The organism is Myxococcales bacterium (assembly GCA_016717005.1).
In the GTDB taxonomy this organism is placed as follows: domain Bacteria; phylum Myxococcota_A; class Polyangia; order Haliangiales; family Haliangiaceae; genus UBA2376.
In genome coordinates, this window is sequence record JADJUF010000049.1 from 228986 (window position 1) to 286656 (window position 57671).

The 57671-nt window shown below is 74.6% G+C and carries 44 protein-coding genes (2 of these 44 running past the window's edge); 33 read left to right on the plus strand and 11 right to left on the minus strand.

Features of this window, described 5'->3' with window-relative positions; translation table 11 throughout:
• On the minus strand, positions 1-73 hold the 5' end (the start) of the coding sequence (locus tag IPL61_40155; protein ID MBK9037394.1) for a DEAD/DEAH box helicase. Its footprint begins 3044 nt before the window's first position; 73 of the gene's 3117 nt are visible here — the first part of the coding sequence; its start codon is at positions 71-73; the stop codon falls past the left edge of the window.
• 136 nt (positions 74-209) lie between these two features.
• Positions 210-1487: a prolipoprotein diacylglyceryl transferase gene (locus tag IPL61_40160; protein ID MBK9037395.1), complete on the minus strand. Its 1278-nt coding sequence runs from the start codon at positions 1485-1487 to the stop codon at positions 210-212.
• Positions 1488-1552: 65 nt separating this feature from the next.
• Here IPL61_40160 and IPL61_40165 point away from each other — a divergent pair, with 65 nt between their 5' ends.
• From IPL61_40165 to IPL61_40190, 6 genes are all read left to right on the plus strand, one after another.
• Positions 1553-3193: an acetolactate synthase gene (locus tag IPL61_40165; protein ID MBK9037396.1), complete on the plus strand. Its 1641-nt coding sequence runs from the start codon at positions 1553-1555 to the stop codon at positions 3191-3193.
• 2 nt (positions 3194-3195) lie between these two features.
• Positions 3196-3516 carry a hypothetical protein gene (locus tag IPL61_40170; protein MBK9037397.1) on the plus strand — a complete coding sequence of 107 codons (321 nt, stop codon included), beginning with the start codon at positions 3196-3198 and terminating at the stop codon, positions 3514-3516.
• 21 nt (positions 3517-3537) lie between these two features.
• The gene (locus IPL61_40175; GenBank protein MBK9037398.1) at positions 3538-4947 is read left to right on the plus strand and encodes a hypothetical protein; all 1410 of its coding nucleotides are present in this window, start codon (positions 3538-3540) and stop codon (positions 4945-4947) included.
• A 49-nt stretch (positions 4948-4996) separates the two neighbouring features.
• The gene (locus IPL61_40180) at positions 4997-6298 is read left to right on the plus strand and encodes a cyclic nucleotide-binding domain-containing protein (GenBank protein MBK9037399.1); all 1302 of its coding nucleotides are present in this window, start codon (positions 4997-4999) and stop codon (positions 6296-6298) included.
• A 290-nt stretch (positions 6299-6588) separates the two neighbouring features.
• Positions 6589-7119: a DUF4442 domain-containing protein gene (locus IPL61_40185; GenBank protein ID MBK9037400.1), complete on the plus strand. Its 531-nt coding sequence runs from the start codon at positions 6589-6591 to the stop codon at positions 7117-7119.
• 3 nt (positions 7120-7122) lie between these two features.
• The gene (locus tag IPL61_40190) at positions 7123-7929 is read left to right on the plus strand and encodes a hypothetical protein (GenBank protein MBK9037401.1); all 807 of its coding nucleotides are present in this window, start codon (positions 7123-7125) and stop codon (positions 7927-7929) included.
• Between the two features lie 69 nt (positions 7930-7998).
• Here the strand turns inward: IPL61_40190 and IPL61_40195 are convergent, their stop codons facing one another.
• Positions 7999-8253 (minus strand): hypothetical protein, encoded by a 255-nt coding sequence (locus IPL61_40195; GenBank protein MBK9037402.1) that lies wholly within the window; start codon positions 8251-8253, stop codon positions 7999-8001.
• Positions 8254-8569: 316 nt separating this feature from the next.
• Complete coding sequence (locus tag IPL61_40200; protein ID MBK9037403.1) at positions 8570-9091, minus strand: hypothetical protein; 522 nt, start codon at positions 9089-9091, stop codon at positions 8570-8572.
• A gap of 105 nt (positions 9092-9196) precedes the next feature.
• Between IPL61_40200 and IPL61_40205 the strand changes: the two genes are divergently transcribed.
• The 4 genes from IPL61_40205 (at position 9197) to IPL61_40220 (ending at position 15238) form a co-directional block, all read left to right on the plus strand.
• Entirely contained in the window at positions 9197-10243 is a 1047-nt protein-coding gene (locus IPL61_40205) for a histone deacetylase (GenBank protein ID MBK9037404.1), read from the plus strand.
• Positions 10240-11751, plus strand: coding sequence for a serine/threonine protein kinase (locus tag IPL61_40210; GenBank protein ID MBK9037405.1), 1512 nt, complete (start codon positions 10240-10242; stop codon positions 11749-11751). The genes IPL61_40205 and IPL61_40210 overlap by 4 nt, the downstream gene beginning before the upstream one ends.
• Before the next feature lie 57 nt (positions 11752-11808).
• Complete coding sequence (locus tag IPL61_40215; GenBank protein MBK9037406.1) at positions 11809-12945, plus strand: hypothetical protein; 1137 nt, start codon at positions 11809-11811, stop codon at positions 12943-12945.
• A 139-nt stretch (positions 12946-13084) separates the two neighbouring features.
• On the plus strand, positions 13085-15238 hold the full coding sequence (locus tag IPL61_40220) for a zinc-ribbon domain-containing protein (GenBank protein MBK9037407.1): 2154 nt from the start codon (positions 13085-13087) through the stop codon (positions 15236-15238).
• A 7-nt stretch (positions 15239-15245) separates the two neighbouring features.
• Here IPL61_40220 and IPL61_40225 read toward each other — a convergent pair whose 3' ends face one another.
• Entirely contained in the window at positions 15246-16379 is a 1134-nt protein-coding gene (locus tag IPL61_40225; GenBank protein MBK9037408.1) for an aminotransferase class V-fold PLP-dependent enzyme, read from the minus strand.
• 45 nt (positions 16380-16424) lie between these two features.
• Here IPL61_40225 and IPL61_40230 point away from each other — a divergent pair, with 45 nt between their 5' ends.
• From IPL61_40230 to IPL61_40280, 11 genes are all read left to right on the plus strand, one after another.
• On the plus strand, positions 16425-17540 hold the full coding sequence (locus IPL61_40230) for a coproporphyrinogen III oxidase family protein (GenBank protein ID MBK9037409.1): 1116 nt from the start codon (positions 16425-16427) through the stop codon (positions 17538-17540).
• Between the two features lie 39 nt (positions 17541-17579).
• Positions 17580-18626, plus strand: coding sequence for a heat-inducible transcription repressor HrcA (gene hrcA / locus IPL61_40235; GenBank protein MBK9037410.1), 1047 nt, complete (start codon positions 17580-17582; stop codon positions 18624-18626).
• A 78-nt stretch (positions 18627-18704) separates the two neighbouring features.
• Complete coding sequence (locus IPL61_40240) at positions 18705-19007, plus strand: hypothetical protein (protein MBK9037411.1); 303 nt, start codon at positions 18705-18707, stop codon at positions 19005-19007.
• Positions 19008-19109: 102 nt separating this feature from the next.
• Complete coding sequence (locus IPL61_40245; protein MBK9037412.1) at positions 19110-20288, plus strand: TolC family protein; 1179 nt, start codon at positions 19110-19112, stop codon at positions 20286-20288.
• On the plus strand, positions 20285-21466 hold the full coding sequence (locus IPL61_40250) for an efflux RND transporter periplasmic adaptor subunit (GenBank protein MBK9037413.1): 1182 nt from the start codon (positions 20285-20287) through the stop codon (positions 21464-21466). The genes IPL61_40245 and IPL61_40250 overlap by 4 nt, the downstream gene beginning before the upstream one ends.
• Positions 21453-24575 (plus strand): efflux RND transporter permease subunit, encoded by a 3123-nt coding sequence (locus tag IPL61_40255; GenBank protein MBK9037414.1) that lies wholly within the window; start codon positions 21453-21455, stop codon positions 24573-24575. The genes IPL61_40250 and IPL61_40255 overlap by 14 nt, the downstream gene beginning before the upstream one ends.
• 169 nt (positions 24576-24744) lie before the next feature.
• Positions 24745-25350 carry a nucleotide exchange factor GrpE gene (gene grpE / locus IPL61_40260; protein ID MBK9037415.1) on the plus strand — a complete coding sequence of 202 codons (606 nt, stop codon included), beginning with the start codon at positions 24745-24747 and terminating at the stop codon, positions 25348-25350.
• Positions 25351-25357: 7 nt separating this feature from the next.
• Positions 25358-27211, plus strand: a complete 1854-nt coding sequence (gene dnaK, locus IPL61_40265; GenBank protein ID MBK9037416.1) for a molecular chaperone DnaK — start codon at positions 25358-25360, stop codon at positions 27209-27211.
• Positions 27192-28097, plus strand: a complete 906-nt coding sequence (locus IPL61_40270; protein MBK9037417.1) for a DnaJ domain-containing protein — start codon at positions 27192-27194, stop codon at positions 28095-28097. Before dnaK ends, IPL61_40270 begins: the two co-directional genes overlap by 20 nt.
• Positions 28098-28329: 232 nt before the next feature.
• Positions 28330-29571 carry a penicillin-binding protein activator gene (locus IPL61_40275; protein ID MBK9037418.1) on the plus strand — a complete coding sequence of 414 codons (1242 nt, stop codon included), beginning with the start codon at positions 28330-28332 and terminating at the stop codon, positions 29569-29571.
• A 91-nt stretch (positions 29572-29662) separates the two neighbouring features.
• Positions 29663-31192 (plus strand): PAS domain S-box protein, encoded by a 1530-nt coding sequence (locus IPL61_40280; protein ID MBK9037419.1) that lies wholly within the window; start codon positions 29663-29665, stop codon positions 31190-31192.
• An 87-nt stretch (positions 31193-31279) separates the two neighbouring features.
• On the opposite strand, the gene IPL61_40285 is transcribed toward IPL61_40280, so the two are convergent.
• Entirely contained in the window at positions 31280-37003 is a 5724-nt protein-coding gene (locus IPL61_40285) for an Ig-like domain-containing protein (GenBank protein ID MBK9037420.1), read from the minus strand.
• A 621-nt stretch (positions 37004-37624) separates the two neighbouring features.
• Positions 37625-38263, minus strand: coding sequence for a hypothetical protein (locus IPL61_40290; GenBank protein ID MBK9037421.1), 639 nt, complete (start codon positions 38261-38263; stop codon positions 37625-37627).
• Between the two features lie 293 nt (positions 38264-38556).
• Here IPL61_40290 and IPL61_40295 point away from each other — a divergent pair, with 293 nt between their 5' ends.
• From IPL61_40295 to IPL61_40310, 4 genes are all read left to right on the plus strand, one after another.
• Positions 38557-39342, plus strand: coding sequence for a hypothetical protein (locus IPL61_40295; protein ID MBK9037422.1), 786 nt, complete (start codon positions 38557-38559; stop codon positions 39340-39342).
• A 45-nt stretch (positions 39343-39387) separates the two neighbouring features.
• A complete protein-coding gene (locus IPL61_40300; protein MBK9037423.1) occupies positions 39388-40371 on the plus strand; it encodes a serine/threonine protein kinase in 984 nt (327 codons plus the stop codon).
• On the plus strand, positions 40311-41339 hold the full coding sequence (locus tag IPL61_40305; GenBank protein MBK9037424.1) for a PEGA domain-containing protein: 1029 nt from the start codon (positions 40311-40313) through the stop codon (positions 41337-41339). Before IPL61_40300 ends, IPL61_40305 begins: the two co-directional genes overlap by 61 nt.
• Positions 41340-41431: 92 nt before the next feature.
• Entirely contained in the window at positions 41432-42238 is an 807-nt protein-coding gene (locus tag IPL61_40310; GenBank protein MBK9037425.1) for a hypothetical protein, read from the plus strand.
• A gap of 237 nt (positions 42239-42475) precedes the next feature.
• Here the strand turns inward: IPL61_40310 and IPL61_40315 are convergent, their stop codons facing one another.
• Both IPL61_40315 and IPL61_40320 read right to left on the minus strand, forming a co-directional pair.
• Positions 42476-42910, minus strand: coding sequence for a hypothetical protein (locus IPL61_40315; protein MBK9037426.1), 435 nt, complete (start codon positions 42908-42910; stop codon positions 42476-42478).
• Between the two features lie 92 nt (positions 42911-43002).
• Positions 43003-43161 carry a hypothetical protein gene (locus IPL61_40320; protein MBK9037427.1) on the minus strand — a complete coding sequence of 53 codons (159 nt, stop codon included), beginning with the start codon at positions 43159-43161 and terminating at the stop codon, positions 43003-43005.
• Between the two features lie 83 nt (positions 43162-43244).
• Between IPL61_40320 and IPL61_40325 the strand changes: the two genes are divergently transcribed.
• The 7 genes from IPL61_40325 (at position 43245) to IPL61_40355 (ending at position 53820) form a co-directional block, all read left to right on the plus strand.
• Positions 43245-43574: a BlaI/MecI/CopY family transcriptional regulator gene (locus tag IPL61_40325; GenBank protein ID MBK9037428.1), complete on the plus strand. Its 330-nt coding sequence runs from the start codon at positions 43245-43247 to the stop codon at positions 43572-43574.
• Positions 43575-43784: 210 nt separating this feature from the next.
• Positions 43785-44585, plus strand: a complete 801-nt coding sequence (locus IPL61_40330) for a M48 family metalloprotease (GenBank protein MBK9037429.1) — start codon at positions 43785-43787, stop codon at positions 44583-44585.
• A gap of 27 nt (positions 44586-44612) precedes the next feature.
• Positions 44613-45845 carry a TolC family protein gene (locus IPL61_40335; GenBank protein MBK9037430.1) on the plus strand — a complete coding sequence of 411 codons (1233 nt, stop codon included), beginning with the start codon at positions 44613-44615 and terminating at the stop codon, positions 45843-45845.
• Positions 45846-45877: 32 nt separating this feature from the next.
• A complete protein-coding gene (locus IPL61_40340) occupies positions 45878-47413 on the plus strand; it encodes an efflux RND transporter periplasmic adaptor subunit (GenBank protein MBK9037431.1) in 1536 nt (511 codons plus the stop codon).
• 13 nt (positions 47414-47426) lie between these two features.
• Complete coding sequence (locus IPL61_40345; GenBank protein ID MBK9037432.1) at positions 47427-50507, plus strand: efflux RND transporter permease subunit; 3081 nt, start codon at positions 47427-47429, stop codon at positions 50505-50507.
• 137 nt (positions 50508-50644) lie between these two features.
• Positions 50645-52123, plus strand: a complete 1479-nt coding sequence (locus IPL61_40350; protein ID MBK9037433.1) for a carbohydrate-binding family 9-like protein — start codon at positions 50645-50647, stop codon at positions 52121-52123.
• Positions 52124-52164: 41 nt separating this feature from the next.
• On the plus strand, positions 52165-53820 hold the full coding sequence (locus IPL61_40355) for a hypothetical protein (GenBank protein MBK9037434.1): 1656 nt from the start codon (positions 52165-52167) through the stop codon (positions 53818-53820).
• Positions 53821-53915: 95 nt separating this feature from the next.
• Here the strand turns inward: IPL61_40355 and IPL61_40360 are convergent, their stop codons facing one another.
• Complete coding sequence (locus tag IPL61_40360; protein MBK9037435.1) at positions 53916-56195, minus strand: protein kinase; 2280 nt, start codon at positions 56193-56195, stop codon at positions 53916-53918.
• A gap of 27 nt (positions 56196-56222) precedes the next feature.
• Here IPL61_40360 and IPL61_40365 point away from each other — a divergent pair, with 27 nt between their 5' ends.
• Positions 56223-57161 carry a sugar kinase gene (locus tag IPL61_40365; protein MBK9037436.1) on the plus strand — a complete coding sequence of 313 codons (939 nt, stop codon included), beginning with the start codon at positions 56223-56225 and terminating at the stop codon, positions 57159-57161.
• Here IPL61_40365 and IPL61_40370 read toward each other — a convergent pair.
• Positions 57124-57671, minus strand: the 3' end of a protein-coding gene (locus IPL61_40370) for a hypothetical protein (protein ID MBK9037437.1). Its footprint extends 598 nt past the window's final position; only the last 548 of its 1146 coding nucleotides appear in the window; its start codon lies off the right edge, out of view; the stop codon is at positions 57124-57126. The genes IPL61_40365 and IPL61_40370 overlap by 38 nt on opposite strands.

Here is a 57671-nt window from a genome sequence, read left to right on the forward strand (position 1 = left end):
CGTCGGCCAGCGCCGCCGCGCCGAAGCAGCGCTCGACCGTGCGCTGCGCGCTCGCCGGGATGTCGCGGCTCATGGCCGCGCGACCCTACCGCGACGACGTCGAGGCGACCACGCACGGCGGCTCGATGCGATCAGGGTCAGGCGGCCCCATTTCGAGCCGCGCGCCGCTGCCGACCAGCGCCACGGTGGGCGCGAGCTTCGCGTGCCAGCTAGCGCTTCTTGCCGCCCTTGGCCTTGCCGCCGCCACCCTTGCCGCTGCCCTTGGGCGCGGCATCCACCTTCGGCTCGTCGGCCTTCGCGCCGGCCGCGCTCGCATCGCCCTCGCCAGCGTCGTCGGCCTCGCCAGCGTCGTCGGCCTTCTCGTCGGCCTTCGCCTCGCTCTTGGCCTCGTCGGCCTTCGCCTCGGTCTTTGCGTCGCTCTTCGCGTCAGCCTTCGCGTCGCTCTTCACCTCGGCCTTCGCCTCGCTCTGCGCGGCCTTCTTGCCGCCCTTGGCCGGCCTGGGGTCGCCGTCGTCGGTCTTGGCCGCGGCGGCCTCGGCCTTGGCCAGCGCCGCCAGCGACGCGAGGCGCCCGCCGACCCGGCCGCCCAGCTCGGCCTCGAGCGGGTGCGGCTTGCCGTGCTTCATCAGCTTGAGGCCGGCGTAGACCGCGGCGCCGAACACCAGGAACGACGACCACTGCGCGAACGTCAGGCCGACGTAGCGCTGGTCGCTCTGGTTGAGCCGCCAGAACTCGAGGACGAACCGCACCGGCGCGTACAGGCCGGCGATCATCACCGCCACGAGGCCGGCCGACCACCGGCGCTTCTTCTGGAACGCCATCCACAGCACCAGCGCGTTGACCGGGATCAGGTAGGTCAGCTCGTACATCGCCATGTTGTGGCAGCGGATCGTGTCGCCGACGTGGTGGCCGTGGAGCTGGATCTCCTCGAGCAGGCCGCGCGCGGCGAGCTCGGCGCGCGGGTAGTCGACGCCGAAGCGCGAGTCGGTGGCGCGGCCGATGTGATCGTGCACGAGCGTGCAGCCGATCCGGCCGATCGAGAACCCGAGCAGGAGCCCGACCCCGGTCGCGTCCATCCACAGCCCCGGCGTCAGGCGCTTCCACCAGATGAAGAACGAGATGCCCATGGCCCCGCCCAGGAAGCCGCCGTAGGACGAGATCCCGTCCCAGACCTTGAGCATCAGCAGCGGGTCCTTGGCCAGCTTGACCCGCTCGTAGGCCAGCACGTCGAACACGTGGGCGCCGAGGAACCCGCTGACGACGACCCAGCCGGTCAGGCTGCGCAGGTCGTCCTCGTCGACGCCGTGGCGCAGCGCGTAGCGGCGCATGACCTCGGCGCCGATCAGGACGCCGGTCGCGACGATGATGCCGAACGGCTGGATGGGCAGGCCGAACAGGTCGCGCGCGCCCAGCTCGACGAACGGCAACCCGGAGTGAGAGCTGGTCGCGAACAGCGCGACCAGCGACGCGAGCACGGATGCGTACACGCGCGCAGCCTACCTCATGTCGGGCGCGCTTGCCGCCCGGGCCGGCCGGGCGTTACCGTCCGGCCATGCCCGAGGTTCTCGTCGGAGGCCACATCATCGCCCGCCAGCTCAAGGCCGAGGGCACCACCTGCATCTTCACGCTGTGCGGCGGCCACATCGCGCCGATCTACGACGGCTGCCTGCGCGAGGGGATCGACATCATCGACACCCGCCACGAGCAGGCCGCGGTCCACGCCGCCGACGGCTGGTCGCGCCTGACCCGCGGCTGCGGCGTCGCGGTGATCACCGCCGGCCCCGGCGTCACCGACGGCGTGACCGGCGTCGCCAACGCGTTCCAGGCGTCGATCCCGCTCCTGGTCCTGGGCGGCGCGTCGGAGCTGCGCTTCAAGGGCAAGGGCGCGCTCCAGGAGATGGAGCAGACCTCGCTGCTCGCGCCGATCACCAAGGCCAGCTTCACCGCCAGCGACCCCAAGCGCCTCGCCGAGTACGTCCGCACCGGCGTCCGGATCGCCACCTCGGGCGTGCCCGGCCCGGTGTTCATCGAGCTGCCGTTCGACGTGCTGACCGCGCAGGTCAGCGATCCGCAGTTCCCGGCGCCGCCGCGGCCGTGGCCGGCCCAGCCCGGCGATCCGATCGGCATCGCCGCCACCGCCGCGCTCATCGCCGGCGCCGACAAGCCGATGATCTTCGCCGGCAGCCAGGTCTACTGGGACGCCGCCTGGGCCGAGCTGGTGGCCCTGGCCGAGCGCGCGCAGATCCCGGTGTTCACCAACGCGATGGGCCGCGGCTGCATCGACAGCCGCCACCCGCTCGCGTTCGCGCAGGCGCGCAAGAACGCGTTCCGCGGCACCGACCTGGCGATCATCCTCGGCACGCCGCTCGACTTCCGGGTCGGCTACGGCGCCGGCATCAACGCCAAGGCCAAGATCGTCCAGATCGAGCGCGACCCGACCAAGATCGCGCAGAACCGCGACACCGAGGTCTCGATCCTCGGCGACGCGCGCTCGGTGCTGGCCCAGCTCACCGCCGCGACCGCCGTCGCCACCGGCCGCACCGCGCCGTGGATCGAGGAGCTGCGCGGCGCCGAGACCAAGGCCATGGCCAAGCTGCGCGACCACGCGGCCTCGGACGCGCGGCCGATCAACCACTACCGGCTGGCCCAGGCCATCGCCGACGTGATCGACGACGACACGATCGTCATCGGCGACGGCGGCGACTGCGTCGCGCTCGGCGCCAAGCTCCTGGCCCGCAACAAGCCCGGCACCTGGATGGATCCGGGCCCGCTCGGCTGCCTCGGCATCGGCGCGCCGTTCGCGCTCGCCGCCAAGAAGCTCAACCCCAACGCCAAGGTGCTGGTGCTGTCGGGCGACGGCAGCTTCGGCCTCAACGGCTTCGACTTCGAGACCGCGGTCCGCTGGAACCTGCCGATGTGCGTGGTGGTCGCCAACGACGCCGCGTGGGGGCAGATCCGCGGCCCGCAGGTGATGATCTTCGGCGCGGCCCGCTCGCCGGCGACCAAGCTGGCGTCGACCCGCTACGACAAGGTCGTCGAGGCGTTCGGCGGCAAGGGCTACTTCGTCGAGGATCCGGCCGAGCTGGTCGCGACCTTGCGCGCGGCCCTGGCCGAGCCGACGGTCACCTGCGTGAACGTCAGCGTCGATCCCGACTTCGTCGTCAAGAGCGGCGCCGCCAAGCTGACGGTCTGATCATGGTCTGGGAGCCCTTCGCCCTCGCGATCGTGTTCGGCCTGCTGATCTCGGCCGGCATCTACTTCGTCGTGATGTGGCCCCAGGTCGCGCCCGACGACGACGCCCCCGACGACGACGCGGCGCCGGCCGAGCCGTCCGCCACCGCGTCCGCCGCCGAGTCCGCCACCGCGCCGGTCACCGAACCGTCCGCCACCGAGTCTGCCGCCGCGCCGGTCACCGAGTCCGCCGCCGCGCCGGCGACCGAGCCGGCGGCCACCGCGCCGTCGGCCACCGCGCCGCCCAGCGAGCCGGCGGCCACCGAGCCGCCGGCCGCGGCGTGACCGGGCTGCTACACTGACCGCATGCGCCGCCTGGCGTGGGCCACGATCGCGGCGCTCGGCCTGACGGCGACCTCCACCGCCGAGCCGCGCCTGGGTGCGATCGTCCGGGTCGTCCAGCCCGACGCCACGCCGACCCTCGGCCCGCGCGACGCGCTGGTGACGGTCGACCTGTACTTCGTGCCTGGCGCCGATCCCAGCCACTCCGCGTACCGCGCGGTCCGGGCGCTGGCGGACCGCCACCCCGGGCGCGTGCGCGCGCGCTTCTACCCGCGCCGGGTCGGGCCGCACCAGGTCACGCCGGCCATGGCCCTGGCGGCGCACCGACGCGGGCAGTTCTTCGCGTTCCTCGACGCGCTGGCCGCGCGCCCGACGACGCCGAGCGCGGCCACGACCCTCGCGCTCGCGGTCGACCTCGGGCTCGATCGCGACGTCGCCATCACCGCCGCGCGCGATCCCGAGCTCGACCAGATCCTGACCACCAACGACCACCGCGCGTTCCGGAGCATGGCCCGGCAGGCGGTCGAGGTGGCGGTGAACGGCCAGCCGCTGTCGCTCGGGCAGCTGCGCATGAACGCCGGCTCGATGAGCGTGGCCCAGCTCGAGCAGGCCTACCAGGCCGCGCTGGTCGAGGCGCGCCTGGCCGCGGCGCAGGGCCTGACCGGGTCGGCGCTGGTCCGGTGGGGGCGCCTGCGCGGCGGCTGCGACGACGCCGGCGCCGCGGACGACGACGCGCCGGCGCCGCCACCTGGGTTCGAGCCGCCGACGTACGCCTGGAGCCTGGGGCGCGTCCTCGACCGCGGCACCGACTGCGCCGCGCCGATGCCCCGGCCGGCGCGCCTCGACGATCCGCCCATGACCGGCGACGACGACGCGCCGCGCCCGCGGCTGCTCGACGCGCCGCTGCCGATCGCCGGCGCGCCCGCGGTCGGCCCGGCCGACGCCGCGGTGCCGATCGTGGTCGCGTGCAACCCGCGGGGCGAGAACTGCCGCGGCCAGCTGTCGGCGCTGCGCGGGCTGGTCGACGTCTACGAGGGCGCGGTCCGGCTGGTCTGGGTGCCGTGGATCGATCTCGGCTTCGAGGCCAGCGCCGCCGACCTCGAGCTGGCCGCGGCCGCGCTGTGCGCCGCCGAGCTCGGCGACGGCTGGCCGTTCACGAGCGACCCGGCCGGCATCCACCGCGCCCCGCCGGCGGTGCCCGAGCTCGCGCGCGAGGCCAAGGTCGACCCGCAGGCGGTCGCGGCCTGCGTCGCGCCCACCACCGAGCGGGTGCGGATCATGGTCGCGGCCGCCGAGCGGGCCGGCGTCGGCTGGGGCCCGACGGTGGTCATCGGCGGCCGGGCCTACGTCGGCGGGTTCATCGACGGCCAGGCCGCCGCGATGGTGGTCGAGCACGCGCTGAGCCCCGGGTTACTCGAACAACTGAACCGGTGAGGCCGCCGACGTTTGACCAGGTGAGGGAGCCCGTGCGACGATCGCCGCGATGGAGTTGACCTTCGCGGCCGCCACCGACGTGGGGCGCCAGCGGACCCACAACGAGGACAACTTCCTCATCGACAAGAAGCTGCGGCTCTTCTTGGTCGCCGATGGCATGGGCGGCCACGCCGCGGGCGAGGTGGCGTCGTCGATCGCGGTCCACGAGATCCGCGACGCGGTCTACGCCAACCGCGATCTGATCGAGCGCTACCGCGCCGAGGGGCCGGCCTCGGCCGCCGTCGAGATCCTGCAGATGCTCGAGCACGCGGTCCAGGCGGCGTGCTCGACCGTGTTCACCCGGGCCCAGGCCGAGAGCGACAAGCGCGGCATGGGCACGACCGCGTCGGTGATGTTGATCGCCGGCGCGCCCGATCACCTGCGCGGCTTCATCGCCCACGTCGGCGACAGCCGCGTCTACCTGACGCGCCAGGGCCAGGCGCACCAGCTCACCGAGGACCACTCGCTCATGAACGAGCTGGTCCGCCGCGGCAAGCTCAAGCGCGATCAGGTCGAGAGCTCGCCCTACAAGCAGTTCAAGAACGCGGTGACCCGCGCGGTCGGCGTCTACGCCTCGGTCGAGGTCGACACCTTCGACTTCGACATCCTGCCCGGCGACCGCTTCCTCTTGTGCTCCGACGGCCTCTACGCCTACCTCGAGGACGACAAGCTGCCGACGCTGCTGGGCGACGGCGACATCAAGGACGTGCCGCGCCAGCTGATCGAGCTGGCCAACGGCGGCGGCGGCCACGACAACATCACCGGCGTGGTCCTGCGCATCGGCGAGGGCGGCACCTCGGCCGCGACCGCGCCGCGCACCGGCGAGGCGTCGCTCAAGCTCGACGCGCTCAAGGGCATGCAGATGTTCCGCTACCTCTCGTACCGCGAGCTGGTGCGGGTCACCAACATCACCGCGCTGACCGACGCCGACGCCGGGGAGATCGTCTTCCAGGGCGGCGACGCCGGCGAGATCATGTACGTGGTCGCCAGCGGCCGCGTGCGCCTGACCAAGGACGACGTCCACGTCGCCGACCTGTCCAAGGGCCAGCACTTCGGCGAGATGGCGCTGATCGATCGCTCGACCCGCTCGCTCACCGCCACCGCCACCGAGGCCACGCGCCTGGTCACGGTCCGGCGCAAGGACTTCTACGAGATCATCAAGAAGGAGCCCGAGCTGGCGACCAAGCTCCTGTGGAGCTTCGTCCAGGTGCTGGGCGCTCGGCTGCGCAAGACCACCAACGATCTGTCCGACGCGCTGCACGGCGACAAACACGGCGTCGAGACCACCGCCGAGAACCTGTTCCAGGACTGAGCGCCAGAGGGTTCGTCGCCGAACCCAGGCAGGTGCAGGGGGGACTCCGCGGTCCAGAGGGCCTGTCGCCAGGGCCAGGCAGGTGCAGGGGGGACTCGGAGGTCCGCGGCTTCGCCGAGGCCACGGCGGCACCGCGACGGGCGAGCCCCACCCAGGACCACCCAGGACCACCCAGGACGCGAGACGCCCGCCGCGTGGACCGGTGCTCGACCGAAACGTCACGAGCGCTGAGCGCGCGGCGCCTCGACGCGGGTCAACACGGGCGCGAGCCCTGGGGGTATGGTGGGCGCATGTTGCCCGGACCGCTGGCCAAGCTCCTCCCCACCCTCGACGGTGACAAGAACCTGGTGCGCGAGGCCTGGAACCTCATCGCCGGCCTGCCCGGCGGCAAGCGCCTGTTCTCGAAGCTGATCGGCCGCATGGCCCCGTACACCGGCACGATCGGCGCGCGCGTGACCGCGCTGCGGCCGGGCTTCTGCCAGGTCGAGCTCGACGATCGGCGCGAGGTGCGCAACCACCTCGCGTGCGTGCACGCGGTCGCGCTCGTCAACCTGGCCGAGCTCGCCGGCAACGCCGGCCTGGCGTACGCGCTGCCCGACGACGCGCGCTTCATCGTCGCGGGCCTGTCGATCGAGTACATCAAGAAGGCGCGCGGCACGATCACCGCCACCAGCGAGTGCCCGATCCCGCCTACGAGCGCGCGCGCCGAGTACGACGTGCCGGTGACGATGACCGACCCCAGCGGCGAGGTCGTCGCCCGAGCGACGCTGCGCACGCTGGTCGGCCCCAAGCGCGCGCCCGCCCGCACCGACATGAACTGAGCGATGGCGCGGGTCGTCGTCGTCGCGCTCGCGCTCGCCCTCGCGGTCGCCCCGGCCACCGCGCAGGCGCGCCGTCGGGCCAAGCCCGCGCCGGCCGCGCGCGCCAAGACCGAGGACGCCGTCGCCGGCGGCACCCACTGGCGGATCGCGACCGGGGCCGGCGCGGTGCACGTGTGGCGCCCGGCCGGCTACGCCCGCGCCAGCGCCGGCCTCGTCATCTACGTGCACGGCCACGGCACCGACGCCGACGGCGCGTGGCGCGATCACGACCTCGCGGCCCAGTTCGCGGCGTCCGGACAGAACGCCCTGTTCGTCGTGCCCGAGGCGCCGTCGAAGAAGGGCGAGGCGGTCGCGTGGCCCGCGCTCACCGACCTCCGCCGGGCGATCACCCGGGCCAACATCCGCCTCCCCGACGGCCCGATCATCGTCGTCGGGCACTCGGGCGCGTTCCGCACGATGATGGGCTGGGTCGATCACAAGCGCGTGGCGCAGCTCATCCTGCTCGACGCGATGTACGGCGGCGAGCAAGCCTTCGACGAGTTCATCGGCTCAGGCGCGCGCGCCCGCCAGCACCGCCTGATCGCGATCGGCGCCGACACCGCCGCCGCGTCGGCCGCGTTCGCCAAGCAGTACCCGTTCGCGGTCGTCCGCGACGCGCTGCCTGCGGCGGCCGCCGACTTCACCAAGCGCGAGCGCCGCGCGCGGCTGCTCTACGTGCGCTCGCAGTACGGCCACATGCAGATCGTGACCAGCGGCAAGGTCATCCCGCTGCTGCTCCGCCTCACGCCCCTCGCCCGCACCGCGCCCTGATCCGCGCCGCCAGGCCCGGCGAGCACCGGGTGGGGCGACGCGCGCCTCGCCCGGCGGCCTCCAGCTACCTCAGGCGTCGTGGACGACGACGTCGGCCTCGGGCTCGTCGTCGAGGAGGATCGGTCGCACCGCCGGGGGCGGCGTCGGCGCCTCGCGCGTCGTCGGCGTGGGCAGGAACACCATCGCCGGCGGGTCGCCGCACTGCTTGCCGTTGGCGTCGACCGGCTGGAGCTGGTACGCGCCGGCGACGTCACCGACCTCGGCGATGAACTCGTCGCGGGTGACCAGCGCCGGCACCCGCAGCGGCGAGCCCTCGCGGAACATCCGTGACCAGAGCTTGCCCTCGCACGGCTGAAAGTAGATCTGGAAGGCAACGGTCGGACCCAGGCGGTAGGTCCGGCCACGTTGATCCGTCAGCCATGCCCGTCGCTGTCGCCGTGGGCGAGATCCTTTTGGCCAGCGCTCCATGGACCTACTGTACGTCCAACATGAACGACAATCCAGCGCGGGCTCCGACGATTCCGCCGAATCATGGGGTCAGAACGCTCCTCTCCTTGCGAATAACACTGACGTAACCGCACGCGATCACCCAGCCGCGGTGATGATCTAGGGATGGTCCGTCCGAAGATTCCCGGTGTGATCACGGACGCGTCGCCGTCAGGACCGCGAGGCTCCCACAGGTCAGCTGGCCAGCGTTGAGGGCGGCCTGCGCCTCCTCGGTCTGGCAGGTTGTCCCCGTGACATCGGACTTCGTCAGTGTCCGCGTCTCGATCGTCAGCGCCCCGTCCGCGGCGACGATCGCGGTCGAGACCACCGCGCCCAGCGAGCACGCCGTCGCGTCGCCGCTCGCGGTGTACGCCTGCGCCTCGAAGCCGCCGGCGATCGCCTTGGCGTACGCCAGATCGAACAGCGGATTCGGCATCTCGCACGTCGTCGGCGACGTGCACGCGGCCCACTGGAAGAACGTCTGCCCGAACAGCTCCTCCTGGGTGAACTGGATGTACGGCGGCCCGGTCACGGCGGGGCCGGGCGTGCAGCCGGTGGGGTTCTCGGTCTGGGCGGTGACCTGCCAGACCCCGACCAGGTCGGGGCCCGTGGCGGTCTCGACGCAGCCGATGGTGAGCGCGACGAACGACAGGGTGAGGACGGGCAGCGAGCGCATGGTCGTGTCTCCGGGCGACGGCCCACGACCACGCTACCACGCCGTCCAAAGCGCACCGCGGCGACGATACGCGGGGCCGGCATCGTGTAATGTCGCGCACGCGCGATGCTCGGCTACGTCCTGGATGAGCTGTTCATCCACCACCACGCACCGTCGGGGCACCCCGAGCGTCCCGCTCGGATCGCCGCCGTGCGCGATGCCGTCGCCGCGACCGACCTCGCGACCCGCGCGCGCCACGTGCCGATCCGGGCGGCCACCGATGAGGAGCTGGGGCGCGTCCACGGCGCGGACTACCTCGCGTCGCTGGCGCGCACGCTGCCCGGCGCGAGCGGCTGGCTCGACGGCGACACCTACTATTCGCCGCGCACCTGGGACGCCGCCCTGGCCGCGGCCGGCTCGGTGGCCGAGCTGGCGATCCAGGTCATGGCCGGCACGCTGTCGGCCGGCTACGCGCTGGTGCGTCCGCCCGGGCACCACGCCGAGCGCGATCGCGCGATGGGCTTCTGTCTGCTCAACAACGTCGCCGTGGCCGCGGCCGCGGCGCGCGCGGCCGGCGCCGCGCGGGTGGCGATCCTCGATTGGGACGTCCACCACGGCAACGGCACGCAACAGATCTTCTGGGACGACCCGACCGTGATGTACCAGTCGATCCATCAGTTCCCGTTCTATCCCGGCACCGGCGCCCCCGACGAGATCGGCGGGCCGGCCGCGCGCGGCGCCACCGTCAACGTCGGCCTGCCGGCCGGCGGCGACGATCGCGACTACCTGGCCGCGTACGATCACGTGCTCGGGCCGGCGCTCGCGGCGTTCCGCCCCGATCTGATCCTGGTGTCGGCCGGGTTCGACGCGCACCAGGCCGATCCGCTGGCCGGCATGAAGGTGTCGCGCTACGGGTTCGCCCGCCTGGCGGCGCGGGTGCGCACCGCCGCCGACGCGCTGTGCGGCGGCCGCTGGGTCGTGGCGCTCGAGGGCGGCTACGACCTCGACGGGCTCAGCGAGGGCGCGACCGCGACGCTCGCCGCGATGCTGGCGCCGGCCGACGGCCTGGCCTCGACCGCGCCGATCGAGCTCGCCGACGCCAGCCCGGGCGCCCAGCGCGCGATCGCCGAGAGCCTGCGCGCGCGCACCGGCCTCGCCGTGGAGGCCCCGTGAGCTACGCCCAGGCCCAACCGGCCGCCCCGATCGCGTTCGGCAAGCGCTACTGGCTCTTGCGCCCGCTCGCCACCGGCGGCATGGCCGAGATCTACCTCGCGCGCCAGAACGCGATGGCCGGCTTCGACAAGGAGGTGGTGATCAAGCGGCTCAAGCCCGAGCTGGCCGCGGATCCCCGGATCGTCGAGATGTTCCTCGACGAGGCCCGCATCGGCGCGGTGCTCAACCACCCCAACATCGTCCACGTCTACGACGTCGACGAGGAGGGCGGCGTCCCGTACATCGCGATGGAGTACATCGTCGGCGAGGAGCTCAACGAGCTGTGCCGGCGCGGGCTCGGCTTCGGCCGGTTCCTCCCGCTCGAGCACGCCGTCGAGCTGATCCGCCAGGCCGCCGCCGGGATGGGCTACTTCCACGCCAAGCGCGGCAGCGAGGGCTCCGCGTTCGCCGGGCAGGGGCTCGAGATCGTCCACTGCGACATCTCGCCGACCAACCTGCTGGTCACCGAGGACGGCTTCCTCAAGCTGATCGACTTCGGCATCGCCCGGGCCAAGGATCAGCGGCCGCGCGAGGAGGGCATGATCCCCGGCAAGCTGTCGTACATGTCGCCCGAGCAGGCGACCCGCGGCGTCGTCGACTACCGCTCCGACATCTTCTCGCTCGGCGTCGTCCTCTACGAGATCACCGTCGGCCGGCGCCTGTTCAAGGGGCCGGCCCACGAGGTCGTCCGGCGCCTGACCGCCGGCGAGATCGAGGCGCCGACGTTCATCAAGCGCGACTTCCCGGGGCAGCTCGAGGGCATCATCATGCGCGCGCTCGAGCGCCACCCCGAGAGCCGGTACCCGAGCGCGTACGATCTCGCCGACGACCTCGAGGGCTTCCTGCGCGACGCGCGGCTCCACTCGGGGCCGGTCCGGATCGCCCGCTACCTCGACGAGCTGGCCGAGGCCGCCGGCGGCCAGCGCCGGCCCGAGCTGATCGCCGAGTCCGACCTCGCCAAGATCGATGAGGAGCTCGACTTCGACGGCCAGATGTTCGACGGCTACCAGGCGGCGCCCGACGAGCCCAAGAGCGAGTGGGACGAGTACCAGGAGGCCGACGCCGAGGTCGCGGCCGCGCTCGGGCTCGAGCTCGAGCAGCTCCGCCTGATGCGCACGCCGGTCCCGCACCGCAGCGAGGACGGCGAGCTGTCGCTGCCGCTGCCGGCGCCGCGCGACTCGACGCCGGGCCCGTCGAGCTGGGGCGCGCCGCCCGAGCCCGGCGAGATCACGGCGCCCAAGCCGCGCATCGATCTGGCGACCCTGACCGCCGAGCCGATCGCCGGGCCGATCGCCGAGGCGCCGCCGGTCGCCGAGCCGCCGCCGGTCGAGCCGCCGGCCGCGCCGCTCGCGGTCGTCCCGCCGACGGCCCCGATCGCGGCCGCGCCGCCGCGCAACCTCACGCCGGTGCTGGTGCTCGGCGTGTCGGCCGGCATCGCGCTCGGCATCCTGATGAGCCGCCTGCTCTGACGCCGGGGACCGGCGCTGCTGCTGGCGAGCGCCGCCGCGTCTGGTAGCTTCATCGGCGTGCTGGTCGCGCGCTCGCTGGTCGTCGTCGTCGCGCTGAGCGCGGCCTGCGGCGGCGATCACCCCGCGCCGCCCGAGCGCCGCGAGCCGCCGCCGCGCCGGGTGATCGATCCGCCCCGCGGCGACGTGCGCGCGCTGCCCCCGCACGCGATCACCGCCGACGGCATCGGACCCTACAAGCTGGCGATGCCGATGGCCCAGATCCTGTCGGCGCTGCCGTCGGGCCCGCGCATCGCGCTCATGCAGATCCCGGGCGTGGTCGATCTCAGCCTGGTCCGCGACGCCGGCCTGATCATCGGCGGCGACCGCCAGGGCGTGGCGACGTTCATCGCGGTCGTGCAGGTCGCCGTGGCCCGCACCGCCGACGGCATCGGCGTCGGCACCGAGCGGTCGACGCTGGTGCGGACGCTCGGGCCCGCGGTCGTCGATGATCGCACCGCCCGCGATCCGCGGGTGTGGGTCGGCTCGGCGCTGCCCGGCGCCCGGTTCGTGATGTACGCCGATCGCGTCGGCGCCCTGGTCCTGGCCGCTCGCCCGCCCGCGGTCACGCCCGCCGACGGCGGCTGCACGCGCCCGCCCCTGCCGGTCGATCGCGCCGGCCTGCCGGCGACCGCGCGGGCGGCCTGCCTCGACGGCGCCGACGCGGTCGCGGCCAGCGGCGATCAGGTGCTGGCGTTCTCGCTCACCGACGGCAAGCCCCGCCGGGTCGCCAGCTACGACGTCCCCGGCCTGCGCTGGGCGGCGCCGCTGCGGGCCGCCAGCGGCCGCGACGAGCTCATCGCGATCAGCGAGCGCGCCACCGTCGACACCCGCACGATCGTGGTCACCGCGCTGACGCTCGAGGGCGGGCGCCTGATCAAGCTGGCCGAGGTCGACGCGTACGAGCTGACCGACACCAGCGCGGCCTGGATCGGCGCGGGCCTGGCCGAGCTCGACCTCCGCCTCGAGGTCGCCCGGTCGGGCGACGACCTCACGATCGGCGGGCTCATGATCCACGGGGCCGGCGGCGCGGTGATCGACGTGGCCCAGCTGCTGACCGTCCCGTTGCGGATCAACCGGCGCGCCATCGAGGATCGCGATCGCGCCCGCCCCGACGCCGGGCTCGGGCTCGACGCGGGCGACGACGCGCCGCCGTGACCCCTTGCGATCGAATCCGCTGGCCTTTGCGATCCGCCCGCGATTTCTGCACAATATGCGGGTTGTCCGCGCTCCCCTCTGACCGAAACGACCGCCGCGGAAGCGGGCGTGGCGGACGAGCGCGCTTCGCTCGGCGCCCATGAAGTTCCTCTGCGACCGTTGTAAGACTCGCTACGCGATCGCCGACGAGCGGGTCCGCGGCAAGATCCTGAAGATCCGCTGCAAGAACTGCTCGGCGGTCATCACCGTCCGCGAGGGGATGGACGACAGCGGCCCCGAGGCGCTGCGCTCGCCCATGCCGACCCAGCCGGCGCCGATCGGCAGCCCGCCGCCGCCGCCCGCCGCCGCCGCGGCCCCGGCCGGCGCGCCCCCGCCGGCCGCGCTCGACGAGGAGTGGTACGTCTCGAAGGACGGGCACCAGGAGGGGCCGTTCACGCTGACCGAGGCCCAGGCGTGGGTGGCCGCGCGCGGCGGTGACGAGGACCTCCACTGCTGGAACGAGGGCTTCGACGACTGGCTGCCGGTCGAGAAGGTCAGCCACTTTCGCGGCCTGCGCAGCGCGCCCCGGACGCGCGCCGCGACCCGCCCCGGCGCGGTCAACGAGCCCGAGCCGCAGCCGCTGTTCGCCGCGACCCTGGCCGCGATGGAGGCCGAGGCCGCCGCCGACGCCGCCGCGGCGCCCCCGGCCGTGCCGACCAGCACGATGGCCGCGATCGCGCAGCTCCCGCCGGCGCGCGCGCCGGCGCCGTCGGCGTGGCGCGTGCCGACGCCGACCGAGCCCGCCCCGCCCGCGGCCGAGCCGTCGCGGCCCGCGACGCCTTCGACGCCCGCGGTCGGCGTCCCCGCGCTCCCCAGGGCCGGGACGCCCGCGGTCGGCGTGCCCGCGCTCCCCAGGGCCGGGACGCCCGCGGTCGGCGTGCCCGCGCTCCCCAAGACCCGCACCCCTGCGGTCGGCGTGCCCGCGCTGCCCAGGACCGGGACGCCCCTGGCCGGCGTGCCCGCGCTGCCCAGGACCGGGACGCCCCTGGCCGGCGTGCCCGCGCTGCCGCGGACGGCGACGCCGCCCGGCGGTGTCGGCCTCGGTCCTCAGCCCGCCGCGCCGGCCGCGGCCCACGCTCCGCCGGAGCTCGCGCCATCCGCGATCGAGCCAATCGCACCGACGCCGCGCGCGGCGTTGCCGACGCCGTTCGGTGGTGGGCGTCCCGTCGTCACGCCGGCGCCGAGCGCCGACGCACCCGCGCCCGCGCCGATGTTCGCGCCCGCACCCGCGCCCGCGCCGATGTTCGCCCCCGTGCCGGTCGCGCCCGCGCCCGCCGCCGCCCACGCCCGGTTCGATCACGGCGACGAGGTCGACGGCGCCGAGGATCTGCTCGAGGACGACGCGACCGCCAGCGGCCCGGCGCCGATCGACGAGGACGATCTCGACATCGGCGAGGTGTCCCGCGTCGTCCGGCTGGCCGACCTCATGGCGCCCGCGGCCGCGGCCCGCCCGGTCGCGCGCGCGGCGACCGCCTCGGTGCCGGCCATCGGCGGCACCGCGACCGTCAGCCAGGTCAGCCAGGTCAGCCAGGTCGGGCGCAGCACCGGCGCCAGCCCCGCGTTCGCGCCGGCCAGCGCGCCGGGCTTCGACGCCGAGACGCTCGCGGATCTCCCGCCGGTCGCGCCGCCGCCGCCCCGTCGTCACCACGGCCTGTACCTCGGCCTCGGCCTCGGTGCGATCGCGCTGATCGTGATCGCGGCCATCGTGCTGTCGGGCGGCAACGAGGACACGAGCGGCAACGCCACGACCGGCGGCAACAACGACTTCTCGAACCTCGGCTACCGCCCCAACGATCCGCTGCGCCCGAGCGGCGGGACCGCCGGCACCGCCGATCCCGGGCCCGGCACCGCCAAGGTGCCGACCGGCTCGGGGAAGCGCCCGACCGGCTCCGGCAGCACCACCGGCACCGGCTCCGGCACCGCGGCGACCGTCAAGGTCGACGCCGGCGGTGCGTCGAACCCGAACCTGCGCGACCTGTCGCCCGATGACGTCTTCACGATGTCGGCGCGCATGGAGACCGGCACGCGCCGCTGCTACGAGCGCGCGATGAAGGCCGATCCGTTCCTGAAGGTCACCAAGATCAAGGCGACGATCACCGTCAGCGCCGCCGGCCCGGTCACCGAGGTGCGCCTGTCCGATCGCGCCGACCACCCGCTCGGCATCTGCCTGGCGGCGGCGATCAAGCGCTGGCCGTTCCCGCCGTCGAAGGACGGCATCGTCAGCGAGTTCGCGCTGGTGTTCGAGCAGAAGTAGCGGCGGCTCACGCGCTCGCGAGATCGACCACGACGTCGCGCAGGATCGCCGCGGCGGCCTCGACCTCGGCGCGGGTCGTGTCGAGCCCGAACGACAGCCGCACCATGCCCCAGGTGGTCGGCAGCCCGATCGCCGCGAGCGAGCCCGACGGCTTGGCCCCGGGCGTGGCGCAGGCCGAGCCCGACGACGCGATCACGCCGCGCGACGCCAGCACCTCGCGCAGGCCGTCGGCGCTGACCCGCGCGAACGCCAGGCTGACCACGTGCGGCGCGCGCGGGCCCGGCGCCAGCGCCCGCCACGGCACGCCGGTCGCCGCGGCCGCGTCGGTCAGCACCCGCGCGAACGCGCCCCAGCGGGCGGTGGCGTCGGGGCGGGCGGCGACCGCGCGCTCGACCGCGAGCCCGAGGCCGGCGGCGCCGGGCGCGTCCTGGGTGCCGGGCCGCAGCCCGCGCTGCTGCCCGCCGCCGCCGAACAGCGGCGCCAGCGCGCGCCCGTGCCGGAGCCACAGCGCGCCGGTGCCCTTGGGCCCGTGCAGCTTGTGGCCGGCGACGCCGAGGCTGTCGACCCCGAGCGCGCCGACGTCGATCGGGACCTTGCCGAGCCCCTGGGTCGCGTCGCAGTGGACGTGGCACCCGGCCGCGCGGGCGCGCACCGCCGCCGCCAGCGCGGCGATCGGCTGGACGGTGCCGAGCTCGTTGGACACCAGCATCACCGCGACCACGCGCGTCGTGGCGTCGACCAGCGCGGCGGTGGCATCGACGTCGATCACCCCGGCCTCGGTCGCCGGCGCCACCCGCACCGGCCAGCCGTCGCCCAGGAGCGCCGCCGAGGCCGCGACCGCCGGGTGCTCGAGCGCCGAGATCACGACCGCGCCCGGGCCGGCGGCGCGCGCCGCGCCCAGCACCGCCAGCGCGTTGCCCTCGGTGCCGCCCGAGGTCCACACCAGCTCGCCGGCCGCGCCGTCGGGGTCGCCCAGCGCCGCCAGCACCTGGCCGCGGGCGGTGGCGATGCGCCGCCGCGCCGCCGCGCCGAACGGGTGCGCCGCCGACGGGTTGCCGTAGTCGGTCCGCATGACCTCGGCCATCCGCGCGAGCACGGCCTCGTCGATCCGCGTCGACGCCGCGTTGTCCAGGTAGATCATCGTCGGCAGTATGGCCCGGGCCCGGGCCGATGGCATGATGCGGCGATGGACGTCGGCGTCTACGTCCACTTCCCCTGGTGCCGGCGCCTGTGCCCGTACTGCGACTTCCCGGTCGTCGTCGCGGCCGGCGAGCCGCCGCACCGCGCGTACCTCGCGCTGGTGCTGGCCGAGCTGACGGCGCAAGCGCCGCGGTTCGCGGGCCGCGGGCTCGCGACGATCTATCTCGGCGGCGGCACGCCGTCGTGGTGGGACCCGGCCTGCGTCGCCGAGCTGATCGCGGCGATCCGCGCGACCTTCCCGGGCGCGCCGACCGAGGTCACCGTCGAGGCCAACCCGATCGACTGCACGCCCACGCGCATGGCCGCGTGGCGCGCCGCCGGCGTGACCCGCCTGTCGATCGGCGTGCAGTCGTGGGACGACGCCGAGCTGTCCGCGCTCGGGCGCGATCACCGCATGGGCGACGGCCCGGCCGCGATCGCCGGCGCCACCGCCGCCGGTTTCGGGTCGCTGTCGGCCGACGTCATCCTCGGCCCGCCCGGGATCGAGCCGCCGCCCGACGGCGCGGCCCCGGCCTCGGTCCACGCCGCCGCCGCCAGCGGCGTCGATCACCTGTCGGTCTACGAGCTGACGATCGAGGAGCGCACCGCGTTCGGCAAGCGCCACCGCGCCGGCCGGCTGCCGGTGCTGGGCGACGAGCAGCTGGCCGCGCTGTTCGAGGCCACCCACCACACGCTCACCGCCGCCGGCTTCGAGCACTACGAGGTGTCGTCGTACGCCCGGCCGGGCCGGCGGGCGATCCACAACGCCCGGTACTGGGCCGGCGGCGAGTTCCTCGGCCTCGGCGTCGGCGCGGCGTCGTTCTGGCGCGATCCCGCCGGCGGCGGCGCTCGCTGGCACAACCACCGTGCGCTCGCGCGCTACCAGCGCCCCGACGACCGGATCGCCGAGCACAGCCCGTGCGACGCCGCCGAGCTGGCCCGCGATCTGGTCTGGCTGGGCATGCGGACCAGCGACGGCGTGGCCCTGGCGGCGGCGGCGCCGGCGGTGGTGGCCTGGGCGACCGCGACCGGCCTGGCGACCGCGGCCGACGACCGGCTGCGCCCGACCCTGCGCGGCTTCCTGTTCGCCGACCAGCTGGCCGCCCGGATCACCAGCGGCTGATCGACGCGCAACCGTGTACACTGTCGTCGGGCCACAGCCATGACATCGCCCGAGCTGTCGCGCCGCGCGCGCAAGATCCTCCAGGCCGTCGTGGCCGAGTACCTCCACAGCGGCGACGCCGTGGGCTCGCGCACGGTCACGCGCCGCCACGAGATCGGCCTGTCGCCCGCCACCGTGCGCAACGTGATGGCCGACCTCGAGGAGATCGGCATGCTCGAACAGCGCCACACCTCGGCCGGGCGGGTCCCGACCGAGCAAGGGCTGCGGTTCTTCATCCAGTCGCTGCTCAAGGTCCGGGGCCTGTCGCCCAAGGAGAAGGACGACATCCGGGCCCGCGTCACCGGGGCCTCGCCCGACGACGTGGTCCAGAACGCGTCGCGGCTGCTGTCGGAGCTGACCCAGCACGCCGCGATCATCGCCGCGCCCGATCCCCAGGTCACGCGCATGAGCCACATCGAGTTCGTGCCGATCCGGACCGGCAAGCTGCTCGCGGTGCTGGTCGGCACCGACGGCCGGGTCGAGAACCGCGTCGTCTCGGTCACCGAGCCGATCGACGTGGCCCGGCTCGATCGCATCCACAACTACCTGTCGACGCTGCTGGCCGGGCTGACCCTCGACGAGGCCCGCGGCCGGGTCGAGCGCGAGCTGGCCGACGCCAAGCACGTCTTCGACGGCGAGGTCGCCGCCGCGCTGCGCCTGGGCCGCACGCTGTTCGCGGCCGAGCCGGCGCGCCCGGCCGATCTCGTGGTCTCGGGCCAGGCCAACCTGGTCGACCCGCGCAGCGCCGACCCCGATCACCTCGATCGCATGCGCCACCTGCTGCGCACGCTCGAGGACAAGGAGGTGCTGTTGCAGCTCCTCGACCGCACCCGCACCGCCGAGGGCATCCAGGTCTTCCTCGGCGCCGAGACCGCCCACGCGGCCCTGTCGGACTCGTCGGTGGTGGCGGTGTCGTACGGCCCCGGCGAGCACCCGCTGGGCGCGATCGCGATCATCGGGCCGATGCGCATGAACTACGGCAAGGTCATGAGCGTGGTCGACTTCACCGCCGACCTGCTCAGCCAGCTGTTGATCGACGAGGGCTGACCCGGCGACGGCCCCGGGCCGCGCGGCCCCGAGCGGCCCGGCGGTCGGCGACCTGGGCCGGCGTGCTAGGCTGCGCCGGTGCCGCTCCTGCGCCTGCTGCTCGTCGTGCTGGCGCTGGTGAACCTCGGCGGCCTGGCGAGCGCGGTCGAGGCGTCGTGCGACGGGGCCTGCGCGGACGAGCCGTGCGACGACGGCGCCTGTCCGCCGCTGTGCGCGAGCTGCGCCTGCGCGCGCCTGCCGATCGCCGCGAGCACGGCCCCGGCGACCGCGGTCGCGCCGCCGCCGATCGACCTGCGCACGCTCACGTTCCCGACCGAGTCCGAGCCGAGCGCCCCGGAGCCGCAAGAGATCCTGCGGGTCCCGATCACGCGCGCTGGCTGAGTTCACCCGATCCGGTCGACCTGCATCGGCGGCGGAGCCTTCCGCGCGCCCGAGGAGTGCTATGCCCCCGTCCCCTTCGCGCGGCTGATCGCCGCCGCGCTCATGCTGTCTACGGCACCCGCCCGTGGCGACGAGGTCGTGGTCGATCTCGCCGCCGCGCTGGCCCGGGCCGCCACCGATGGACCGACGATGATCGCCGCGCGCGGCCACACCGTCGAGGCCGAGGCCACGCGGGTCGGCGCCCGGGTCCGCGCCGCCAACCCGGCGCTCGCGATCGCCGTCGGCCCTCGGTTCGCCGACGCCGCCACGGTCGACCTGCACCTCGAGCTGGCCCAGCCGATCAGCAGCGGCGCGCCGCGCCGCGCCCGCCTGGCCCTGGCCGCCGCCGCGATCGCCCACGCCGCCGCCGAGGCCGACGAGGTCGCGCGCGCGGCGCAGCGGGCGACCGCCCGGGCCTTCGTCGACGCGCTCTACGCCGAGCGCCTGGTCGCGACGCTGGCCGACGCCGCCGCGCTGGCCGAGCGCGCCGCCACGGTCGCCGCCCGCCGCCGCGCCGCCGGCGACGCCACCGATCTCGACGTCGATCGGGCCCAGATCGCGGTCGGCCGCGCCCGAGCCGCGGGCCGCGCCGCCGAGGTCGAGCGGGCGCGCACGCTGGGCGAGCTGGCCGGGCTGATCGGCCTGTCCGCCGCCGACGCGCTGACGGTGATCGGCGCGCTCGAGGTCGACCCGCCGCTGGCGCTGGCGGCGCTCGAGGCCGCGGTCGACGCGCGCCCCGAGCTGCGCCGGCTCGACGCCGAGGCCGCGCTGGCCCACGCCGAGGCGCGCCTGGCCCACGCCGACGCGCGGCCCGGGGTCGAACTGTCGCTGGCCTACGATCGCGAGGCCGACGAGCAGCGGGTGCTGGGCGGCGTGCGCATCACCTGGCCGTTGTGGGATCGGGGCCAGGGCCCGGCGGCGATCGCCGCCGCCCGCGCCACGCGGGTCGCCGCCGAGCGCGCCGCCGCGGCCCGGGCGGCCCGGCGTGAGGTCGCCGACGCGTTCGCGGTCTACCAGCGCGCGCGCGCCGCGGTCGCCGGCTTCGAGGCCGACGTGCTGCCGGCGCTCGACGACGGCGAGGCGCTCCTGACCCGCGGCGTCGAAACTGGCACGTTGACCATCACCGACTCCCTGGCGGCGCGGCAGGAGCTGCTCGACGGCCGCCGCGCGTACCTCGAGCACCTCCGCGACCGCGCCCAGGCGCGCGTCGCCGCGCTGCTCACCGCCGGGGTGACGCCGTGAGGCCCGCGACCCTGGTGGCGCTGCTGGCGCTCGCGGCGTGCGGTGACCGCGAGCGCGCCGCGCCCGCCGGCCACGCCGATCACCACGACGACCCCGGCGCGGCCGATCCGCACGCCGACGGCGATCACCCGGCGGCGCCCGACCGCGTCGAGATCGCGCCCGAGATGCGCCGCGATCTGCGGGTCACCACCGCACGGGCCGAGGCCCGCCCCGCCGGCGAGCAGGTGGCGGCGCTCGGCGAGCTTCAGGTCAACCAGGACGCGTACGCCGAGGTCGCTGCGCCGGCGCCGGCGCGGGTGGTCAAGGTCCTGGCCCGGGCCGGCGACGAGGTCGCGCTGGGCCAGCCGCTGGTCGAGCTGTACAGCGCCGACGCCGGCCTGACCCGGGCCGAGGCCCAGGCCGCGGCGGCGCGGGTCACCGTCGCCCGCGGCAACCTCGCGCGGCTGCGCGGGCTGGCCGCCGAGCGGCTGGTCACCGAGCGCGAGGTGCTCGAGGCCGAGGCCGCGCTCACCACCGCGACCGCCGACGCCCAGGTCGCGACCGCGGCGGCCCGAGCCTACGCCGGCGCCCGCGGCGGCGCCGGCCTGGTGCTGCGCGCGCCGGTGGCCGGCACGGTGATCGCGCGCGACGTGGTGATCGGCCAGCTGGCCGATCCGACGCGCACCCTGTACCGCATCGGCGATCTGTCGACGCTGTGGCTGGTCGCGCACGTGTTCGAGCGCGACGCGGTGCGCCTGCGGGTCGGGAGCACCGGCACCGCCACCTTCGCCGCGCTGCCCGGCCGCACGATCGACGGCGTCGTCACGTGGATCGGCCGCGAGGTCGACGCCGCGTCGCGCACGATCCCGGTGCGCATGGACGTCGCGAACGCCGACGGCGTGCTGCGCCCCGGCATGTCGGCGATGGTGGCGCTGGCGCTGGGCGACAGCGGCGGCACGGTCGTGACGGTGCCGCTGGCCGCGGTGCAGCGGGTCGACGCCGCGTGGGTGGTGTTCGTGCCGGTCGGGCCCGGCGCGTTCGAGGCGCGCCGGGTCGGGCGCGGCCGCGAGCTGGCCGGCGAGCTGGAGATCCTCAGCGGCCTGGCCCCCGGCGACGAGGTCGTGGTCGACGGCGCGTTCCTGCTCAAGGCCGAGGCCGACAAGGCCCGCGGCGCCGGAGGCGATCATGACCACCACTAGACCGGTCACGCTGATCGATCGCGTCATCCTGGCGTGCTTCGGGACGCCGCTGATCGCGGTGCTCTTGACGTTGGCCGGCGCCGCGCTCGGCGCCACCTGGCTGCGCGAGCTGCCGCGCGACGTCTTCCCCGACCTGTCGGCGCCGGTGTTCAACGTGATCGCGCAGAACCCGGCGATGGCCGCCGAGGAGCTCGAGCTGCGCGTGGCGATCCCGATCGAGACCGCGCTGGCCGGCCTGCCCGACGTGCGCCGGGTCCGGTCGGCGTCGTCGGCCGGCGTCGCGCAGGTGACGATCGAGTTCGAGCCCGACGTCGCCTACGAGCGCGCGCGGCAGCGGGTCGCCGAGCGGCTGAGCCAGGTCGCGCTGCCGCCCGGCACCAGCGCGCCGCTGCTGTCGAGCCTCAGCGGCCGGCTCAACGAGATCTTCGAGTTCACGATCGAGGCCGACCCCGGCACCGCCGACCTGATGACGCTGCGCGATCTGGCCGAGCACGAGATCAAGAACCGGCTCCTGGCGGTGCCCGGCGTCGCCGCGGTCGAGCGGCTGGGCGGCTACCTGCGCGAGTTCCAGATCCAGGTGGACCCCGATCGCATGGCGGCCCGCGGCGTGACGCTGGCCGAGCTGGTCCACGCCGCCGAGGGCACCAGCGCCACCGCCGCCGGCGGCTTCGTCACCCAGGGCCCGATGGAGTGGACGGTCCACGCCGACGCCCGGGCCCACAGCGTCGCCGACATCGCCGCGACCGTCGTGGCGGTGCGCGGCCGGACGCCGGTGCTCCTGGGCGACGTCGCCGACGTGCGCGAGGGGCCGGCGGTGCGGCGCGGCCTGGCCCACCGGCTGGCCGGCGAGGTGGTGAGCTGCCGCGTCGTGCGGCAGTTCGGCGCCGACACCGTGACCGTCGCCGACGGCGTGCGCCGCGCGCTGGCCGAGCTGCAGCCGGGCCTGCCGCCGGGCGTGAAGGTGCGCGTGGTCTACGATCAATCGCAGCTGGTGCGCTCGGCGCTGGGCGGCGTGGGCCGCGCGGTCCTGATCGGCGCCGGGCTGGTGGTGCTGGTGCTGTTCGGGCTGCTCGGCAACCTGCGCGCGGCGCTGCTGGTCACGCTGACCCTGCCGCTGTCGCTGGCGCTGGCCGGCGTGTTCCTGCGCCTGGCCGGCATCGGCCTCAACACGATGACGCTGGGCGGCCTGGCGATCGCGGTCGGCCTGCTGGTCGACGCCGCGATCATCGTCGCCGAGAACGTCGTCCACCGGCTGTCGGCGCACCCGGCCGCCGACCGACGCGCGCGGGCGCTGGCGGCGGTGCTCGAGGTCGGCCGCCCGATCGCGTTCGCCACCGCGATCGTCGTCGCGGTGTTCGTGCCGCTGTTCGCGATGACCGGCATCGAGGGCCGGATGTACGCGCCGCTGGCCGGCGCCGTGATCGCGGCGATGCTGGCGTCCTTGGTGCTGGCGCTGGCGCTGGTGCCGGTGCTGGCCGCGGCGATGCTGCGCCCGCGCCGCGCCGATCGCCCCGAGGACGTCGCGCTGGTCCGCTGGATCAAGCGCGGCTACCGGCCGCTGCTCGACGGCGCGCTCCGCCACGCCGGCTGGGTGCGGCTGGGCACGCTCGCGATCACGGTGCCGGCGCTGTGGCTGGCGACCCAGCTCGGCTCCGACTTCATGCCCGAGCTCGACGAGGGCGCGGTGCTGATGCAGACCTCGCTGCCGGCCGAGGCCTCGCTCGACGAGGTCGATCGCCTCAACCACCGCGTCGAGGACGTGCTGCGCGCCTTCCCCGAGGTCGAGGACGTCGTCCGCCGCACCGGCCGCGGCGAGCACACCGAGGATCCGATGCCGCACACGCTGTCCGACGTGCTGATCGTGCTACGCCCCGACCGCGCGCGCTCGACCGCGGCGCTCGAGGCGGCGATGCGCGAGGCGGTCGAGCCGATCCCCGGGCTGTCGGCGTCGTTCACGACCCCGCTGGGCATGCGCATCGACGAGGGCCTGGGCGGCACGACGGCCGACCTCGCGGTGCGGATCTTCGGCCCCGACCTGGCGACCCTCGGCGAGCTGGCCGAGCGCGCCGCGGCGATCCTGGGCCAGGTCGACGGCGTCACCGACGTCCGCGCCGAGCGCCCCACCGGCCTGCCGCAGCTGCAGGTCGAGATCGATCGCGCCGCGGTGGCGCGGGTCGGCCTGACCCCGGGCGACGTCACCGACGCGGTGGCGATCGGCCTGGCCGGCCGGGTGGTCGGCGAGGTGGCGGTCGGCCAGCGCCGCTACGACCTGGTGGTGCGCCTGGCCGAGGATCACCGCAACGACGGCGCGGCGCTGAACGCGCTCTTGGTCGACGGCCACGATCAGTCGCGCATCCCGCTGGGCAAGCTGGCGCGGATCGAGCCCGGCTTCGGCCCCGGCACGATCAAGCGCGAGGCCGGCAGCCGGCGGGTCGCGGTCGAGGCCTCGGTGGCCGGCCGCGATCTCGGCTCGACCGCGGCGGCGGTGCGCGCGGCGCTGACGCGCGAGCTCGAGCTGCCGCCGGGCTACTTCGTCGACGTCGGCGGCAAGGTCGAGACCCAGGCCCGGGCCCAGCGCGCGCTGGTGATCGCGATCGCGATCGCCGTGCTCGCGGTGTTCGTGCTGCTGTACCTGGCGGTGCGCACGCTGGCCGAGACGCTGGTGATCCTGGCGACGCTCCCCGACGCGTTCGTCGGCGGCATCGTCGCCCTGTGGCTGGCCGGCGAGACCTGGAGCGTGTCGGCGCTGGTCGGGCTGATCGGCCTGTTCGGCATCGCGGTGCAGAACGGCCTGGTGCTGGTGGCCCAGACCCGCGACCTGTGCGCCGAGGGCCGCGCGTTCCCGGTCGCGCTGCGCGAGGCGTGCCTGGGCCGGGTCCGGCCCAAGATCATGACCGCGGCCACCGCGATCCTCGGCCTGATGCCGCTGCTGGTGCTGCGCCTGCACGGCACCGAGCTCGAGCGGCCGCTCGCGATCGTGATGATCGGCGGCCTGGTCACCTCGACCCTGTTCACGCTGCTCGCGCTGCCGACGTTCTACGAGTTCGTCCACGACCTCGGCGTGCGCTGGCGGGCCCGCCGCGCCGACGCGCCCGGCCACGCCAGCTGAGCCGCCGGGGCGACGTGGCGGTCGGGCCCACCAGCGCGGCGGGCCCCACCGCCAGCGCCCTGGCGAGCCTCGATCGGCTGAGGCTTGTTCGCCGTGCAAAATCGGGCGGTCGGCCCGACCACGGTGCCCCTCTGGCGGTAGGATAGATCCTGGCTATGGTGACCCGACGATGAGTGAAGACGACGTTCCTGCCTCCGACGCCCCTGACGATCCCGCCGACGGCGGCCTGCTGGTCGAGGTCGACGCACCCGACCCCGCGCCGGTCGATCGCGCCACCGAGCTCGAGGCCGAGCTGGCCGCGTCCAAGGCCAAGGCCAAGGAGAACTGGGACAAGTTCTTGCGCGCCACCGCCGACCTCGAGAACTACCGGCGCCGCGCCAAGCGCGACCTCGACGACGCCAAGGCCGAGTCGCGGACCCGGGTGCTCAAGGAGATGCTGCCGGTGGTCGACAACCTCGAGCGCGCGCTGGCCCACACCGAGGGCGTCGACGCGGCCTCGCTGCTCGAGGGTGTCCGCCTCGTGCTCCGGCAGTTCACCCACGCGCTCGAGAAGTGCGAAGTGACGGCGATCGACGCCGACGGCCAGCCGTTCGATCCCAACCTGCACGAGGCGATCGGCCAGCAGGACAGCGACGCCCCGCCGGGCTCGGTGGTCTCGGTGCTGCAGAAGGGGTACCGCCTGGCCGATCGCTTGCTGCGCCCGTCGCTGGTCGTGGTCGCGCGCGCCCGGGCCGAGGCGCCACCGTCCGAGCCGGGGCCGGCCGAGAACACGTGATCGCCTGATGTCGCGCGTCGTCGGCATCGACCTCGGCACGACCAACTCGTGCGTCGCCGTCATGGACGGCGACACCCCGGTGGTGATCGCCAACGCCGAGGGTTCGCGCACGACGCCGTCGGTGGTCGGGTTCGCCGCGTCGGGCGAGCGCCTCGTCGGCCAGGCCGCGCGCCGGCAGGCGGTGACCAACGCCGAGAACACCGTCTACGCGGTCAAGCGCCTGATGGGCCGCAAGTTCGAGGACCACGAGGTCGCGCGCCAGCTCACCACCTGCGCCTACGAGATCGTCGCGGCCGACAACGGCGACGCCCACGTGATGGCCCGCGGGCGCACGTACTCGCCGCCCGAGGTCTCGGCGATGGTGCTCGCGCGCATGCGCGAGACCGCCGAGGCGTGGCTGGGCGAGGCGGTGACCGAGGCGGTGATCACGGTGCCGGCCTACTTCGACGACGCCCAGCGTCAGGCCACCAAGGACGCCGGCCGGATCGCCGGCCTGAACGTCCTGCGCATCATCAACGAGCCGACCGCGGCGGCGCTCGCCTACGGCAAGGACCTGCCGCGGGCCCAGCGGGTCGCGGTCTACGATCTCGGCGGCGGCACGTTCGACGTGTCGCTGCTCGAGCTGTCCGACGGCGTGTTCCGGGTGTGCGCCACCGCCGGCGACACGTTCCTCGGCGGCGAGGACTTCGACAACGCGATCGTCGACTGGCTGCTCGACAAGTTCGCCGCCGACAACGGCGGCCACGATCTGCGCGGCGATCGGCTCGCGCTGCAGCGCCTCAAGGAGGCGGCCGAGAAGGCCAAGGTCGAGCTGTCGAGCACGCTCACGACCGACATCAACCTGCCGTTCCTGGCGGCGACCGCGGCCGGGCCCCGCCATCTCGAGGCCCAGATGACCCGGGCCGAGCTCGAGCACCTGGTCGAGCCGTTCGTGCAGCGCACGCTCGAGCCGTGTCAGCGGGCGCTGACCGACGCCGGCTTCGTCTCGGGCGAGCTCGACGCGGTGATCCTGGTCGGCGGTCAGACCCGCATGCCGCGCATCCAGCGCCTGGTCGGCGAGTTCTTCGGCCGCGAGCCGTCGCGCACGGTCAACCCTGACGAGGTGGTCGCGGTCGGCGCCGCGATCCAGGCCGGCGTGCTCACCGGCGAGGTCGAGGAGGTCCTGCTGCTCGACGTGACGCCGCTGTCGCTCGGCGTCGAGACCGCCGGCGGCGTCTTCACGCGCCTGATCCCGCGCAACACGACGATCCCGTGCCGCGCCACCGAGGTGTTCTCGACCGCGGTCGACAACCAGCCGTTCGTCAACGTCCACGTCTTCCAGGGCGAGCGCGAGATGGCCGTCGACAACAAGTCGCTGGCCCAGTTCGAGCTGACCGGCATCCCGCCGGCCCCGCGCGGCGTGCCCAAGATCGAGGTCGCGTTCGATCTCGACGCCGACGGCCTGTTGACCGTGAGCGCGCGCGACCTCGGCACCGCCCGCGAACAGCGGGTCTCGGTCACGCCGACGAGCGGCCTGTCGAACGACGACATCGACCGGCTGGTGCAGGAGGCCGTCGACCGCGCCGGCGACGATCAGGATCGCCGCGCCCTGGCCGACGCCCGCAACCGGGGCGAGACGCTGCTGTACTCGTCGGAGCGCGCGCTGTCCGAGTTCGGCGCGATGCTGACCGATGAGGACCGGGCGATGATCGCCGGCGACATCGACGAGGCCCGCCGGATCCTGACCGACGGCACGCTGTTCGAGGTCGAGGACGTGATCGTCCGGCTCGAGTCGTCGGCCCAGCGCATCGGCGAGATGCTCTACGCCGCGGTCGACGCCGGCGAGACCGCGGAGGACGCTGATGGCTCGCAAGCGACGTGACTACTACGACGTGCTCGGCGTCGGCCGCCAGGCCGACGACGGCGAGATCAAGCGGGCCTACCGCGACCTCGCGCGTCGGTACCACCCGGATCTCAACCCGACCGGGGCCGAGCGCTTCAAGGAGATCAACGCGGCCTACGCGGTCCTGTCGGACGCGCGCGAGCGCACGCGCTACGATCGCTTCGGCCACGACGGCGACGGCGGCGGCGGCTTCGGCTCGATGGTCGACGCGGTCGAGGACGTGATCAGCGGCCTGCGGAAGCGCCGCGGCAAGCAGCGCGGGCGCGACCTGCGCTACACGCTCGAGATCACCTTCGAGGAGGCGGTGTTCGGCTGCACCAAGGCGATCACGGTGCCGCTGACGCCGGGCGTGAGCGGCGGCCCGACCCGCGAGTTCTCGGTCGCGATCCCCGCCGGCACCAAGGAGGGCGGGGTCAAGGTGCTGCACGGCGACGGCGAGCCCGGCAAGGGCGGCGCGGCGGCCGGCGACCTGCACGTGGTCGTCCGGGTCAAGGACCACCCGGTGTTCAAGCGCGACGGGCTCGACGTGGTGTCCGACGTCGCGGTGACGATGCCGCAGGCGGCGCTGGGCGCGGTCGTCGAGGTCGCGACCGTCGACGGCCCGGTCAAGATGCGCGTGCCCGAGGGCACCTCGACCGGCAAGGTGTTCCGGCTGCGCGGGCGCGGCGTGCCGCGCGGCCCCGGCAAGGCCGCGACCCGGGGCGATCACCTCGCCCGGGTGGTGGTCGTGACGCCGCAGGCGCTGACCGCGCGGCAGCGCGAGCTGTTCGAGGAGCTGGCCCGCACCTTCGGCAGCGAGCTGGCGCCGCGCCCGGCCGAGAAGAAGGGCCTGATCGATCGCATGCGCGATCTGCTCGATGGCTAGGGTGCTTCGTCCACGGCGAGGCCTGCCACGGGCGCGGCGCGACGACGACGGGCGCCGGCCCGGCGCTCGAAGCGCTGGCGCGCGGCCCCTGGAGAGGGCGGGGCGTCGCGGCCGCCCAGCAGCACCCGCGCGGCGCGCCAGGGCGCCGCTCGCCGTCGCCGCCACGATCGCCGCGCTCGGCTGTCGGGCGCCGGCGCCGGCGCCGATCGAGCCCGGCCTGGGCACCCGCCACGTGCGCGCGGACCGGCCCGACGCCGGCGCCCCCGCGCCGACGATCGCGCCCGACGCCGGCGTCCCCGCGCCCGTGATCGCGACCGACACGATCGCGGTGCTGCTGCCGCTGTCGGGGCCGCACGCGGCGATCGGCGACGAGCTGCGGGCCGCGATCGAGCTGGCGCCCGACGACGGCGCCCGGCGGCTCGTGCTCGACACCGCGGGTGATCCGGCGCGGGCCGCGGCCGTGGTCGACGAGGCGGTCGCCGCCGGCGCGCTCGCGATCCTGGGCCCGGTCGGGGTGCGCGAGGCCGAGGCGGCGGCGGCGCGCGCGGTCGAGCTGCGCGTGCCGATCGCGCTCTTGTCGCCGACCGACGGTGAGCTGCGGGCGCGCGGCCTGTTCCGGCTGGTCGACTCGCCCGAGGGCGAGGCCCGGGCCGCCGCCGCGTTCGCCGCCGAGCTCGGGGTCGCCACCGTCGGCGTGCTGGCCCCGGACGACGAGGTCGGCGCCGCCGCCGCCGAGGCGTTCGCGGCCACCGCCGCCACCGTCGGGCTCACCGTCACCGCCCGCGGCGCGTACGCGCCCGACGGCAAGACCCTCGAGGCCGACGTCAAGGCGTTCCTGGGCCTCGACCCCAAGACCAACCCGCGCCTGGCCGCGCACCTGCGCCGCGCCGGCCGCCGCGGCTGGCAGACGTTCTCGCCCGACGTGCCGTTCGCGCTCCTGTACGTGCCCGATCGCTACGAGCGCGCCGCGCTGGTCGCGAGCTTCCTGCCGTACCTGGGCGTCGAGGTCCACAGCGAGGACTTCCCCGACCTCGACGCGCTCGCGCGCAAGCACGGCGGGCGACTGCCGCAGGTCGTGCAGCTGCTCGGCAGCGCCGCGTGGAACCACCCGAGCCTGATCACCCGCGGCGGCCCGGCGGTCGAGGGCGCGCTGATCCTCGAGCCGTGCCCGCTCGCGCTCGGCGCGGCCGCCGCCACCGACTTCGTCGACGCGTTCCGCGCCCGCCGCCGCCGCGATCCCTCGCCCGCCGCCGCCGCCGCCCTCGACGCCTGGCGCCTCGTCGCCGCCGCCCGCGCCCACGCCGCGCTGATCGGCGGCCGCGATCCCCGCGCCGCGTTCATCGCCGCGCTCGCCGCCGCCACGCTCGACAACGGCGCCTGCGCCCCGGCCCGGGTCGGCCCCGACGGCCGCCTCGAGCGCGCGCCGGTCGTGCTCAAGGTCGACGCCGGCGCGCTCGTGGTCGAGCCGTACTGACCGCCGGTGGATCGATCCACCGGACGGCGCCGCGCACAATATGCACCGCCCCGGGCGTGACCTCAGCCGCGCCAGCGTGTCTGCTCGACCCATGCGCGATGACGCCTGGACCGAGGAGATGTTCCGCGCGTTGACGACGCACTCGGCGGACATCATCTCGCTGCTCGATGGTGACGGTCGGCTGGTCTTCAATTCGCCCGCCACGCTCCGCATCAACGGGTTCACCCCTGAGGAGCTGCGAGGCAAGGACACCTTCGAGCTCATCCACCCCGACGACCACGCCGAGGTCGCGCGGGTCTTTGGCGAGGTGCTGGCGCAGCCAAACGCGCTCGCGACCGTCGAGTACCGCTACCTGACCAAGGACGGTCGCTGGCTGTGGATGGAGGCCATCGCCAGCAACCAGCTCGAGAACCCGGCGGTGCGCGGCGTGGTCGCCAACAGCCGGGACATCTCCGAGCGCAAGCGGCTCGAGCAGCAGCTGCTGGCGGTGCAGAAGCTCGAGAGCCTGGGGGTGATGGCCGGCGGCGTCGCCCACGACTTCAACAACCTGCTCGCGGTCATCCTCGGCGAGGCCAGCGTGCTGCGGCTCGGGCTGCCGCCGGAGACGGCCGCCGCGCTCGCCACGATCGAGAGCGCGGCGCTGCGCGCGCGCGAGCTCACCCAGCAGCTGCTCGCCTACACGGGGCGGCAGGTCACGCCGGTCGAACCCACCGACCTGCACCAGCTGATCCACGAGCTGACGCCGCTGCTGCGGATCTCGGCCCGCGGCGGGACGAGCCTGCAGCTCGACCTCGCCGCCGGCGTGCCGGCGGTCGTCTGCGACCGCGGTCAGCTGCGCCAGGTGCTGCTCAACCTGGTCATCAACGCGACCGAGGCGATGGGCGGTGGGGGGGAGGTGACGGTGCGCCTCGACCACCGCCACGTCGGCGCGGACGAGCTCGCGGCGGGCCCGCTGACCGCGTCGTTCGCCCCGGGGCCGGCGGTCGTGCTCGAGGTCGCGGACGCCGGGACCGGCATGCCCCCCGAGACGGTGCAGCGCATCTTCGACCCGTTCTTCACCACCAAGCAGACCGGCCGCGGGCTCGGGCTCGCGGCGGTCTCGGGGATCGTCCGGAGCCATCAGGCTGGCCTGCGCGTCGAGTCGACGCCCGGCCTGGGCTCCCGGTTCAGCATCTACCTCAGGCCCTCGCCCGAGGCCGAGGCGCCGGCGCCGGCGCGCGCGGCCGTCCGCTTCGAGGGGACGGCGCTGGTCGTCGACGACGACCCGCTGGTGGCGAGCACGGTCGGCAGGGTGCTGCGCGCGCTCGGCTTCGAGCTCGTGATCGCGCACGGCGGTCGCGAGGCGGTGGCGTCGTTCGCGGCGGCATCCCGCCCGTACACGGTCGTGGTGTGTGACGTGCTGATGCCGGGGATGAACGGGCCCGAGGCGGTGGCGCAGCTGCGTGCGCATCGCCCCGACCTTCCGGTGCTGTTCATGTCGGGCTACACGCCCGAGCCCGGCCTGCTGCCGAGCGGGACCGAGACCACGGGCTTCCTGGCCAAGCCCTTCGACGCCGACGGCCTGAGCACGGCGATCGCGCGGCTGGTCCCGGGATCGGTGCGGCCGGGCCGCCCCGGCTGACCCGCTCGCCGGCCGGCTCAGCTCGCCGGGTGATGGACAGGCCGGCAAGCGACGCCGAGCCCGCCATCGCGGCGCAGGATCGCGCGGCTACTCGACGACGACCTTGTCCGAGGACGATCGGCCGAAGGTCTCGGGGTGGTACATCTCCTCGGCCTTGGTCGGCGGCACGACGAACGTGCCGGGCGTGGTGGCGCGGGCGACGTAGGTGTAGTCGTAGACGCCCTCCCACAGGAGCGACGTGAAGGCCTCGACCCGCTCGTCGCGCATGTTCTGGTGCTCGTACCAGGTGCGCGACCACCACCAGTAGCGGTTGCCGCCCTTCGCGGGCTGCGGATCCTGCGGCACCGGGCCGGTCACCGCCAGCGCCGGGTTCATCGGCTCGAGCCCGGCCGGCAGCGGATCGACCAGCGCGACGTGGTAGCGGCGGCTCTCGGCCACCATCGACAGGCGCACGCGCACCCGGGCGCCGGCCTTGATCTTCCACGAACCGTCCGGATTCCGGACCACGTCGGCAGGATCGTCGACGGGCTCGTACCGGCGCAGCACGGTGAAGCCGTAGTCGGCGGCGGCGAGCTGCAGGTTGGCCGGCGCGTAGGTCATGCCGACCCGGTAGTAGAGGCGGCCCTTGCCGTCCTTCTGGATCACCAGGTCGGCGGGGCCCTTGCTGGCCTTGTCGGCGACGGTCTGCATCGGGATGTCGATCGCGAACCGATCGGTCTGCCGGCCCTTGAAGGCGTGGTCGCCGGCGTAGCCGTCGCCCAGCCACACCTTCGCCACGAAGTCCGGCGTCACCTGCTCGTACTCGTGGAAGTACAGGTCGAGCGCCGACAGCACGAAGACGTTCTCCTGCGTCGACTCCCAGCGCCCGGCCTTGGCGTGGCCGAGCAGGCCGATCACCAGCTTGGGGATGAGGTCGCTGGCGCGGGCCTCGGCGATCAGCGACTCGAGCACGATCGCGTCGACGCGCCGGTCGCTGTGCAGGATCAGGTAGGCGCCGTCGGTGACCGCGGTCGTGAAGTTCGCGGCGGCGGCGGTCTCGGTGACCTTGTTGTCGAGGTGGCGGACGATGGCCTTGCGCTCGTCGGCGGCGTCGGCCTGCTGCGCGACCACGCCGAGGAGCCAGCCGACCGCCTCGAGCGAGAGCTGGTCGACGCCGCCGGCCTCCTTGATCAGGCCCCGGGCGCGCGCCACGTCGCGATCGCCCGCGAGCGTGCGGGTGTAGAGCGCGTACGAGGTGATCGTGCGCCGGGTCTGCTGGTCGTAGTAGCTCGGGTAGCGCCGCTCGATCGTGCGCAGGTACTCGAGGCCGCGGTCGAGCGGGCCGCGCTCGATCGTGAAGCCCTTGGCCTGGGCGCGCACCATCGCGTTGACGACGTGCACCGTCAGGTACGGCCACGACTCGTAGCCGCGCTGCCAGAACGGGAACCCGCCGTCGCCGTTCTGCAGCGCGTACAGGCGCTCGAGGTCGTCGCCGACGCGGGCCTCGAGCTTGTCCTTGCTCGGCAGCCCCGGCGCCGCGAACGCCGCGAGCACGTCGCGCAGATCGGCGATGCCGGCCACGCGCGAGCTGATCTGCTCGCTGCACTCGAACGGGTACGCGATCAGGTACAAGAACGCGTCGGTGAGCGCCTGGAGCTGGGTCGACGAGGTCTCGACCTGGAGCCCGCCGAACTGGGTCACGACCTGGCCCGGCAGCGCGATCGGCTGCTTGATCGCGCCGGCGTCGATCTGGCCGTAGGTGGCGAAGGCCTCGGTCGTCGCGGGCGTCCACACCGGCAGCGCCACCTCGGCGGCGTCGGCGCCGGCCGACGAGGTCGCGACCAGCTGGAACCGCGCGGTGCCGGCCATCACGGCCGCGGCCGGGAACCGCACCTCGGCGCGGTCGTTGGCGGGCACGGTCACGCGCCGGCCGGCGCCGGCGGTGAGCCGGGCGTTGGTCGCGCGCACGGCCACGTCGATCGCGAGCGGCGCGTCGGTCTGGTTCTGCACCACGACCGGCAGCTCGAACGTGTCGCCGAAGTTGAGGAACCGCGGCGGCGACGGCCGCACCATCACCGGCAGCCGCGCGGTCAGCGCGCTCTCGCCCTTGCCGAACTGCCGCTCGCCGGCGACCGCGATCGCGATCAGCCGGTAGCGCGTCAGGTTGTCGGGCAGGGTCAGCGCGACCGTGGCGGTGCCGTCGGCGCCGGTCTTGACCTCGGGCGCGAACGCCGCGAGCGGGTTCAGGTTCGTGCGCACGGCGATGCCCGGCGGTGACGCCGATGACGCGCTGGCCGACTTGGCGCCGGACGCCGCCATCTCCTTGTCGGCGACGTCTGGCACGCCGTCCGCGTCCCGATCGCTGCCGGCGGCGGCGCCGACCGTAGACTCGAAGGTGCGGCCCTCGGCCGGGATGTTCTTGGTGTACCCGTCGCCGCCGAGCGCCTGGCCTGCGGCCAGCCCGGTGACGTCGGGCTGCGCCAGCTTCACGAACGAGCGCAGGCGGTGGTCGGTCGCGCCCAGGTCGCGCTGCTGATAGAAGGTGTCGATCGGGTTGGCGAACTGGAAGCCGGTGAGCGACAGCACGGCCTCGTCGACGGCGATCACCGCGACCTCGGCGCCGCTGACCGGCTTGCCGGCCGCGTCCTTGACGGTGACGCCGAGCGAAGTCTTGGTGCCCGGCGCCAGCTTGGCCGCCTGCGGCGTGATCGTGACCGCCAGCGTGCGGTGCCGCGGCGGGACCGCGAGGTTGATCGTGCCGACGCCGTAGGCCGGGCGCTTGGGCAGCGTGGCGTCGGGCTGGCCGTCGTCGCCGACCCGGGCGCTCATGCCGACCAGGTCGACCTGGACGTACAGGTTGGGCGTGTAGCCGTCGGTGATCGGCACCGTGACCTTGTGGGTCGGCCCGGTCATCGTGAAGCGCGACGACGAGACGATGCCCGAGCGGCGCACGCTGAGCACGCCCTCGGCCGGGTAGAACGGCGCCTGGATCAGCAGCTCGGCGGTGTCGCCGGGCCGGTACTCCTTGGCGTTGGGGATGAGCGTCACCTGCTCCTCCTCGACGTCGCGGGCCGGCGGGGTCTTGCCGCCCGAGACCCAGACCGTCAGCTCGGTGCGGTTCTTGCGGCCGCGGTCGTCGGTGACGACGCCGGTGATGCGGTACTGCCCGCCCTCGGGCGTCGTGAACGAGCACAGGCCGGCGGCGGCGGCCGAGGTCAGCGCGCACGACTGCACGTCCTCCTCGGTCTCGACGTACCTGCCCTTGTCGTACTTCCAGTCGAGGCGGACCGCCTGCAGCTCGATCGGCCGGCCGAGCACGGCCTGGCCGTCGAGGTCGACGTCGATCGCCTCGACCTCGATCGGCTGGCCCTTGTCGACGTACGGCCGCTTGCTGCGCAGGCCGACGTAGTGGACCGCCGGGTGGATCAAGAGCGTCGTGGCCGCGTTCCACGCCTGGCGGTTGACGTCGGTCACCGACGCGTTGGCGCTGACCGTCATCGGGGTCGGCGGGTTGACGCCGAGGAAGTCGAGGTGCAGCACGTGGGCGCCGGTGGCGTCGGTCTTGCCCTGGTGGTTCCAGCTCTGCGGCGCGGTCCAGCCGCCGCCGTCGTCCCACCACCGCCGGCCCCAGCCCCACCACGGCACCCACTTGCCGAACGTGAAGTCGTCGCGGTTGGGCGGCGTGAACGTGGTCTCGGTCGCGGTCAGGGACCAGTTGACGTCGGCGCCGGCGAGGCCGCCGCCGGCGAAGTAGCTCGCCTGCACCGTCACGTCGGCGCTGCCGCCGATCACCTTGATCGCGTCGTCGGCCTTGGCGCTGACCTCGTACTCGGGCCGCCGGAACTCCTGGATCTGGAAGCCGTGGTAGCCCGAGCCCGACAGCCGGCCCTTGGCCTCGAGCTGGATCGACGCGTAGCCGAGGTTGGGCGTGCCCGGCAGCTTGAACATCAGATCGAAGCCGCCCAGCGCGCTGACCTTGACCGTGCCCTTGGTCAGCTCGTTGCCGATCGGATCGATCACCTTGTAGCTGACCGACGACACCAGCCCGGCGATGCCGGCGACGTCGCCGCCCTCGCGGCCCTGGTGCACGCGCAGCCAGCCCTTGACCCGCACCTCCTCGCCTGGCCGGTACATCTGGCGGTCGTCGGTGATGTGCCAGAGCAGCTGATCGTCGACGTCGCGCTTGCGCCACTGCGGCTCGTCGCCCCACCAGCCGTAGCCGTCGGGCACGAACGCCACGTCGTCGCCCTTCTTCGCGACCAGCATGCCCGGGCCCGTCAGGCCGCGCGCCGACAGCGCCATCACGGCCGTGCCGTCGTCGCCGGACGTCGCCGCGATGCCCCACGGCTCGATCGACAGCGCCGCGTCGGCGACCGGCGCGCCGTCGCCGAGCCGGTTGACCCACGCGTGCAGCTCGCCGGCGTCGACCGCCGCGTCGACGCCCAGCCGGGTCGACTGCGCCCAGGTGATCAGCCGCGGCGGATCGTAGCGCTCGCGCCACGGCGACGGCTCGATCACCGCGATGACGTGGCCGAGGCCGCCCTTGAGCGCGGGCGCCAGCTCGACGTGGGTCTCGGTCAGCTCGTCGTCGGCGCCGCCGACCTTGATCACCTGATCGAACACCTTCTTGCCGGGCAGCGTCGGCTTCTTGCGCTGCCACTGGTTGTTCATGTACTTGCCGAACGCGGCGTAGTCCGACGGCGCGACCGCGTAGAGCGCGACCTTGAGCCCGTCGTAGTTGGTCGTGAACACGTCGAGCGTCGGCGCGCGCGCGCCGGGATCGAGCACGACCAGGCCCGACGGGCCGTAGAAGTTCGGGTAGGCCTTGCCGGTCTTCCACCGCAGCTCGGCGTCCTTGCCCAGCGTCTGCCCGAAGCGGTCGAGCACGCCGCCCGACACCACGGTCTGGTACGCGGTCTGGCCGGCGGTGAGGCCCTGGACCATGACGTAGTTGCCGTTGGCGGTCACCGCCGCGCGCGCGATCGCCGGCGTCGTCACGACCTGCGCCGCGTCGAAGCGATCGACCTCGAGCGGGTTGTTGAACTCGATCTGGAACGGCGCGCCCGGCGGACACTCGCCCCAGCCGCACTCGGCGCGCACGATCTGGAGCGGCGGGTACGTGTCGAAGCTGAAGGCCTGACGATCGGCGGTGCGGTTGGGGCCCTCGGCCGACGGCGTGCCCGGGCCGACCGTGACCTCGACGTGGGTGTCCTTGGGGAACGGCTCGGTGGCCGCGAACGCCAGCCAGCGGCCGTCCTGCTCGGCGGCCTTGGTCGAGTCGACCAGGCTCTTGACGACCTCGTGCGTGGCGATCTCGGCGTCGGTCAGCAGCCGCGTGGCGTAGGTCTTGCCCCCGCCCTTGACCGTGATCGTCGCCAGCACCGCGGCCGGATCGATCTGCTGATCGAAGCGCACGAACATCGGCGCGTCGAGGCGCTGGGGCCCACCGCCCGGCCAGCTGGCCTCGACCCGCGGCGTCGGCGTCGTGAACGTGAACCGCTTGGCGTCGGCCAGCACGTTGCCGGTGGCGCTCTTCGTGCCCTTGGCGACCGCGACCGTGTAGGTCGTCGCCTGCGGGAACCGGACCGTCGGATCGAACACGATCGTCTTCGTGCCGAGCCAGCGCCAGCGCCCCGGCGGCGTCGGCGACAGCGTCACCGGCACCACCGCCGCGGCGTCGTCCTGCGACGTCACCGCCACCATCGGCTGCGAGAACGTCAGCTGCAGCTGCGGCGCCAGCGGCACGTCGCCCTCGGGCGCCCACCGCAGGAGCGTCAGCGGCTTGCCGGCGTCGTTGGTCGCCGGCGGCGGCCCCGCCTGCGGGTTCGGCACCGGGAACGTGCCCCTTGATCGTCTTGCCGGTGCGCGGCGGCGGCTGCGACCGGTCGCGCAGCGCGAACGCCTGCGTGTCGTCCGGCTTGGCGCCGACCGGCGCGACCCGATCGAGGATCGCCTTGGCCGCGGCGTCATCGAGCTGCTGCGTCGGCGGGAGCTGCGATCGGTCGGCGGCCGGCGCCCCGGCCCGGCCATCGGACAGCCGCATCGTCAAGCCCGGCTTGTCGTCCTGGACCAGGGGCTGACCACCGGGCGTGACGACGCCCGAGCCGCCGCCGGTGGGCGGGCGCGACCCGGCCTTGGGGCCGCACGAGACCGAGACGAAACACACGAGCGTAGCCATCGCGAGGCTGCGGACCATCGGACTTCGCTTCATCGATCTCATCGAACGCTCCTGGGGCCGAGAATGTCTCGACCGGCCGTGGGTCTCGCGATGGTGGACCCTGGGCCCGACCGGCGACAGTCACCACGCCCCAGGATCGCGACCGATCCGGTCGCGGCGCGGCAGCTGACCTCGACGGCGGACTTCGCCGCCGGGCCGCGCGGGGATCGCAGCGGACCGGAGGGTCCGCCGGTCAGCCGCGACCAGACGTTGTCAAAGTTGACACCGTCCCTGCGTCAGTTCGCCTCGAGCGCCGCCAGCAGCTCGCCGACCGCCTCCTCGGTGCGCTTGGCGAGCGCCTTGGTCACCGGCAGGTCCTCCTCGACGAGCAGCGCGGCGAGGCGCCGGGCCGCGCCGATCAGCTGGCCGCGCACGCGCTCCTTGCGCTCGTCGTCGGCCTCGGGGAACGCGACCTCCTTGAACTTCTTGGCCAGCATCGGCGCCTCGGCGCCCTCCTCGAACGCGAACCGCCGCATGTCGGCCAGCGTGGCCTCGTCGGCGGCGCCGCGGTCGGTGGCCTTCTGCACGAACTCGATCGCGGCGATCGACGGGATCGGCTCCTCGGGCATCGACCGCGCCCGCTCGAGCACGCTCGGCGCGCTCGACTCGAGGAAGCGGTAGCTGCCGAGCAGCTTGGCCACCGTCGACGACCGCATGTGCAGCTCCTTGCGGCAGTACGAGTCGAAGTCGGTGAAGCCCCAGCGCCGCCACGACTCGCCCTTCTGCACCCGGGCCAGCGCGTCGGCGAGCTCGAGCCAGGTGCGCTTGAAGGCGCGGGCCTTGGACAGGGTGTCGGCGCGCTCGGGATCGCCAGACACCGCCAGCAGGCGGTCTTCCATGGCGCGGTCGGTCTTGGTGATGATCTTCGAACCCACGGCGCGCACGCTATGCGATCCCTCTGATCCGAGCACCCCCCGATGGCGGTTCATCGACAACGCGGGAGCCACGCCGGTGCCCGCCGGACGACCCCTGGGTCGCGGCCGGCGATGCTGCCAACGTTCCCAGCCGCCGCGATCGGCCGTGCCCGCGGCCGCCCCCGCGGCCGGCGCGAGCGTTGGGACGCGCGGCCCGAAAGGTTGTCGGAGTTGACACCGTCCCCCTCTCTTCTCCGTGCCTGGCCCCGCCGCCGGCTCAGAAAACTGAGCCGGACGGCCGTGATCCCGAACGCTTGCGCCCGGCACGGAAGCTGCTCATCCTCGTGGCCACCGTGCGCCTGGTCGTCCTCGCTCTCGCCCTCGCGGCCGCCGCGTGCCCGGCGTCGTACCAGGCCAGCGAGCTGGGCGACGACCTGGTGCCGACCGCGGGCTGCGTGATCGACGACGACTGCGTGCTGGCCGGGCCGAGCTGCTGCGACTGCCCGAGCTACGCCACCGGCGTCGACAGCGGCTGGCTCGAGACCTGCGCCAACGTCGCGTGCACGCCGCCCACCGACGGGAGCTGCGCGCCGCTGGTCGCGCGCTGTCAGGCCGGGACGTGCATGGCCGAGTGCGCGCCGATGAGCTGCGATCTGTCGTGCGCGACCGGGTTCGCCGCCGACGAGTCCGGCTGCCTCACGTGCGCCTGCGCGGAGAACGGCGCCCCCGCTGGCTGCACCCTCGACACCGACTGCGTCGAGGTGCCCGCGGATTGTTGCGGCTGCGCCCGCGGCGGCCGCGACACCGCGGTGCTGGCCAGCGAGGTCGACGGCTTCGTCGGCGCGCTGAACTGCCCGCCGAACATGGCCGACGTGCCCTGCCCCGACGTCTCGACCTGCGTCGCGGGCGAGGCGCCCCAGTGCGTGTTCGGCCAGTGCCAGCTCACCACCGCGGGCGCGCCGCCGCCGATGCTGCCCCCGGGGGCGTGCGGGCGCCCCGATCTGCCGCCGTGCCCCGACGGCGAGGTCTGCCTCATCAACCAGGACCCGGGCGCCGGCCCGCTCGGCCTCGGGGTCTGCAGCCCGACGCCGATGCCGTAGCCCGGTGCAGCACCGGGGCCCCCGTCGGGATATACTACCGGCCACATGAGCTCTGGTGGCAACACGCGCATGGGCCCGGGCGGGTCGTCGGGCGATCTGCCCCAGGCTGGCTCGTCGTCGTCCCTCCCGGCGGCAGGCGCCCCGGCCGAGGGCGCCGAGGCGTCGCTGGTCGGCGAGGTCCTCGACGGTCGCTACAAGATCATCAAGAAGCTCGGCGAGGGCGGGATGGGCGAGGTCTACGCGGCCGAGCACATCCACATCGAGAAGAAGGTCGCGATCAAGCTGCTGCGGCCCGAGATCGTCTCGAACGCGGAGGCGGTGACCCGGTTCCGCCAGGAGGCGCGGTCGGCGTCGTCGATCGGCCACCGCAACATCATCGGCATCGACGACTTCGGCCAGCTCAAGGACGGCCGCATCTACCTGTGCATGGAGCTGCTCGACGGCGCTCCGCTCAACGACATGATCAAGGAGCCGATGCCGACCGATCGGCTCCTGAACATCCTGATCCAGACCGGCCACGGCCTCGCCGCCGCCCACGCCAAGAACATCATCCATCGGGACATGAAGCCCGAGAACATCTTCGTCACGTTCGGCCCCAACGGCGAGGACGTGCCCAAGCTGCTCGACTTCGGCATCGCCAAGGTCGCCGGCCAGGACGGCCAGAACAACCTGACCCGCACCGGCACGATCTTCGGCACGCCGTTCTACATGGCGCCCGAGCAGGCGATGGGCCAGGGCGTCGACGCGCGCGTCGACATCTACGCGATGGGCGTCATCTGCTACGAGGTGTTCTCCGGCTCGCTGCCGTTCCAGGGCGAGTCGTTCATGGGCATCCTGACCCAGCACATCACGACCGAGCCGGAGCCGGTGGCGCAGCGCGCCGCCAAGACCGGCCGCACCCTGCCCGCGGGCCTGCCCGAGGTCATCGCCAAGGCGATGGCCAGGATCCCGACAAGCGCTACCGGTCGATGGACGAGTTCGTCAACGCGCTCGTCGGCGTCTACCGCACGCTCGTCGGCCCCGGCATGAGCTCGTACATGGAGGCGTTCAGCCCGGCGACCGGCATGATGCCGGCGACGTTGGTCGCGGGCCCCGGGATGGCGGGACCGCCGGGCGCGGCCAGCGCAGCGACGATGATGGCGGGTGGCGTGCCGGGCGTGTCGTCGCCGACGCCGCCCCCGTACGGCGCCCAGGGCTACGGCCAACCCAGCGGCCCGATGCCGGGCTACCCGCCGGCGGGCAACGGCTATCCACCGCCGGGCAGCGGCCCGACGCCGGGCTATCCGCCGCCGGGCAGCGGGCCGTACGCGGGCCCCAACCCCGCGGCCAGCGCGCCGTACTTCAACGCCGACTCGTCGCAGTTCGCGATGAGCGAGGCCGCCGGGCCCAAGAAGAGCAAGGTCGGCCTGATCGCCGCGCTGTTGATCCTGGTGATCGTCGGCGGTGGCATCGCCGCGGTGGTGGTGCTGTCGGGCAAGAAGAAGTCCGAGGCCGGCACGACCGATCCGGTCGCGACGATCGACGCGGGCGGCGGCGTCGCGATGGCCGAGCCCGACGCCGGCGCGGGCGGCGCGATCGATCCGCCCGCCACCATCGACGCCGGCGCCGGGGCTGCGCTCGAGGACGTCGACGCCGCCACCGCCGTGCCCACCAGCGACGTCGACGCCGCCACCGCCGTGCCCACCAGCGACGTCGACGCCGGGATCGACGATCCGCCGTCGCTCGACGTGGTCGTGCTCATCACGTCCAACGCCAAGGGCGCGATCATCTACGTCGACGGCAAGGAGCTCGGCAAGGCCCCCAAGAACCTGAAGGTCACGCCGGGCACCACCCACGAGGTGCGCGTCAAGGCCAAGGGCTACAAGGACAAGACCGTCACCGTCGACGGGCTCACCGAGGAGGTCAAGGTGAAGCTCGACGCGAACGGCGGCACGCGCCCGCCCAAGATCGATTGCACCGACCCCGCCAACGCGCTGTCCCCCGACTGCATGGGGTAACCGCGATCACACCGACCCAGCTCGGGCGATCCGGCTCCCCTTGGTTCTGGCACGATGACCAAGCTGTCCCTCCCGCCGCTCCCCGAGGTCCCATGCGTCCCATCTACCTCCGATTGATCCCGCTGTTCGCGCTCGTGCTCGCGGTGCTCGCGCCGTCCGTCGCCCACGCCCAGCCCGACCCGCGCGTCGAGGCGCGCGCGCACTACCAGGCCGGCATGGCCCGGTTCAACGCCGCCCAGTACGACGAGGCGGTCGCCGAGTTCCGCGCCGCCGATCAGATCCTGCCGTCGCCGGTCAACGACTACAACATCGGGCTCGCGCTCGAGCGCAAGGGCGACGCCGGCGCCGCGATCAAGGCCTACCGCGCGTACCTCGACCGCTCCCCCAACGCGGCCAACCGCGCCGAGGTCGAGGCCTCGATCACCCGGCTGACGCCCGCCGCCTCGGCCGCCGACGCCGCCGCCGCCGAGGCCGCCCGCCAGGCCGCCGAGCAGGCCGCCGCCGCCGAGGCCGCCCGCCGCGCCGCCGAGCAGGCCGCCGCCGCCACCCGGCCGGCGCCGACGGGCACCAACGATCCCGAGCTCGACCGGGTCGCGGCCGTCGATCTTCAGGCGCTCCGCGCCACGCCGCTGCCGCCCCCGAGCGCCGCCGCCTCGCCGACGCCGCCCGCCAACGGCGCCGCGCCCGCGCCCGCGAGCCCGACCGGCGACACGCCCAAGAAGTCGAGCCGCCCGTTCTACAAGAGCCCCGTGTTCTGGGTGCTGGCCGCCGTCGGCGTGTACGTCGTGATCGTGCTCGCCGACAGCGGCTCGTCGAACAACGCCCAGCCCGGCCGCGCGCTGGTGCTGCCCGAGGGCGCGCCGCGCATGTCGGCCGGCCCCGCCGTCTTCTCGTTCTGACGGGTCGCGACCGGCGCGGCGCCGGCGACGACTTCTGCCGGCGGGAGGGCGGGCGGTCGGCGGTCGGCGCGTGCTCGCGCGTGGCAGACGGCAGCAGGCCCGGGGGGGGGGCGTGTTCGCCACGCCTCGGGGGGACGTGATCGTGATCGTCATCGTGGCCGGCAGGGATCATGTTCGATCGCGGGAGCGTGGGCGCGCGGCGCTCGGTCCGTGAGCCACCCCAGGCCATCAGCCCGGCTACGTCGCCCGTGGATCGCCAGACAGGCCCAGCGACCGACGCGGTGCGCGCGCGGATCTGGCGAGGTCCACCAGGCTGAGCCGTAGCCGGTGGCGCCGCACGCCGCAGCCCGCGCCCTGGGCGACAGCGTCGTCGCCGGCCCAGGCCAGCCGCGGCACGTCGAGCGGCATGCGCTCGGCCAGCGGGCGGGTCAACGCGTTGTCGGTCGCCCACGCCAGGGTCGCGCCGGCCACGGCGATCATGCCCAGCGTCGCGCCGACGGTCCACGCCGAGCCGGGCACGACCACCGCGGCGCCGCCGGCCGCCATCGCCAGCAGCGCCAGCGCGACCCGGGGGCCGATGACCTCCCGGTACCACAGCCGGGCGAGCACGACGGTGAACGCCGCCTCGAGGTTCAGCAACAGCGCGGTGACGGTGGCGCCGGCGCGCTGCACGCCCCACGCGAGCAGGACCGGCGCGACCGCTGCCGATCACGCACCCAGTCGCCCTCCTGCGGCAGGCGCGCCGCGCGGGCGGCGCCGCAACGTCAGCGCATGAGCGCCGCGCCCGCGTACATCAACGCGGCCGTGGTGAAGGGACCGAGCCCGCGCCCCGCCCACGCCACGACCGGCGTCGTGGCGCCGAACGCGATCGCCGCGAACGCCGCCAGCATCACACCAGAGGCGATCGGGGAGCGCCGGGCCACGACGCGAGCGTACCTCAGGTCGAAGCGTGCGCTCGCGCGGGCCTACGATTGCCAATCGTAGGAGCATGGGCTAGAAGCGATAGATGCGCTCGTTCGATGACGCCGCGCGGGTCCTCGGGGACCTCGAGCAACGGGTCATGGACATCCTGTGGGACCTGAGCCCGCTGGCGGTGCGCGACGTCAAGGCGCGGCTGGGCGCGCGCCCCGCCTACACCACGGTCATGACCACGCTCGACCGCCTGTTCAAGAAGGGGCTCCTCGCGCGCGACAAGGACGGCCTGGCGTTCGTGTACCGGCCGGCGATCGATCGCGCGGAGTACCAGCGCCGGGTGGTCGAGGCGGCGGTGGGCCCGCTGCTCGAGCACGGCGCCGGGCCCGTGCTGGCGGCGTTCGTCGACGTCGCGGCCGGCTGAGCCCGCAGCACCTGGCCGCGCTCGAGCAGCTGATCGCCGCCAAGCGGAGGCAGCAGTGACCGCGCTCGGGAGCGTCGTCGGGTTCAGCGTGGTGTTCTTGTTGGTGACGTTGATCGCGTCGGCGCTCAGCTGCGGCCTGCTCGCGGTCGGCGCGCGGTCGCTCGCGGCGCGGGGCCGGGCGCCGAGCGCCGCGCCGCCGCGCTGGCGGCGATGGTCCCGCCGATCGCCGGCGCGCTGGTCGTCGCGATGCTGATCCTGCACTCGGCGACGACCGTCGATCACTGCGAGGCCCACGATCACCACGCGCACCTGTGCGTCGCCCACGGCGGGGCCTGGCTGGCGCGGCCGTGGGCGGTGGCGGTGGCCGCCGCCGCCCTGGTGGTCACGCTGGGGCGGGCGGCGCTGCTGCTCGCGACGCTGACGGCCGCCCGCGCGCGGGTGCGCGCGCTGGCGGCGGTCGCCCGCACGATCGACGACGTCCGCGTCGTCGACTCGCCGCGCCGGTTCTGCTTCGTCGCCGGTGCCCGGCGGCCGATGATCTACGCCTCGACCGCGGCGCTGCGCGCGCTCACCGATGACGAGCGCGCCGCCATGCTGGCGCACGAGCGTGCGCACGTCGGCGCGCGCGACGTGCTGTGGCGGCGGGTGCTCGCCGCGGCGACCCTGGTGGCGGCGCCGTTGGCGCCGGGCTTCGTGGTCGGGCGCTGGGACGACGCGACCGAGCGGCTGCGCGATCGCGACGCGGCCCGGGTGACCGATCCGACCGCGGTCGCGCAGGCGCTGATCGCGATGTGTCGCGGCGACGTCGTGGCCGTGGCCGGCGTCAGCTACGCGCCTACCGCGGCGGCGCTGGCCCGCCGCGTGGAGGCGGTGCTGGCCGCGCCGCCGGCCGGGGATGACACGGCGCGCCGGTTGGCGATCGTCGCCGTCGCGCTCGGCGCGACCGTGGCGTTGGGCTTGGCGACGTTCGCCGATCCGATCCATCACGCCCTCGAGACGCTGCTCGGCTGACCGGCCGCGCGCGAAGGAGCCGCCTGGGTGCGTCACGTCTTACTATTGTCGATAGTTTTCTTGGTGGCCTCGACCAGCCCGCGGCTGGCCCGGGCCCAGGGCGACGCGGTCGCGCTCGACGAGGCCGGGTTCATCGCGGCGCTCGAGCGGGCGGCGCCCGAGCGGGCGCGGGTGATGGCCGCGATCGCGCGCGGCGACGCCGAGGTCGTCGCGGCCGGGGTGCGCCCCAACCCGGATCTCCAGCTCGAGCGCGAGCAGCTGCTGTCGGAGGCGCGCGCGGCGACCAGCTACGCGCGGGTGGCGATGCCGATCGACCTGGCCGGGCGCCGCACCCGGCGGGTGGCGGTAGCGCGCGCCGAGGTCGACGCGGTGCGCGCCGAGGTCGACGCGGTGCGCGCCGAGCGGGTGATCGACGGCCTGCGCCGGTTCACCGAGGCGTCCTACGCCGCCCGAGTGGTCGCGCTGCTGCAGGCCGACCGGGGCCTGCTCGTGCGCGCGGTCGACATCGTCCGCAAGCGCGGCGACGCCGGCGCCGGCGCCGGCTACGACGTCCAGCGGATCGAGCTCGAGCTCGCGGCCTACGACGACCAGCTCGCGACGGCTGAGGGCGCGGTGGCCGTGGCGCAAGCGCAGCTCGGCGCGCTGATCGGCGTGGCCGCGGTCGCCCCCACCTCCGACCTGGCGCTGCCGGTCGAGCCGCCGCCGATCGCGGCGCTGATGGCCGGGGCCGTCGAGGGTCGCGGCGACTACCGCGCCGCCGCGGCCCGCGCCGCCGGCGCCGCCGCGATGAGCCAGCTCGCCGGCCGCGGCTGGATCCCCGACCTCGACGTGGTCGTCGGCGCGATGGCCACCGACGGCGCGCCCGGCGCGGCGGTCGGCGTCACCCTGGGCGTCTCGGTGTCGCTGCCGGTGTTCGATCGGGGCCAGGGCGCGGCCGCCCAGGCCCGGGCCGCCCACCAGGTGGCGACCGCCGAGCAACAGTGGCTGGTCGCGACGGTGCCGGCGCAGATCTCGATCGCGCGCGACGCGCTGGTGCGGCTCCGCGCCCAGGCCGAGCGGCTCGGCAGCGCGCAGCTCGCGCGCCTCGACCCGCTGCTGCGGGCCGCCGAGACCGGCTATCGCGAAGGCGCGTCAGGCATCATCGACCTGCTGGACGCGTATCGCGTGGCCCGCGGCGCCCGGCTGCGCGAGCTCGAGCTGCGCCGCGACGCGCGCCTGGCCGAGCTCGACCTGTGGCACGCGCTGGGGCGCCGCCCGTGAGGACCATCATGCCGCGACGTCGACTGCTCCCGATGATCCTCCTCCTCGGCTGTGGCCGGAGCGGCTCCGACGCCGCCCATGACGACCACGGCCACGGCGCCACCGAGACGCCCGAGCTGCCCGGCCAGTCCGTGACGATCTGGGCCGAGCGCACCGAGCTGTTCATGGAGTACCGCCCGCTGCTGGTCGGCAGCGAGGCGCGCTTCGCGGCCCACGTCACCGAGATGCCGACGTTCCGCGCGGTCACCGATGGACGCGTGACCCTGACGTTGACCTACGCCGACGGCACCAACGTCAGCGGCGCCGTCGACGCCCCCTCCAACCCAGGGATCTTTCGCCCCGCCCTGACCCCGACCAAGGTCGGACCGTGCGAGCTGCGGCTCTCGGTCGCGAGCCCCCAGGTCGAGGAGACGTTCGCTGCCGGCGCGTGCGAGGTGTTCGCCGACGAGACCGCCGCGCGCGCCAAGCTCGGCGACGACACCGAGCCGCCGGGCCGGATCACCTTCCTGAAGGAGCAGCAGTGGAAGACCGACTTCGGCACCGTGGCCGCGGCGCCGCGCGATCTGCAGGACGGCGTGCGCGCCAGCGGCGAGATCCGCCCGGTCGCGGGCCGCGAGGCCGAGGTCGGCGCGCCGGTGGCCGGCCGGGTGACGCTGAGCGAGCCGGCGCCGATCCTCGGCATGCCGGTGAAGGCCGGGCAGGTGCTGGCCTCGATCTCGCCGCGGGCGGCCGCCGGGGGTGACCGCGCCACGATGGCCGCGGACGTCGAGGCCAATCGGGCCGAGGTCGAGGCGGCCCGGGCCGAGCTCGCCCGCGCCGAGCGCCTGGTCGCGGATCAGGCCGCGCCAGGTCGGGTCCGCGACGAGGCCCGGACCCGGGTCACGATCGCCGAAGCCCGGGCCGCCGGCGCCCGGGGACGGCTCGCCCAGTTCGACGCCAGCGCGGCCGGTGGCGGTGGCGCTCGGCGGTTCCAGCTGCGCGCGCCCATCGACGGCACGCTGGTCGCGATCTCGGCCGCGTCCGGCGAGAACGTCGACGAGGGCCGGGCGCTGTTTTCGGTGATCGACCTCGACCGGGTGTGGCTGGTGGCCAAGGTGTTCGAGCCCGACCTCCCCCGGGTCGAGGGCGCGCGCGCGGCGTGGTTCACCGTGGAGGGCTACGCGCAGCCGTTCACGGTCGACGAGACCAACGCGCGCCTGGTCACGATCGGCCGGGTGATCGACCCGCGCAGCCGCACGGCGCCGGTGATCTTCGAGCTCGACAACCGCGCCGGCAAGCTCCGGATCGGCAACTTCGCCCGCCTGGTGATCGCCACCGGCGCGCCGCGCACGGCGCTGGCGATCCCGGCGTCGGCGCTGGTCGACGACGCCGGCCGGTCGATCGCGTACGTGATGATCGAGGGCGAGGCGTTCGAGCGCCGGCCGCTGCGGGTCGGGCTCCGCAGCAACGAGTGGGTCGAGGTGCTCGAGGGCGTCGCGGCCGGCGAGCACGTGGTCACCCGCGGGGCCTACGAGATCAAGCTGCAGGCCGCGGCCGGGTCGGTCCCGGCCCACGGCCACGTCCATTGAGGCCCCGATGACGCTGATGGATCGCATCATCCGCTGGTCGATCACGAATCGCCTGTTCGTCGTGATCGCCGCCGTGGCGATCAGCGCCTACGGCGCGGTCACGGCGCTGCGCATGCCGGTCGACGTGTTCCCCGACCTCACCGCGCCGACCGTGACGGTCGTGACCGAGGCCCACGGGCTGGCGCCGCAGGAGGTCGAGACGCTGGTCACGTTCCCGATCGAGTCGTCGGTCAACGGCGCCACCGGCGTGCGCCGCGTGCGCTCGGCGTCGGGCATCGGCATCTCGATCGTCTGGGTCGAGTTCGCGTGGGGCACCGACAAGTACATCGCGCGGCAGATCGTCAACGAGAAGCTGCAGCTGGTCGCCGCCCAGCTCCCGCCCGACATGCCAGCGCCCACGCTGGCGCCGATCTCGTCGATCATGGGCGAGATCCTGTTCATCGCGCTGCGCAGCGATCGGCACTCCCCGATGGAGGTGCGCGACGTCGCCGACTGGACCCTGCGCCGGCGGCTGCTGGCCATCCCCGGCGTGGCCCAGGTGGTGCCGATCGGCGGCGAGGTCCGCCAGTACCAGGTGCAGGTCGCGCCCGAGCGCCTCCGCGCGTTCGACGTCGGCCTCCCCGACGTGCTCGAGGCGCTGCGCCAGTCGAACGCCAACTCGACCGGCGGCTTCCTGGTCCGCGGCGGCCAGGAGGCGCTGATCCGCGGCGTCGGGCGGCTCGCCAGCGAGGCCGACATCGCCGGCGCCGTGGTCGACGTCCGTGACGGCGTGCCGATCGTCGTGGGCCAGGTCGCCGACGTCGCGCTGGGGCCGGCGATCCGCCGCGGCGCCGGCTCGTCGGACGCCCGGCCGGCGGTCGTCATCGGCATCCAGAAGCAGCCCGGCGCCAACACGCTCGAGCTGACCGCGCGGCTCGATCGCGAGCTGGACGCGATCCAGCGCGCGCTGCCGGCGGGGATGATCATCGAGCGCGACAAGGCGCGGCAGGCCGACTTCATCGGCACCGCGGTCCGCAACGTGTCGGTGGCGCTGCGCGACGGCGCCATCCTGGTGGCGGTGATCCTGTTCCTGTTCCTGTTCCAGCTGCGGCCGACGCTGATCTCGCTGGCGTCGCTGCCGTTGTCGCTCCTGGTCGCGGTGATCGCGATGGACGCGCTCGGGATCTCGGTCAACACCATGTCGCTCGGTGGCCTGACGATCGCGATCGGGGCGCTGGTCGACGACGCGATCATCGACGTCGAGAACGTCGTGCGGCGCCTGCGCGAGAACGCGGCCCGCGCCGCCGCGCACCGGCGCGCCCCCGACGACGTGATCTTCGAGGCGTCGCGCGAGGTCCGCGGCTCGATCGTCTTCGCCACGCTGATCGTCATGCTGGTGTTCCTGCCGCTGTTCTTCCTGGGCGGCGTCGAGGGCCGGCTGCTGCGGCCCCTCGGGGCCGCCTACCTGGTGGCGATCTTCGCGTCGCTGGTGGTGGCGCTGACGCTGACGCCGGCGCTGTGCGCGTACGTCCTGCCGCGCCGGGCCGCCGCCGCCGCCCACGGCGACGCGTGGCTGGTGCGCACCCTCAAGCGCGGCTACCGCCCGCTGCTGGTGCGGGCGATCCGCCGCCCGGCGGTGGTCGTGATCGGCGCGCTGGCCATGCTGGCGGTCGCGGTCGCGGTGGTGCCCTTCCTGGGCCGCACCTTCCTGCCCGAGTTCAACGAGGGCGCGCTGACGATCAGCGCCGTGACCCTGCCGGGCACGTCGCTCGAGCAGTCGGATCAGCTCGGCCGCCGGGTCGAAGAGGTGCTGCTGTCGTTCCCCGAGGTCGTGTCGACCGCGCGGCGCACCGGCCGGGCCGAGCTCGACGAGCACGCCCAGGACGTCAACGCGTCCGAGATCGACGTCCGGCTGCGCGCGACCGACCGCCCGAAGGAGGTGTTCCTGGCCGAGCTGCGCCAGCGCCTGACCACCATCCCCGGCATGGTCACGACGATCGGCGGCCCGATCGCCCATCGCATCGATCACATGCTGTCCGGCACCCGCTCGAGCATCGCGATCAAGGTGTTCGGTGACGACCTGGCGCAGCTGCGGGTCAGCGCCGAGGCGGTCAAGGCGGTGATGGCCCGGGTGCCCGGGGTGGTCGATCTCGCGGTCGAGCAACAGGTCGACGTGCCGCAGGTCGCGATCGTGTTCGACCGCGAGGCCATCGCCCGCTACCACCTGCGCAGCGGCGAGCTGGCCGAGCTGGTCGAGACCGCGTACGCCGGCACCGTCGTGACCCGCGTCCTCGAGGGCCAGCGCACCTACGACGTCGTCGTGCGCTACCGCGACGATCAGCGCGCCGATCTCGACGCGATCCGCGCCACGCCGATCGACACCCCGGCCGGGGTGCGGGTGCCGCTGAAGATGCTGGCGACCATCCGCGACGACGTCGGGCCCAACCTGATCATGCGCGAGAACGTCCAGCGCCGCATCGTCGTGTCCGCCAACGTCAGCGGGCGCGACCTGCGCGGGGTGATCGACGAGATCCGCGCGGGCATCGAGCGCGGCGTGGTGTTGCCGGCCGGCTACTACGTGGTCTACGGCGGGCAGTTCGAGAGCGAGCAGGCGGCGTCGCGGACGATCGCCGTGCTCGGCGCGGCGGTGGTCGCGGGGATCCTGGTGTTGCTGCTGATGTCGTTCGGCTCGCTCCGCAACGCCCTGTTGATCATGGTCAACCTCCCGCTGGCGCTGATCGGCGGCGTCGTCGCCGTCTACCTCGGGAGCGGCGTCATCAGCATCGCGTCGCTGGTCGGCTTCGTGACCCTGTTCGGCATCGCCACGCGCAACGGCATCATGATGGTCAGCCATTACGAGCACCTGCGCCGCAGCGAGGGCGCGAGCGCGGCCGAGGCGGTGGAGCGCGGCTCGATGGAGCGGCTCTCGCCGGTGCTGATGACCGCGTTGTGCGCCGGCCTGGCGCTGGTGCCGCTGGTGCTGGCCGGGGGCGAGCCCGGCAACGAGCTGCAGGCGCCGATGGGCGTGGTCATCCTCGGCGGCCTGCTGTCGTCGACCGCGCTCAACATGCTCGTGGTCCCGGCGCTCTACGGCTGGCTGGCCCGCCGCGGGTGACGCCGCCGGGTGACGAGGGCGTGTGGCGCGGGAGCCGGTCCCCCACCGTTCCGGCCCTCCCCTCGGCGTTCCAGCCCGACCGCACGGAGCCTCGTGTTACAACGCCGCTCATGCGCTCGCTCCGTCCAAGTCGCACGGTGGTCCTCGCCCTGGCCGCGCTCGTCGGCTGCGTCGACAAGTCGCCGCCCGCGCCCGCGGTGGATCCGGCCCTGGTCGCCGAGAACCTCTTGCCGGCGCCGCCGGCCGACATCGCCACGCGCGTCGACGCCACGTTCGGCGACGGCATCGTCTACCTCGGCAACACCGTCGAGCTGGCCCACCAGGGGCCGGTGGTGCCGGGCGACAAGCTGACGATCGTCCACTACTGGCAGGTCAACAAGGCGCCGCCCAAGGGCTACCGCGTGTTCTCGCACCTCCAGGGCGAGCAGGGCGACTACGCCAACGTCGACCTCACCGACATGCGCAAGGGCCACCCGCCCGACACCTGGCGCGCGGGCGAGGTGATCCGCGACAAGCAGACCTTCGTCCTGCGCAAGGACTGGCGCTCGCCCAAGGGCACGCTCGTGGTCGGCCTGTACAAGAAGGGCAGCCCCAAGGTCACCGATCGCCTCGCGGTCACCGGCGCCCCGAGCAAGGACGGCGCGGTGCCGGTGGCGACCTTCGCGATCGATCTGAGCAAGGTGCCGCCGCCGCCGGGCACCGTCGTGATCAAGAAGGCCGGCGCGCCGCTGACCATCGACGGCAAGGCCGACGACGCCGCCTGGCAGACCGCGGCCTCGACCTCGGGCTTCGCCACGGCCGAGGGCGGCCCCGAGCCCAAGGGGCCGACCGCCGCCAAGCTGACCTGGGACGACGAGCACCTGTACGTGTTCGTGTCGGCGACCGACAACGACGTCGCGTCGACCTACACCAAGACCGACGAGCCGATCTGGAAGGCCGACGTCGTCGAGGTGTTCATCGACGCCGACAACAGCGGCAAGGGCTACGTCGAGCTGCAGGTCAGCCCGACCAACGTGCAGTTCGACACCTGGTACGCGATCGGTCGCCCCAACGACGACAAGGCCTTCGCGGCCGGGATGAAGTCGGCGGTCACCGTGCGCGGCACCGTCAACGCCGGCAACCTCGACGACGAGGGCTGGGACGTGGAGATCGCGATCCCGCTCGCGGCGGTCAAGGGCCTCGATCCCGCGATGAACGTGCGGCTGCCGCCGCAGCCGGGCGACACCTGGCACCTCAACGTGGTCCGGGTCGACTACCCCAAGGGCGGCCAGCCGGCCGCGGCCGCGTGGAACCGCATCCGCTACGCCGACTTCCACTCGCTCGATCGCATGCTGACGATCCAGTTCGCCGACATCGCCGGCGGCGTGACGCCGCCGCCGGCCGCGCCCGCGCCGACGGCGCCCGCGCCGACCGCGCCCGCGCCGACCGGCGAGGCCCCGCCCCCGACGGGCCCGACCGCGCCCGCGCCCGGCGCCGCGCCCGTGCTCACGCCGACCTCGCCGCTGCCGACCGGCGCCACGCCGCCGTCCGCCGCGCGCGTGCCGGCCACGGCGCCGGGGACCGCGGTGCCGGCGCCGAAGCCCGCGCCGCCGACGCCGCCCGCGTCCACTCCGTGAGCGCGAGCATCGGCCGACCTGGCCTGCTACGATCGCCGTCGATGCGGCGCACGATCACGCTGGGTGCGCTGCTCGCGGTCGCGTGCAGCGGCGGGCCGCGCAAGGTCGGCGGTCAGCCGAGCTGGCGGGCCTCCCCCGGCGAGGACGCAACCGCCGCCAGCCCGGCCGCGACGCCCGAGGCGCTGCGCCTGGCGCCCGCGAGCGCCGGGGCCGCCGCGTACAACGATCCGCCGCGGTCGCCCGCGCCGGCGTCGCCGCTGGGTGACGCGATCGCCGCGGAGATCGCCGCGCTCGCGCCGCCGTCCGCGACGCCGCTCGCCGACGGCCGCATGTACGGCGCGGCCGCGGATCTGGCCGCGATCATCCCGAGCGAGGGCGTCATGCCTTACCCGCTCGTCGAGTTCGCGCTGCAGCACCACGGCATCATCGAGCCCTCGCCCAACATGCTCGTGGTCTGGGGCCCGCTCGATCAGACCGCGATGCTGGTCGAGCACCTGCGCCCGCGCCTCGCCGAGATCCTCCACGCCGAACCCCAGCGGCGGTTCGGCGTCGGCACCGCCGATCGGGGCGACCGCGCGGCGATCATCGTCATGCTGCAGGCGTCGTTCGTCGACACCCAGCCGATCCCGCGGGCGCTGGCGCTGGCCGGCCACGCCGCGCTGACCGGCACGATCGCGCCCGGGTTCGTCGAGCCCGAGGCCTTCGTGACCGGCACCGACGGCAAGGTCCGTCGGGTCGCGCTCGCGGTCGCCACCGACGGCTCGTTCGCCGGCGAGCTGCGCTGCCCCGATCGCGCCGGCCGCCACCAGGTCGAGATCGCCGCCAGCGATCGCACCGGCTCGACCGTGCTCGCCAACTTCCCGCTGTGGTGCGGGCAGACCCCGCCGGCCGAGCTGGTCGCCGCGGTCGATCCCGACGACGCCACGCCGGTGACCTCGGTCGACGGCGCCGAGGCGCGCTTGCTCGCGATGCTCAACCGCGACCGGGCCGCGGCCGGCCTGCCGGCGCTGGCCGCCGAGCCCGCGGTGGCCGCGGTGGCCCGGGCGCACAGCGTCGACATGCGCGATCACGGCTTCGTCGGCCACGTCTCGCCGACCACCGGCTCGGCCGCCGATCGCGCCGACGCCGCCGGGATCTTGTCGGGCGTGATCCTCGAGAACATCGCCCGCGCCTACGGCCCGGCCGAGGCCCAGGCCGGCCTGATGAACAGCCCCGGCCACCGCGCCAACGCGCTGTCGACCGCGGCGACCCACGTCGGCATCGGCGTCGCGCTCGGGGCCGAGGTCGCCGGCCGGCGCGAGCTGTTCGTCACCCAGATGTTCATCCGCATCCCGCCGCCGCTCGACCCGGTCGCGGCCCACGCGTTCCTGGTCGAGCGCTTCACCGCCGGGACCGCGCTGACGGCCGATCCGCTGCTCGATCGCCTGGCCGGCGACTTCGCGGCCGCGCTGGCCCGCGGCGTGCCGCACGCCGAGGCCCGGCGCGCGGTGACCGAGGGGCTCGACGCCCAGGCCGGGCGCTACCGCCAGGCCGCGAACGTCGTCACCGCGGTCAGCGATCTCGACGCGGTCGTGGCCAAGGATCTGCTCGGCGATCTCCAGGTCGATCGCATCGGCATCGGCGTCGCCCAGGGGCCGCACCCCGACCTCGGCCCCGGCGCGTACTGGCTGGTGCTGGTGCTCGCGCGCTCGCGCTGAGGCCGCGCGCGGATCGACGGGCCCCGGGTCGGCTCGGACCGGCGCGTGCGCGCCGACACGGCGGCGCAGATCGGCGCGGTCCGGAGCGCCGCGCGCTACCGGCGCGCGCGCAGCTGCGCGATCTCGAGCGCGTCGGCCCACTCGTACAGCTCGGCGCCGGTCGTGCGCGCCAGGCCGCGCAGGCGCGCGCGGGTGGGCTCGTCGACGCCGGGCCCCAGCGCCGCGACCAGCGCCGCCGCCGGCTCGGGCGTCTCGGCGCCGGTGATCGTGCGCGCCGCCAGGCCGAGGACCGCGTCGACGTCGACGGCGGCGCCGGCGCCGGCGCCGGCGCCGGGCCCGACCCCGGCCACCATCACCGTCGGGATGTCGTCGGCGACCACCACCGTCGTCGCCGCGATGCCGCCGTGGACCGCGCCCTGCTCGTGGATCACCACGCACGCGCGCGCCAGCCGCTTGAGCAGGCGCAGCCCGTCCGCGACCGCGACCGGCTCGGTCGTCGTGGTCATCGGCGCGCCGGCCGGCGCCTCGAACACCGCGGTCCGGGTCGCGCGATCGAACGCCAGCGCCCGCTGCACGAACGGCGTCCCCACCCGGGCCAGCGCGGTCATCCACGCGATCGCCCGATCGGCCACGTCGCCGTCCTCGAACCGCTCGATCACCACCGAGCGATCGAGCACCGCGTCGACCGCGCGCGCCAGCGTCGACCACGCGGTCGCGCCCAGCGGGCTCTCGAACCGGTAGCGCCCGGCCTCGACCACCGGCTCGTCGGCGGCCAGCTCGGCGATCGAGTGCGGGCGGCTGTCGCGGCGCGGGCGCGGGACCATCAGCGCCGAGCCGGGGCGCGCGCCCAGATCGAGCGTCTCGAGCTCGGCCCGGACCGCGGCGATCGACGGCGGCCGATCGCTCGGGCTCTTGGCCAGGAGCCCGAGCAGGATCGGATCCCAGCCCGGCGCGAGCTCGGGCGCGACCGCGGTCGGCGCCGGCGCCGGCTCGCCCAGGTGCTGGGCCACGAAGTCGGGCCCGAGGAACGGCAGCCGCCCGGTCAGCGCCTCGAACAGCGTGACGCCGAGGCCGTAGAGGTCGGCGGCGATCGTGATCGGCGCGCCGGTGATCTGCTCGGGCGCCATGTACGCGAGCGAGCCGATCAGCCCGCCGGTCTGGGTCTGGCCCAGATCCACCAGGTGCGCGACGCCGAAGTCGCCGAGCTTGGCCGAGCCGCGCCCGTCGAAGAACACGTTGGCCGGCTTGAGATCGCGGTGGACCACGCCGCGGTGGTGGGCCAGCTCGAGGCCGCCGAGCAGCTCGATCCCGAGCCGCCGCACCTGCGCGCCGGTCGGGCGATCGCCCGCGGCGAGGCGCTGCGCCAGCGAGCCGCCCGGCAGGTACTCCATGACCAGGAAGCCGTGGTCGAGCGAGGCGTCGAGCACCTCGACCAGCGCCGGGTGGTGCAGGCCGGCGGCGATCCGGGTCTCGCGCACGAACCGCTCGTACGCGGCGCTGCCGCGGGCGCCGGCGGCGAAGTACATCTTCACCGCGACCGTGCGGCCGGTGGTCTCGTCGGTGGCGCGGAACACCCGCCCGGCCGAGCCGGCGCCGAGCAGGCCCTCGAGCCGGTAGCGCCCGGCCACGATCTCGCGCTGGCGATCGATCACCGTCGGCCGCGCCGCCTGGGCCGCGCGCAGGAACTCGGACAGCTCGGGCGTGACGTCGGGATCGTCGGCGCGCAGGCGCCGCAGCGCGTCCCGGGCGGCGTCGGTCAGGCCCAGGCCGGCCAGCGCCACGACCAGGTGGCGGCGGGCCTCGACCGCGACCGCGGCCGTGCGCGTGGCCTCTTGCAGGTAGCGCACCGCGACGTCGTAGGCGGCGCGGGCGGTGAGGATCCGGCCCAGCCGCAGCACGATCTCGGCGCGCTCGTCGGCCAGGGCCAGCTCGAGGGCGCGCTCGAGCAGCCGCACCGCCTCGCGATCGCGGCCGGCGTCCTCGAGCAGGCGCGCGGCGTCGAGGTCGCGGTGGGCCCGCTGGTAGTGCTCGATCGCGCGGTCGCGATCGCCGGTGCGCTCGGCCAGCTCGGCGGCCGGGCCGTGGCGGCGGTGGCGGACGTAGACCTCGAGCGCGCGCGCGGCGCCGGCGTCGGTCGCGGTCAGGCGGGCGTGCAGGTCGGCCACCAGCCGCTCATCCTTGCCCTCGATCGCCGCGCCGAGCGCCCGGCCCAGCTCGCCGGCCGCCTCCCAGGCCGCGGCCGCGGCCGAGAACTCCCAGATCTGCTCCCACAGCCGGGCCGCGCCGACGTGATCTCCGACGGCGGCGGCCGCGCGCGCGGCGTCGGCGTGCCGCCCGGCCTGGGTCAAGGCGTCGCGGTCGTCGTTGATCGCCACCGCTGGCAATGGTACACGGCCCGCGCGATGAAGACCCGCAGCGCCCATCGTTCCCTCCTGATCGTCGGTTCGGTCGCCCTCGACGACATCGACGGCCCCTTCGGCCTCCACAAGGACCTGCTCGGCGGGTCGGCGTCGTTCATCGCCCGCACCGCGTCGTACTTCACGCGCGACGTGTCGGTGGTCGCGGTCGTCGGCGACGACTTCCCGCAGCGCCACATCGACGAGCTGACCGACCTCGGCGTCGACACCAGCGGCATCGAGCGCCGCGCCGGCGAGACCTTCCACTGGAGCGGCCGCTACTCGGCCGACCTGGCCTCGCGCGAGACCCTCGACACCCGCCTGGGCGTGTTCGCGACCTTCCAGCCGCAGCTGTCGCCGGCCCAGCGCAACGCCGACCTGGTGTTCCTCGGCAACATCGACCCGATCCTCCAGCGCGACGTGGTCGAGCAGACCGCGAGCCCGGTGCTGGTCGCGCTCGACACGATGAACTTCTGGATCGGCGGCAAGCGCGCCGAGCTCGTGCGCACCCTGGCCCGCGTCAACACGCTCCTGCTCAACGACGAGGAGGCCCGCCAGCTCGCCGAGGAGCACAACCTGTGCAAGGCCGCGGCCGCGATCCTCAAGATGGGCCCGTCGTCGGTGGTCATCAAGCGCGGCGACGCCGGCGCGCTCTTGTTCCACGAGGCCGGCACCTTCGGCGTCCCGGCGCTGCCGCTCGAGGACGTGCGCGATCCCACCGGCGCCGGCGACAGCTTCGCCGGCGGCTTCATGGGCTACCTGGCCTACGCCGGCACGCTCGAGCCCCGCGCGATCCGCACCGCGATGATCGTCGGCAGCGTGATGGCGTCGTTCGCGGTCGAGCAGTTCTCCGTCGACGGCCTGCGCGGCCTGACCGGCGCGCAGATCCAGGCGCGGTTCGACGCGTTCACCGAGCTGACGCGCTTCGACCAGGTCCGGCTGTAGCGCCCGGCAGGCGCGGCACGACCAGGTTGGCGTAGAGCCCCGCCAGGCCGACCGACAGCCAGGCCGCGGCCGGGATGGTCACGAACAAGAGCCGCGCGCGCCCGAAGAACAGCGCGGTCGTGAACTTCTCCCAGTCGTAGTACTGGCCGTTCCAGCGGGCGTAGTCGTAGCCGTGCCAGCCCATGATGTTGATCGTGTAGAGCGCGAGCGACGCCGGCAGCCAGAACACCAGCGCCCAGCCGATCGGCCGCAGCACCAGGCCCGACGAGTCCCACGGGCCCTTCGACATGCCGAGCGCGAACCCGGCCGCGACCCCGACCAGCGGGAACAGCGCCAGGTGCCAGATCGAGATGAACCGCACCATCGGCGCGCCCTCGAAGCCCTCGCTCGACGCCGAGGCGATGCTGGTGTCGACCAGATCGCGCCCGCGCAGGAACAGCTCGTACTCCGCGGGCAGCGCGACCCGGCTGTCGGTGAACGGGACGATCATGCCGATCAGCGCGATCGCCG

What these genes read in the sequence shown, in the direction of transcription:
- IPL61_40220 (MBK9037407.1), top strand. Translation starts at nt 13,085, where the DNA reads ATGAAGTTCCTCTGCGACCGTTGTAAGACTCGCTACGCGATCGCCGAC.
- IPL61_40230 (MBK9037409.1), top strand. Translation starts at nt 16,425, where the DNA reads ATGGACGTCGGCGTCTACGTCCACTTCCCCTGGTGCCGGCGCCTGTGC.
- IPL61_40190 (MBK9037401.1), top strand. Translation starts at nt 7,123, where the DNA reads ATGGCGCGGGTCGTCGTCGTCGCGCTCGCGCTCGCCCTCGCGGTCGCC.
- IPL61_40365 (MBK9037436.1), top strand. Translation starts at nt 56,223, where the DNA reads ATGAAGACCCGCAGCGCCCATCGTTCCCTCCTGATCGTCGGTTCGGTC.
- IPL61_40225 (MBK9037408.1), bottom strand. Translation starts at nt 16,379, where the DNA reads ATGATCTACCTGGACAACGCGGCGTCGACGCGGATCGACGAGGCCGTG.
- grpE (MBK9037415.1), top strand. Translation starts at nt 24,745, where the DNA reads ATGAGTGAAGACGACGTTCCTGCCTCCGACGCCCCTGACGATCCCGCC.
- IPL61_40180 (MBK9037399.1), top strand. Translation starts at nt 4,997, where the DNA reads ATGGAGTTGACCTTCGCGGCCGCCACCGACGTGGGGCGCCAGCGGACC.
- IPL61_40205 (MBK9037404.1), top strand. Translation starts at nt 9,197, where the DNA reads ATGCTCGGCTACGTCCTGGATGAGCTGTTCATCCACCACCACGCACCG.
- IPL61_40170 (MBK9037397.1), top strand. Translation starts at nt 3,196, where the DNA reads ATGGTCTGGGAGCCCTTCGCCCTCGCGATCGTGTTCGGCCTGCTGATC.
- IPL61_40340 (MBK9037431.1), top strand. Translation starts at nt 45,878, where the DNA reads ATGATCCTCCTCCTCGGCTGTGGCCGGAGCGGCTCCGACGCCGCCCAT.
- IPL61_40175 (MBK9037398.1), top strand. Translation starts at nt 3,538, where the DNA reads ATGCGCCGCCTGGCGTGGGCCACGATCGCGGCGCTCGGCCTGACGGCG.
- IPL61_40195 (MBK9037402.1), bottom strand. Translation starts at nt 8,253, where the DNA reads ATGTTCCGCGAGGGCTCGCCGCTGCGGGTGCCGGCGCTGGTCACCCGC.
- IPL61_40325 (MBK9037428.1), top strand. Translation starts at nt 43,245, where the DNA reads ATGCGCTCGTTCGATGACGCCGCGCGGGTCCTCGGGGACCTCGAGCAA.
- IPL61_40280 (MBK9037419.1), top strand. Translation starts at nt 29,663, where the DNA reads ATGCGCGATGACGCCTGGACCGAGGAGATGTTCCGCGCGTTGACGACG.
- dnaK (MBK9037416.1), top strand. Translation starts at nt 25,358, where the DNA reads ATGTCGCGCGTCGTCGGCATCGACCTCGGCACGACCAACTCGTGCGTC.
- IPL61_40200 (MBK9037403.1), bottom strand. Translation starts at nt 9,091, where the DNA reads ATGCGCTCGCTGCCCGTCCTCACCCTGTCGTTCGTCGCGCTCACCATC.
- hrcA (MBK9037410.1), top strand. Translation starts at nt 17,580, where the DNA reads ATGACATCGCCCGAGCTGTCGCGCCGCGCGCGCAAGATCCTCCAGGCC.
- IPL61_40305 (MBK9037424.1), top strand. Translation starts at nt 40,311, where the DNA reads ATGGACGAGTTCGTCAACGCGCTCGTCGGCGTCTACCGCACGCTCGTC.
- IPL61_40165 (MBK9037396.1), top strand. Translation starts at nt 1,553, where the DNA reads ATGCCCGAGGTTCTCGTCGGAGGCCACATCATCGCCCGCCAGCTCAAG.
- IPL61_40300 (MBK9037423.1), top strand. Translation starts at nt 39,388, where the DNA reads ATGAGCTCTGGTGGCAACACGCGCATGGGCCCGGGCGGGTCGTCGGGC.
- IPL61_40255 (MBK9037414.1), top strand. Translation starts at nt 21,453, where the DNA reads ATGACCACCACTAGACCGGTCACGCTGATCGATCGCGTCATCCTGGCG.
- IPL61_40310 (MBK9037425.1), top strand. Translation starts at nt 41,432, where the DNA reads ATGCGTCCCATCTACCTCCGATTGATCCCGCTGTTCGCGCTCGTGCTC.
- IPL61_40330 (MBK9037429.1), top strand. Translation starts at nt 43,785, where the DNA reads ATGGTCCCGCCGATCGCCGGCGCGCTGGTCGTCGCGATGCTGATCCTG.
- IPL61_40185 (MBK9037400.1), top strand. Translation starts at nt 6,589, where the DNA reads ATGTTGCCCGGACCGCTGGCCAAGCTCCTCCCCACCCTCGACGGTGAC.
- IPL61_40245 (MBK9037412.1), top strand. Translation starts at nt 19,110, where the DNA reads ATGCTGTCTACGGCACCCGCCCGTGGCGACGAGGTCGTGGTCGATCTC.
- IPL61_40355 (MBK9037434.1), top strand. Translation starts at nt 52,165, where the DNA reads ATGCGGCGCACGATCACGCTGGGTGCGCTGCTCGCGGTCGCGTGCAGC.
- IPL61_40270 (MBK9037417.1), top strand. Translation starts at nt 27,192, where the DNA reads ATGGCTCGCAAGCGACGTGACTACTACGACGTGCTCGGCGTCGGCCGC.